The organism is Rathayibacter sp. VKM Ac-2759 (assembly GCF_009834225.1).
Classification (GTDB): Bacteria; Actinomycetota; Actinomycetes; order Actinomycetales; family Microbacteriaceae; genus Rathayibacter.
Map to the genome: position 1 here is coordinate 1,245,384 of NZ_CP047176.1, position 56,650 is coordinate 1,302,033.

Below are 56,650 nucleotides of genomic sequence, written 5' to 3' on the forward strand. Positions count from 1 at the left end.
GCCGGGATCGAGCCCGGACGCCGGCTCGTCGAGCACGAGCACCGACGGGTCGTGCACGAGAGCGCGGGCGAGGCTCAGCCGCTGCTTCTGCCCGCGCGACAGCACGCGGGTCGGGCGGTCGGCGAACTCGCCGAGATCGACGTCGGCGAGCAGCTGCAGCGCCCGCGCCTCCGCGTCGTCGCGCGAGAGCCCGTAGAGCAGCCCCGTCGTCCGCAGCGTCGCCCGCGCCGTGAGCGACGCCCACGAGCCCAGGACGTCCGGCATCCAGCCCAGGGTCGCCCGCACCGCAGCCGGATCCTCGACGGGATCGTGCCCCGCGACCCGCAGCACCCCGGCATCGGGGCGCAGCAGCGTCGCCAGCAGGAGCATCAGCGTCGTCTTGCCGGCCCCGTTCGGGCCGATCAGCGCGGTCACCTCGCCGGGTCGCGCCTCGAAGCTCGCGTCCCGCACCGCGTGGACGGAGCCGAACGCGCGCGAGACCCCCTCCGCCACGATCCCCTCGTGTGTCTGCCGAACAGCCATCGGACCCTCCCCGTCCGCCCCCGCGAACCCCTGACCGCGCGAGCGCCGCGAGCCTAGCCGACCCCTCCGACAGGGAGTCGGCGCGCAGCGGTCTGGAAGAATCGCAGGCATGGCCTCCCCGATCACCCCGCCCCGCGGCATGCGCGACTTCCTCCCCGCCGACAAGGCGAAGCGCGAGCACGCGCTCGGAGTCATCCGCCGCGTCTACTCCGCGCACGGCTTCGACGAGATCGAGACCCCGGTCGTCGAGGACTTCGAGCGCCTGCACTCCGGCCTCGGCGGCGACAACGAGAAGCTGGCGTTCAGCGTCCTGCGGCGCGGACTCTCGCACGACGACCTCGCGGCGGCCGCCGATGCCGACGACGCCTCCGCCCTCGCCGACCTCGGACTGCGCTTCGACCTCACGGTGCCGCTCGCCCGCTTCTACGCGACGCACCGCTCCGAGCTGCCGACGGTGTTCCGCTCGGTGCAGATCGCCCCGGTCTGGCGGGCCGAGCGCCCGCAGAAGGGCCGCTACCGCCAGTTCGTGCAGTGCGACATCGACATCATCGGCGAGCCCGGGCAGCTGGCCGAGGTCGAGCTGATCACCGCGACCGCCGCCGCGCTCGACACCCTGGGCCTGCGCGACTGCACGATCCGCATCAACGACCGGCGCATCCTCACCGGGATCCTCGAGTACTGCGGGTTCGCCCCCGAGCGCTTCGCTCCGGCCCTCATCTCGATCGACAAGCTCGACAAGATCGGCGCCTCCGGAGTCGTCGGCGAGCTCGAGGCCGACGGTGCGGACGCGGCCGCGGTCCTCGGCGGCTACCTCGCCCGCATCGAGGAGGCGGTGGCCGCCGGGGGAGTCCCGCTCGAGGAGTCGGCGATCCTCGGCGTCCTGCCCGAGGGCATCGACCAGGAGGCGGTGCTCGCGCTCGTGACGCTCGCCCGGTCGCTCCGCTCTCTGCCCGCCGGCATCTCCCTCCGCTTCGACCCCACCCTCGTGCGTGGCATGGGCTACTACACGGGCACGATCTTCGAGATCGCGCACCCCTCCAGCGGCTCCTCGGTCGGCGGAGGAGGCCGTTACGACGGCATGATCGGCCGTTTCCTCGGGCAGGACGTCCCCGCCTGCGGCTTCTCGATCGGCTTCGAGCGCATCGTCGAGCTGATCGACGTGCCCGCCGACGAGCGCCAGGACGCGGTGGTCCTCGTCCACGAGCGCGACGCGGCTCCCGAGACGCTGCTGGCCCTGAAGCAGGAGCTGATCGCCCAGGGCTCCCGCGTGCGGCTCGAGCGCCGGTCGAAGAACCTGACTCCGCTGCTCGACCGAGCCGCCGCCGCGGGCTTCACGAGGTTCGCCCTCGTGCCGCGCGACGCCGCCGCCCTCGACGCGCTGACGTTCAAGGCCCTGGGCTGAGCCCCGCCGCCGACTGAGAGGCGTCTCACCCGATCCGCCGGTCGCGAGCGGCGGATCGGCGTTCGGGTTGTCGGATCCGTGAGAGCCTTAATACCCGCGAAATCTGCGGACACACCTGAGAAATCTCCCGAGGATAGCGTCGAGGCACCCGATCGGCGCGACTTGGCGCGCCTGAACGGGCACCGCGATCCGCGACCCGCACTCCAGCACCCGCATCACAGCAGCATCACCGCAGCAGCGCTGACGCACCTACCCGAGGAGTCCCCTTGACCCTGTCGCCCTTCCGCACGCCGAACTTCGATCGCCGCAGCCTTCTCCGCATGGCCGGCGTGGCGGGTCTCGCCATCGGCGGCGCCTCCGTGCTCGCCTCCTGCTCCTCCGACGCCTCGGCCGGCGGCTCCGCCGACGGCGCCGACCTCGGCACCCTCAAGGTCCAGCTCTCCTGGATCAAGAACGAGGAGTTCTCGGGCGAGTTCTTCGCCGACTCGAAGGGCTACTACACCGACGCCGGCTTCTCGAGCGTCACGCTCACCGCAGGTCCCTCGACCGGCACCGCCGAGCTGCTCTCCGGTTCGGCCGATGTCGCGCTGAGCGACGCCGTCTCGGTCGGCACCGTGATCGCGCAGCAGGAGGCGCCGCTCAAGATCATCGGCGCGACCTACCAGAAGAACCCCTTCACGGTCCTCTCGATCGCGACCGCCGGCAACATCGCCACCCCCGCCGACCTCAAGGGCAAGAAGATCGGCGTCCAGGCGTCCAACACCTCGCTGTTCCAGGCGCTGCTCGCCGCGAACGACCTCTCCGAGTCCGACCTCACCGTCGTGCCGGTCGAGTACGACCCCTCCGTCCTCATCAACGGCACGGTCGACGGCTTCATCGCCTACCTGACCAACGAGGCGATCACCGTCGCGAACGAGGGCTACGAGGTCGTCAACCTGCCCTTCGCCGACAACGGCCTCCCCTTCGTGGCCGAGACCTTCACCGTCACCGACCAGTCGATCTCCGACAAGCGCGACGCCCTCAAGGCGTTCCTGCTCGCCGAGATCAAGGGCTGGACCGACGCGGTCAAGGACCCGGAGGCGGGCGCCATGCTCGCGATCGAGACCTACGGCAAGGACCTGGGCCTCGACGAGGCCGCCTCGAAGCAGGGCGCGACGATCCAGGCCGAGGAGCTCGTCGTCTCGGACGACACCGCCTCCAACGGGCTGTTCACCATCTCGGAGGACCTCCAGGCCGAGACGGTCGCCTCCCTCGCGGGAGCAGGCATCGACATCGAGGCCTCCGACCTGTTCGACATGTCCCTCCTCGCCGAGGTCTACGAGGAGAACCCCGACCTCGTCGACTACACCGCCTGATCCTCCCGCGGCTACCGCCCGGTTCCGCCGGGCACCTGATCCACCTCCACGAAGGGCACCACTCGTGACCGAGACGACCGACGCCGGCACCCTGAGCGATCAGGGTGCCGGCGGCACCGGCATCCAGATCCACGGCCTGTCGAAGACGTTCCGGATGGGCGCCCGCAGCGTGACCGCGCTGCAGGACACCGATCTGCACACCGATCAGGGCAGCTTCCTCGCGCTCCTCGGCCCTTCGGGCTGCGGCAAGTCGACGATCCTCCGCATCCTCGCGGGGCTGGAGGAGCCCACCTCGGGCTCCATCCGGGTCGACGGCCGCACCCCGAAGGAGCTGCGGCGCGACAACAAGCTCGGCATCGCGTTCCAGGACCACGCCCTGCTGCCCTGGCGCAGCGTGATGTCGAACATCCGCCTCCCGTTCGAGATCGCGGGCAAGCCGGTCGACCAGTCGTACATCGACGAGCTGATCGACCTGGTGGGCCTGCGGGGCTTCGAGAAGGCGAAGCCGGCGCAGCTGTCCGGAGGCATGCGCCAGCGCGTCTCGATCGCCCGCTGCCTCATCCTCAAGCCCGAGGTCCTGCTGCTCGACGAGCCGTTCGGCGCGCTCGACGACATGACCCGGCAGAAGCTCAACCTCGAGCTGCTGCGCATCTGGACGGAGAAGCCGGCCACCACGCTGCTCGTCACGCACGGCATCTCGGAGGCGATCTTCCTCTCCGACCGCGTCGCCGTGATGAGCCCGCGTCCCGGCCGGGTCAAGGAGATCATCGAGATCGACCTGCCCCGCCCGCGCACTCCCGAGATGCAGCGCACCCCCGAGTTCCACGCCTACGTCGACCAGGCCTCCGAGCTGCTCTTCGGCTCGGGCGGCGCGGCCGCGGACGACCACTGATGGCGGTCGCGACGAGCGCGACGCCGACCGCGCGGCGCTCCTTCTCCCTCCCGCCGTGGGCCTCCGGCCTCCTCGGCGTCGTCGGCATCGTCGTCGTCTGGTGGGTCATCGCCCTCGTGACGGCGCCGGCGGCCGGCACCACCTACGCGGCCGTCCCGACCCCTCCGCAGGTCGTGCAGGTCGCGATCGAGGACGGCTTCGGCTTCTACTGGCGCAACTTCTCGGTCACCATCGGCGAGGCGGCGGTCGGCTACTTCTGGGGCAACCTCATCGCCCTTGTGCTGTCGGCCCTCGTGCTCGTCGTGCCGTGGCTCGAGGGAGTCGTCTCGCAGCTCGCCGTCGTCACCTACTGCGTCCCGATCGTCGCGATCGGCACGCTCGTCCTGCTGATCCTCGGCGGTGCCGACGCGCCCGGTCAGCCGAGCGCCACCGCGATCTTCCTCGCCGGTCTGTCGGTGTTCTTCACCACCGTGGTCGGCAGCCTGCTCGGCCTCAAGGCCGCCGACAAGGCGTCGCTCGACGTCGTCACGGTCTACGGAGGCACCCGCCTCACGCAGCTGCGCAAGGTCCGCCTGATCGCGGCGCTGCCGAACATCCTCTCGGCCCTGCAGATCGCCGTCCCCGCGGCCTTCCTCGGCGCGATCCTGGGCGAGTACTTCGGCAAGATCGAGACCGGGGTCGGCCCGATCCTGGTCGCCGCCCAGGTCTCGCTCAACTCGCCCCGCGTGTGGGCGCTCTTCCTCCTCTGCGCGGGCGTCGCGCTGCTGGGCTATGCGATCGTCGGACTCATCGGACGCGTCGTCGCCCCCTGGTCCTCCGGCAAGGGAGCCTGATCATGACCACCACCGCCGGTGACCGCACCGCCCAGTCCACTGAGACGTCGATCCTCGCGGTCGACGAGCTGCGCCGTCAGCTGCGCAACGCGGCCCTCGGAGCCACGCTCAAGAGCCTGCGCAAGAGCGCGCTGATCGCACTGTCGACCGTCGTCATCGTCCTGGTGATCTGGATCGGCATCATCCTCTTCAGCGGCGTCTCGCCGTACGTCATCAAGGGCCCGTGGGACGTCTGGGAGCACCTCGTCACCGACGAGAGCGCCGCCGCGCACCGCGCCGAGCTGGGCGGGCTCTTCGCCGTGACGATGGGCGACTCCTTCATCGGCTTCGCCGCGGGCCTCGTGGCGGCCATCGTCGTCGCGATCCTCTTCCGCCTCTCCAAGGGCATCGAGCACGCGCTGATGCCGTTCGCGCTCCTGCTGCGCTCGGTCCCGCTGATCGCGATGGCGCCCCTGATCATCCTGGTCTTCGGCCAGGGCACGGTCGCGTCGGTGGCCGTGGTCGGCGGCATCGTCGTGCTGTTCCCCGCGCTGGTCACGATCGCCTTCGGCCTCAACAACGCGTCGCCGCAGATGCTCGACGTCGTGTCGGTCTACGGAGGCTCGACCTTCACCGCGATCCGCAAGGTCGCCATCCCCGGCGCCCTGCCGTCCCTCTTCGCCGCGATCCGCATCTCGGTCCCCGGCGCCATCACGGGCGCGCTGCTGGCCGAGTGGCTCTCGACCGGGAACGGGATCGGCGGCACCATCTCGGCCTGGTCCGCGCAGGCGAAGTTCGACGACGTCTGGTCGGCGGTCGTGCTCGTGACCGGCGTCTCGCTGATCCTCTACATGGTCGTCCAGGTCGTCGAGACCTTCGTCCTCTCGCGGATGTCCCTCTCGCTGTCCTGACGACCCCAGTCCCTCGGGCGGAGCGCATCATCCGACTCCTTGACTGTCGGGCGCTTGTACCTGGTGCAACCGCGCGCGCTGTTGCACACTGTGACCGAGATCATTCCGAGGGGGCGACCACCCATGGCCGAGATCGACGGATACGTCGGGGAAGCCCCGGACGGTCGCGCGCGGGTGTTCTTCGCTGCTGATCCGCATCTCTTCGCAGACATCCCTACCGACCGGATCATCTCGGCACGAGCTCACGGAGATGAGCGCGCCCGCCTGCTGCTGACGATCGACGACGCCGTCGACGTCTCGGAGGGTGTGCTCGACGACGAGGGCTTCACCGCGCTGTTCACCGGCGCGCACCAGCCGCAGGCTTATTCGTCCTTCTACCACGAGACGAAGTTCTGGCACTGCGCGTACAGCAAGACGACGTGCTGAGCCGAGGAGGCAGGGGCGATGAAGCTCTACATCGGACGACTCGAGAATCCCACGGAGGACAGATTCCGGCTGCTCATCGGGCGTGAGGGCGACTTCGTCGAATTCGGGCGTGACGACCGCATCGGATGGGATCGCATCGACGACGACGAGAATCCCGGCCGGTGGGTGTACGCGGTCCGCGACGACGCCGATGTCACCACGGGACGGATCCCACCGGAGGAGTGGGAGGCGCTGTTCGTGCACCAGGAGAGCGGGGCGCGGGCCGCCGTCAGCACTCAACGGTTCTCCACCTGCATGTGCGACACCCGCGGCATCTCGCACGGGGTGTGCTGCGACTAGTGCGGATCGAACAGGCCCGGGACGGGCCCGATCTGCTCCGTTGGCTCGTCGATCGCGGGCTCGTCGACCGTGTCGACTGCCTCGCCGCAGACTTCTCACTGGAGGAGCGCTCCGGGCGCAATCTCCTGGTGGTGGTTCGCACGCGGTCCGAGACTCTGACGATCAAGTTCTTCGATCGCCCGGCCGCGCGAATCCGCGAAGAGAACGCGCTCGATGAGCTGGCAGCGACGGGGCTCGCCTTCGGCGTGCCGACGGTCGTCGAGACTACCGAGACCTCTCTGATCTGCCGCACCGTCGGAGGGCTGCTGTCCGTGACGGAGCGCTGGCCTACCGCGCTGGGCCCTCGCTTCGCTTCTCGTCTCGGTGCCGCGCTCGCCTCCCTCCATGCGATCGACCCGGCCGCTCTCGCTCCTGCGCCGCAACTGCCGCTGGTCGGCCGTCCCGGAGTCGAGGCGATCGAGTTCGGAGCAGCTCTCCGCGAGGTGATCGGGCTTCTCCAGGCCGACGGGACCGCGGAGGTGATGGACGAGGTCGCGGCGGAGCTGGCGGAGGAGGACGAGGTGTTCTCGCACGGTGACATCCGTGGTCGCAACATCCTCGTGCTCCCTGGGCGAGGCGGCGGCGTGCATCTCATCGACTGGGAGACCTCCGGACGCTGCTCCCGATGGTTCGATCTCGGCGCTGGTCTCGCCTTGTTCATCGAGACGGCGCTCCTCGCCGGGCGAGGTGCTCCGTCGGGCGCCACCCTCCTGACCTATCTGGCCGCCTACTCTCGCTCGTCCGGTCACCAGATCGATGTCGCCCTGACGGTGCAGTGCGCCGGGGTCCGTCTGATCCAAAGCGCGATGGAGTCGACAAGAGAGGGGGCGGAGAGGTCCCTCGTCGCCGAGAGGCTTCTCACCGTCGGCGGTCTCGCGCTCCGGAGTCCCCTTCAGGTCGCTCGCCGTCTGGAGGTCCTCCGGTGAGCGACGCGCAGGCGATGCTGCGGCCGATCGGTCTCAGGAGGCGGGCGGTCCGCTCCGTCACCTGGTTCGGCGAGGCGATCGTCGATGTCGCCGACCCGGCGGCCGACGCCAGCCTCGCCGCGGTGCTCTACGAGCACGCCTACGCGCGCGGCATCCCGAGGCCGATCGAGCGGGTGGGGGCGGGATGGATCGATCCGGGGTGGCGCGGTGTCGTCGCCGACGCTCGTCTGTCAGCTGAGTGGAGCGGATGGCGACCCTCCGGCCCGGGCCTGGTGCAGGTGCCGGGAGAACCGCGGCTCCGCCTCGACGTGGATGAGGGGCGGAGCGATCCTCTCGTCCTCCCGCTCCGGCCGCTCTCCTTCGACGCCCTTCCCGGGTGGCTCCTCCTCCGGCACGGCGATGCTCGTCGAGCGCATGCATGCGTCCGTGTGTACGCCAATACCGAGGCCACTGCAGTCCGGGGCGCGATCCCCTCCTTGATCGCGATCCTCCGCGACTCGGGGATGGACTCGTTCTCCCTGAAGTTCCTCCTGTCCGGCGAGCACCTCGATCGCGCCGATTCGACGGTGATCTACCTCCCCGAGCGTCCCTCCCGAGCGCTGCTGAGCGACCTCGCCCTAGCGCTCGACACGGCGACCGCTGCGCGGTCGGTACCGATGTTCACGCTGCGTCTCGCTCCGGGCCTGGCGATCGCGGCGAGCCCCTCCGGCGGTCGGAGCTTCGGACTGCTGCGCTGCTCTCAGCTCGCGACCGCGGTCCTCCACCGTTTCCGCACTGGCTCGACCGCCCCGCCCGTCTTCGCGTTCGACGAGACCGCGCCCTGGGACGATCCCGATCGGCCGCGCCTCACGGCACCGCGTCTCGCGTCTCGACCGAGGACGACGCTCGACAGGACTCCCGTGGAGGGCCTGCACGACGTCGCGGCCGACCTGATGAGCGCGGCTCTTGTCGCCAACGGCGCTGCGGCGTGGTTGGTGAGAGATCGGATGACGGGTCGGTGGCGGTCGAGCGACGCGTCCGTGTACTCGGGCGCCATCGGCGCCCTGCTCGTCTTCGCCCAGGCGGACCGTCTTGATGGCGGCGACCGCTACCGCCGCATCCTCCGCGCGACCGCGCAGGGCATCCTCGGGAGGCTCGGTGACCTGTCGTCACAGGGCTTCCACAGCGGAATCGCCGGCACGGCCGCTGTTCTCGCGGAAGCGGCAGCGATATCGGGAGACGCGATGGTCGACGACAGCGCACGAACGGCGTTCTCGGCGGCGATCAGGCGGACCTGTGCCGTGCCCGCCCGCGCCCAGGCCTGGGACGTCATCTCCGGAGACGCAGGCACGCTCCTCGGCCTGATCGGGGCAGCGGGCGTGCTGGGCGAGCAGATACCGGAAGGAGTCCCGATGATCGCGGCAACTCTTGCAGCGCAGCACGAGGCCGATGTCCGATCGGGCGGGGTGCGGTGGCGTACCCGGATCGGTCGGAGGAGCGTCGCTCTGGCGGGCCTCGCTCACGGATCCTCCGGAGCCGCGCTGGCACTCGCCCGCGCCGGCACGGGAGATCCCCTCGTCCGCCGGGCTCTGATGTTCGAAGACGACTCCTGCAGCGCACCGATCGGGTGGGCCGACCGGCGGAACACCGTCGCCTCCCATGATGCCGCGGCGTGGTGCCACGGTTCCGGCGGCATCGGCGTCGCCACCGCCGCTCTCTCGACGCGCGTCCCCTCGCCGGCGATGGAGGATCGTCTCGCACGGGCGATCACCTCGCTGAGCGCCGACCTCGTCCTCGGTCCTCAGGACCGCGGGCTCTGCCACGGTGCTGCAGGCCGGGCCCTGGCCCTCGCGATCTGCGCGGCGATCGGCGGCGACGCCGCGCATCTCGAGGAGGCGCGGAGCAGCATCGAACAGATCCCCCTCGCGGCCGACCGGAGTGATGTGACCCTCATGAAGGGCGAGACCGGGGTCGCGCTCGCGCGCCTGGCGATCGCCGGCCTGAGTACGGCGCCGCTCGCCTTCACTCTCGATTCAGCGCTCGACGACTGCATCGTCGCCTGCTCGGCCAGCGCGTCAGGGACGACGTCTCTGCGGTGAGGAGCGCAGCGACTGCTGACAGAGGACGAGGGTCCCGCAGGCCGCTCCGGCGCCGCACCACACGGCAGCGCGCAGGAGGTGCTCCCCGGGCGATCGCTCCTCGGTCGTCGGTGCGACCTCGACCGTGGCGGCGCTCGCGTCAGACGGTGACGATCGCGTCGACGCGGCGGTCGGCCAGGAGGTCGCGGCCGCCGAGGCCGTCGAGCTCCATCACCACGGCGATGCCCTCGAGGCTCCAGCCGGCCCGCTCGATCAGGCGGCAGCTCGCATCGAGGGTGCCGCCGGTGGCGAGGATGTCGTCGACGAGGAGCAGCCGGGAGCCCGCGGGCACCGCGTCCTCGTGCACCTCGAGGGTCGTGGTCGCGTACTCGAGCGTCGCCTCCTCGCGCAGCACCGTGCGCGGCAGCTTGCCGGGCTTCCTGATCGTCACCACTCCGAGCCCCGCGGAGTAGGCGGCGGCCGCGGCGAGAAGGAAGCCCCGCGCCTCCACTCCGGCGATCGCGTCGATCCGCCCGAGGTAGGGCTCGATCAGCGCATCGGCCACCGCGCGCAGCGCCGGGCCGTCGCCGAAGACGGGGGTGAGGTCGCGGAAGAGGATGCCCGGCTTCGGGAAGTCGGGGACGACCTCGGTGAGGCTCTCGACGAGGGCGGCGGCGGTCGTGGTCACGGGATCCTCCGGTCGGCTGGCGCGGTACGGCCCTGGGAGTCTACGGGCGCTCCCGGTTCCACGTTCCGTGTTCCTCCGGTGGTCGGAGGCGGTCAGTAGACTCCTTCCCGACCGCTCCCGCCCTCCTGGGAGCCCACCCGTCAAGAGGAGATAGTTGTGGCCCTTATCGAGGCAGTCGTCGCCCGAGAAATTCTGGACTCCCGTGGCAACCCCACGGTCGAGGTCGAGGTCCTGCTCGAGGACGGCGCGTCCTCGCGAGCGGCCGTCCCCTCCGGCGCCTCGACCGGTGCCTTCGAGGCCTACGAGCTGCGCGACGGCGACGCCGGCCGCTACCTCGGCAAGGGCGTGCAGAAGGCCGTCGACGCGGTCATCGACGAGATCGGCCCCGCGATCGAGGGCTTCGACGCCACCGACCAGCGCCTCGTCGACGCCGAGCTCATCGAGCTCGACGGCACCGAGAACAAGTCGCGCCTGGGCGCGAACGCGATCCTCGGCGTGAGCCTCGCGGTCGCCAAGGCCGCCGCGCAGTCGGCCGACCTCGACCTCTTCCGCTACGTCGGCGGCCCCAACGCCCACACCCTGCCCGTCCCGCTGATGAACATCATCAACGGAGGTGCGCACGCCGACACCGGCGTCGACATCCAGGAGTTCATGGCCGTCCCGCTGGGCGCCGAGTCCTTCTCCGAGGGCCTGCGCTGGGGCGTCGAGATCTACCACGCGCTCAAGTCGCAGCTGAAGAAGGCCGGCTTCGCCACCGGTCTCGGCGACGAGGGCGGCTTCGCCCCCGACCTGCCCACCAACCGCGAGGCGCTCGACTTCATCCTCAAGGCCGTCGAGGCCGCCGGCTTCACGCCCGGCACCGACATCGGCCTCGCGCTCGACGTGGCCTCCTCGGAGTTCTACCAGGACGGCGCGTACACGTTCGAGGGCAAGAAGCTGACCGCGGAGGAGCTCTCGGCGTACTACGCCGACCTCGTCGCGAACTACCCGCTGGTCTCGATCGAGGACCCGCTGGACGAGGACGACTGGGCCGGCTGGACCCACCTCACCGCCGAGATCGGCGACAAGGTGCAGCTCGTCGGAGACGACCTCTACGTCACCAACCCGACCCGTCTCGCCCGGGGCATCGCCGAGAAGGCGGGCAACTCGATCCTCGTCAAGGTCAACCAGATCGGCACGCTCACCGAGACCCTCGACGCCGTGGCCCTCGCCCAGCGCAGCGGCATGACCGCGATCCTCTCGCACCGCTCCGGCGAGACCGAGGACACGACCATCGCCGACCTCGCGGTCGCGGTGGACGGCGGCCAGATCAAGACCGGTGCGCCCGCGCGCTCCGACCGCGTCGCGAAGTACAACCAGCTGCTGCGCATCGAGGAGATCCTGGGAGGCGCGGCCACGTACGCGGGTCGCTCCGCCTTCCCGCGCTTCACCGCGTAGTCTCTCCCCGCCGGAGCGGCCCCGGAGCCCCTGCACTCGCGTGCGGGCACCGGGGCCGCTCCCGTTCCCGCTCCGCCGCCGGTCCCCAGAGGAGGCATCCGCCATGGCCCGTCCGCCCCGCCGCCCCGCCGCACCGGGCAGCGCCCCGCGTCCGAGCACTCCTGAGGCGGAGCCGTCCACAGCGGCGTCCTCGAAGACGAAGGCCTCGAGCGCGAAGTCGTCGAAGCCGGCGACCTCGAAGCAGGGGACCTCGAAGCCGGCGTCCACCCGCCCGTCGAAGACCGGCGCCCGCCCCTCCTCCTCGCGCCCCGCCCCCGGAGGCTCTCGCCCGGCCCGCCCGAAGCAGCCGCCCGCCGCGCCCTCCTCGGCCTGGCTCGCCGGCGTCCGCGGCTCCGGCTTCACGCTGCTGGTGATGGGCATCATGATCCTGGCGGTCGTGGTCCTCGCCCCGAGCATCAAGAACTTCGTCGAGCAGCGCGCCGAGATCTCGGAGCTGCAGCGCTCCGTCGACGCGGCGAAGACCCAGTCGCAGAACCTCGACGAGGAGCGCACCCGCTGGTCCGATCCGGCCTACATCCGCGCCCAGGCCCGCGAGCGGCTCTACTTCGTGATGCCGGGCGAGGTCAGCTACCTGGTCCTCGACGACATCGCGGTCGCCCAGCAGTCGGAGCAGCCCGCGAGCGACTCGGTGCAGAAGACGGCCACCGACTGGGCCGGCTCCCTGCTCTCCTCGATCGCCGTCGCGGGTCTCGGCGACCCGACCACCGCGGAGCTCGCCCCGGCGCAGTGAGGGCCCCCGGCGTAAACTGGACCGTTCCTGCCGCACAGCCCCTGGAGTCCGCCGTGACCACGCCCCCCTTCGATCCGCCCACCGAGCGCGACATCGCCGTGGTGTCGGCCCAGCTCGGGCGCCCGGCCCGCGACGTCGTCGGCATCAGCGCCCGCTGCGTCTGCGGCAACCCCACCGTGGTCTCCACCCGACCGCGCCTGGGCGACGGCACGCCGTTCCCCACCTTCTACTACCTGACCCACCCCGCCGCGACGGCCGCGATCTCGCAGCTCGAGGCGACCCAGGTCATGGTCGAGTACAACGAGCTGCTCGCCGGCGACGAGGAGCTCCGCGAGGCGTACGCCGCCGCGCACCGCGCGTTCCTCGCCGACCGCGAGAGCGTCGGCTCCGTCCCCGAGATCGCCGGCATCTCCTCCGGCGGCATGCCCACCCGGGTCAAGTGCCTGCACGCCCTCGCCGGCCACGCGCTGGCCGCGGGGCCGGGAGTGAACCCGATCGGCGACCTCGCGCTCGCCCGCGCCGACTGGTCGCCCGAGACCTGCGAGTGCCGTCCGTTCGAGGGCTGAGCCGGGCGGCTCCTACCCGACCTGCCGATCGGCGCGCTCTTCGCTAAGCTGATTCCCAGTCGGGGTCAGTGCTGCCACCCGCGTCGAGAGCGGGCACTTCGCGTTGCGCAGGGTGATCCGCATGGTCCATTCCTCTGGAGAGTACTTTGCCCAAAATCCTGATCGTCGGAGGCGGCTACGCCGGTTTCTACACCGCGTGGAAGCTCGAGAAGTACCTGCGCCCCAACGAGGCCGAGGTCACGATCGTCGACCCGCTTCCCTACATGGCGTACCTGCCCTTCCTCCCCGAGGTCGCGGCCGGCTCGATCGAGCCGCGCCACGCGATCGTGTCGCTCCGCCGCCACCTGAAGAAGACCGCGATCCTCGCCGCCAAGGTCACCAAGATCGACCACGCGAGCAAGACCGCGACGATCACCCCGACGGTCGGCGAGCCCTACGACTTCGAGTACGACCAGATCGTCGTCACCGCCGGCTCCGTGTCGCGCACCTTCCCGATCCCGGGCGTCGCCGACAACGCGATCGGCCTCAAGACGATCGAGGAGGCGACCGCCATCCGCGACCGCATCCTCACCAACTTCGACAAGGCGGCCACGCTGCCCGCCGGCCCGGAGCGCTCGCGCCTGCTGACCGTCACGGTCGTCGGCGGCGGCTTCGCCGGCATCGAGGTCTTCGCCGAGCTGCGCTCGTTCGCGAGCGCGCTGCTCAAGCGCTACCCCGAGATCGACTTCGAGGAGACGCAGTTCCACCTCGTCGAGGCGATGGGGCGCATCATGCCCGAGGTCGCGCTCGAGACGAGCCACTGGGTGCTGAAGAACCTCGACCAGCGCGGCGCGACCGTCCACCTCGACACGCAGCTGAAGTCCGCCGAGGGCGGCGTCATCGAGCTGTCGACCGGTCAGACCTTCGAGTCCGACCTGATCATCTGGACCGCCGGCGTCATGGCGAACCCGTCGATCAAGAACTCCGACTTCCCGATCGAGGAGCGCGGCCGCCTGCGCGTGCGCGCCGACCTCCGCGTCGGCCACGACGACGTCCTCGTCGAGGGCGCCTGGGGCGCCGGCGACGCGACCGCGGTCCCCGACCTCACCGGCGGCGGAGTGGGCGGCTACTGCGTCCCCAACGCCCAGCACGCGGTCCGCCAGGGCAAGCTGATGGCGAAGAACATCGTCGCCGTGCTCCGTGGCGAGACCCCGAAGGACTACTTCCACAAGAACGCGGGAGCCGTCGCCGGTCTCGGCATCGGCGTGGGCGTCTTCCAGTCCGGCAAGATCGCGATCAAGGGCTTCCCGGCCTGGGTCATGCACCGCGGCTACCACGGCCTCGCGATGCCCTCGTGGGAGCGCAAGCTCCGCGTCGTGGGCGGCTGGGCGGCCAACCTGGTGCTCGACCGCGACATCGCCTCGATCGAGGCCCGCGAGAACCCGCGCGGCTCCTTCGAGACCTACGCGTCGCGCCCCCGCCCGGCGGCCCCCGCCGCGGCTCCGGCCGGAACCCCCGGCCCCGCCGGCGCTCCCGTCCCCGTGGGCGGCGAGCCGGCCAAGTCCTGACGTCCCCGGCGGGCGGCGCGAGCGATCGCGCCTCCCGCCGGCCGCCCCCATAGCCCAACGGCAGAGGCAGACGACTTAAAATCGTTTCAGTCTGGGTTCGAGTCCCAGTGGGGGCACTCCTCTTCACCGCGCGGAGCACGACCCGCCGGCGACGCTGCGTGCCGTGCGCTGCCGGTATCGCTCGCGACCGGCCTCGGCCGCGCTGAGGCGGCGCCGGTGACCAGCGAGAGCGGCCGGAGCCGGCCCGTCACAGGTGTTCGCGGGGGTCGGCGAGGACTCGCTCGGCCCGTCGACGAGAGCCGGCGCTGCTAGGCGGCCCGGGCGTGCGCGCTCTTCTCGAGCGGCACCGCCTCGACGAGGACCGCCCCGTCGAGCAGTGCCGCCTCGAGCACGCCGGTGAGCTCGCCCGGAGCGCATTCGGCGCACAGCACGACGAGGTCGTCGGCGTCACCCGCTCCGGAGCGGTCGAGGACGAGGGCATCGGTTCCGCAGCTTCCGCATTCGATCATGCGGGTACCGTACGTCCGACCTCCGACATCGGCGGGAGGGGGCTCGGCGGGTCGGTCGGCGGTTACCGTCCGGTCTCGGACCCGTCAATCCCCACTCCCGCCCGCCCGCCTCCCTTAGAGTCGTGACCAGGCGGTTCTCGCGCCCGTTCGGAGCGCCTGCGCTGCCGCTGCGGGGGCTCGAGCCGCCCGGATCACCGAGGGACGCGCTCGTCGAGCACGACCCTCCTCTCGTGCCCGCGGGCACCGTCACGCACCGCCCGGCGACGGGCGGCAGGAGGCCTCCATGGGGAAGCTGCTCTACGGCGCCTCGGGCGTCGAGATCGAGTTCGACGACCGAACGCTCACGCACGTGCAGATCGTGATCGCCAACAAGCTCCGGCGGCGCGAGAGCTTCTTCTTCTCGTGGCGCGACGACCCGGCAGTGGGCGACGGCCGCTCCAGCATCTGGCTGGACCCGACGGTCCCGCTCTACTTCAAGTACTTCGGCGGGCGGGTGCCCTCGATCAACCGCACCTGGATCGACCTGCTCACGGTCTCGGCGAACTCCTCGGGCGGGCTCCAGCTCGTCCAGGAGCCCGACGCCGCCCCGACTCCGCCGCCGAAGGGCGAGCAGGGCGCCTGACGCGCCCGGGCCCGCCCGTCCTGCACCGCCCGTCCCCTCACCCCCGGAAGAGCGATCATGAAGCGCGAAGTCTCGGCCCACCTCACCCTCGACGTCGCGCGGCCCGCGATGCTCGTCTTCTCCATCGCCGTCGCGTCGGCGTACGGCGCCCGGGAGACGCTGACGACGACCCTCGACGGGCGCCCCGTCGCGCCGCGCGAAGTCCTCGATCAGCACGGCACACGGCTGCACGTCCTCGAGGCGGAGCGCGGGAGTCTCGTCGTCGACTACAGCGCGAGCATCGATGGGCGGCTCGGCCCGCTCGGCGGCGAGGAGGTCGACCGGCTGCGCTACCTCCGGCCGAGCCGCTATGCCGAGTCGGACATCCTCTCGGCCACGGCCCGAGCCGAGTTCTCCGGCCTCTCGGGCCAGGACCTGCTGGGCGCCGTCAGCTCGTGGGTCGGCACCCGGCTCGCCTACGTGCCCGGCTCGAGCCTGCCGACCGACGGAGCGGAGCGCACCCTCCTCGCCCGCCGCGGGGTCTGCCGCGACTTCGCGCACCTCGTCGTCGCGCTCCTGCGCGCCCTCGACGTCCCCGCGCGGCTCGTCGCCGTCTACGCCCCCGGGCTCTCGCCGATGGACTTCCACGCCGTCGCCGAGGCGTGGGTCGACGGCGAGTGGCACGTGGTCGACGCGACCACCCTCGCCCCGCGGCCGAGCCTCGTGCGGATCGCGACAGGGCGGGACGCGGCCGACACCGCCTTCCTCAGCGTCTACGACGGCATCGCGACGCTGGGGGAGTTCGTGGTCAGCGCCGTCGCCGACGTCCTGCCCGACGACGACGTGCGCGAACTCGTCACGATCGGCTGAGCCGGCCCGCTACTCCGGATCGACGAAGCGGCGCCACGCCCAGATCGACGTGCACACGGCGCCGAACGCGACGACCACGAGCACCGCGGGTCCCGCGCCTCCGTCGGTCGACCACGCCGTGATGGTCGGGGTGAGCAGGAGGAAGAGGACGGTCGTCGACAGCAGCGTCAGCCCGAGCCAGAGCGCGGGCGACCAGCGCAGGATGCTCTGACCGGCCGGTCGGCCGACGGGGAAGAGCAGGACGACGCTCGAGCCCACGGCGAGCAGCGTGGTCGCGCTGAGCACCTCCGCGGCGAGCACGGCGGCGAAGGTCCCGTCGGGCGGTACGAGGGCGGAGACGCCCCACGCGAGCCCGCCGAGGCCGAGCAGCGCCACGACACGAGCGGTCGCGAGCTTCGCCCGGTCGACGGCCGTCGCGCCCTCGGGGAGGAGCAGCCCGACCACGACGCCGAAGAGGAACGCGGGGTCGAGTCCGGCGAAGCGCGACAGCAGCGCGGCGCCCGCGACGAGGAGGAGTGCCCGCGGTGCCACGACGATCCGCACGTCGGGGAGGCCGAGGCGGCGGCCGAGGAGCGCCGGCACTCCGGCCGCCACGGCGTTCACGAGCGCGACGGCGACGATCACCGCGATCAGGAGCCGCAGGTACGCGGGCTGCCCGTCGACGCGTCCCGAGAGCAGCACGAGGCCGGCGGCGCAGCCGATCATCCCGACCACCATCGCCCGCGGCGACGGAGCGGGGCCCTCCGGTCGGTCGTCGAACTCGACCCGGGCGCGGTTGCGACCCGTGAGCTGCCAGGTGCGCGGGGCCCGCGGTGCGCGACCCGCGACGGCCAGGCGGGCCGGAACGATCACGAGCGCCAGGGAGACCAGGGCCAGGACGAGCGAGCGCACCCAGTCGGCCATCGTCCCGATCGGAGTGCCGGAGGAGAGCGCGGTGGTCATGCCGGTCGCGGCGCTCCAGCCGCCGGGTGCCGAACCGCCGTCCGCGGGCCCGGGCGCCGCGGGGGGCGCGTCGGTCGGCGCGGCTCCGGGCGCCGGGGCGGCGGTCGCCCCGGGAGTCGACGTGCTCTGCGGCGCCGGTGAGGTCTGGCCGGGTCGAGCCGGAGTCGACGTCGCCGAGGGGCGCGGAGAGGTCGCGCCGGGAGTCGGGGACGCGGAGCCGGGGGTGCCGGACGGAGTCGCTCCCGGGCCGGCCGCGGTCGCGCTGGGCGTCGGCGCCGTGGCGGAGGGGGTGGGGCTGGTCGCGGCGGTGAAGGTGACGTCGATCCAGGGGCTCGGCGAGCTGTAGTTGCCGGCGGCGTCGCCGGCGATCGCCGAGACGCGGTGCGCGCCCGCCGTGATCGTGCCGCCCGTGCAGGTCCAGACGCCGCCGGTGACCGCGGCGTCGCAGGTGTTGACGCGGTCGACGTAGACGTAGGCGCGCGTGCCGTCGACCCCGGTGCCGGCGTACACCGCGCCGGTGAGGGGGAGGGCGGCACCCGCTCCCGGGGAGGTGACGTCCGGGGCGTCGGGCTCGACGGTGTCGACCACGAGCGTCACCGCCGCGCTCGGGGGTGACACGGCGCTTCCCGCGAAGGAGGCGGTCTGCGTCGCGGTGACGCGGTGGCTCCCGGCCGCGGGGGTCGGTGCGAGCTGGCAGAACCAGCGACCGGCCGAGTCGGCGGTGGCCAGGCAGGAGGCGCCGCCGTCGGAGGTCGCGGCGACGCTCGCGCCCGGGTAGGCGGTCCCGCTGACCGATCCCGCGGACGTGGCCGACCCGTCGACCGACTCGATCACGGGCGGGCCGAGGACGGCGATCCCGATGCTCGTCGAGGTGGTGCCGCCCGCGGCGAGCAGCTCGACGGCCGTCAGGGCGAAGCGGCCGTCCGCGAGCGTGAGCGCGCACGACCAGGTGTCGTCCGCCGCCACGGTCGTGATGCAGACCGGGTCGCCGCCGCCCTGAGTGCTGATCTGGATCTGATCGCCGGCCGTCCCGGTGCCGGTCATGGTCACCGAGCCGCTCGAGAGCACGGTGTTCGAGGCGGGCGCGGTGATCGTCAGCGGGGCCGCCGCCTGGGCGGCCGGGGCGAGCAGGCCGGCCGCGGCTCCGAGCGTCGCGAGGACGAGGGCGAGGAGGGCCCCGCGCCTCCGCGGCCCGCGGGATCGGCGGAGCGGAGCCATCGGGACGCCCGATGAACCCCCCGGCCCTGCCACGTCGACGCTCGCTATCACGTTGCGTCCATTGCACGGGGGCACGCGGGCAGTGTCAAGCGCGCCGCACCGTCGTTGCACGATGTACACCGACGGAGGGACGGGGCTCCTCCGCGGGGAGGAGCGGTGGTCGGCGCGGGAGAGCGCTTCCGCGACAATATACCCATCCCATCGAGGCTCGGAGGAAGAGATGCGCGAGGACGAGGCACGCGGGCGCGATCGGCGGCAGCTGCGCGCCGAGGCCGTGCGCTTCGAGGATCCGCGCGAGCTCGCACGCCTGCTGCCGGCGGGCCTGCGCATCGGACTCGCGCAGAGCGCCTTCCAGACCGAGGGCTCGCTCGAGGCCGGCGGCCGCGGTCGCTCGGTGTGGGACGACTTCGCCCTGCGCCGCGGGACGATCGCCGAGGAGGCGACGCCCGAGATCGCGACCGACTTCCTCCTCCGCTGGCGCGAGGACCTGGCCCTGCTGGTCGACCTCGGGATCGACGAGCTGCGGCTCTCCATCGCGTGGACGCGCCTCCAGCCCGAGGGCCGCGGCCCGATCGACCGCGCCGGCCTCGGCTTCTACGACCGGGTGCTCGACGCGCTCGCGGAGGCGGGGATCCGGGTCGCCCTGACCCTGCACCACCGCGACACGCCCTCGGCGCTCAGCGGCGGCTGGATGAACCGCGACACGGCGTTCCGCTTCGGCGACGTGGCCTTCGAGATCGGCTCCCGCCTCGGCGACCGGGTGGCCGACTGGATCACGCTCGACCAGCCGTCGACCGTGATGCTCGAGGGCTACGCCCTCACGCGGCAGGCCCCGGCCGCCGGGCGGCTGTTCAACGCCCTTCCCGCACTGCACCACCAGCTCCTCGGCCACGGGGTCGCCGTCGAGGCGCTCCGGGCCGCCGAGGTCCCGGGGCGCATCGGCCTCGTCGACGCTCTGGCCCCCGTCGAGCCGGCGACGGAGTCCGAGCAGGACGGCGCCTGGGCGGCGCTGGCCGACGTCCTCCGCAACCGGCTCGTGGCGGACGCCGTGCTCACGGGCGCGTACCCGGAGGGGCCGGGGGAGCTGCCCGCGTTCCTCGAGGCGCTGCAGCGCGTCGATCCTCGCGACCTGGAGCGGATCAGCGCGCCGCTCGACTTCTACGCCGTGGCGCCGCTCGCCCCGCTGCGCATCGCCGCCGGACGCGACCCCTCCGCTCCCGTCGGGGTGGGCGCGCCGCCGACCCTGCCCTTCCACGAGCGGCCGTGGCCGGAGCTCGACCGGACGGGCGACGGCACGCCCGTCGCACCGTGGGGGCCGGTGACCGTGCTGCGCGCGCTGGTCGAGCGCTACGGCGACACCCTTCCTCCACTGGTCGTCACCGCGCTCGGAGCGAGCTGGCCCGACAGCGTCGACCGCCAGGGCGCCATCGCCGACACCGAGCGCATCCGCTGGCTCGGCGCGCACTTGGCGGCGCTCGCCGAGGCCGTGCACGAGGGGCTGCCGCTCGAGGCGGTGCAGCTGTGGACCCTGGTCGACGCCTTCGAGTGGCAGCACGGGTACACCCGCCCGCACGGGCTCGTCGCGCTCGACCGCCACGGCGCCGATCGCGTCCCGAAGGCGTCCTTCGACTGGCTGCGACGGGTGCTCGACGCCCGCTCCTGAGAGCGCGGCGTGCGAGACTGCCGCGATGCAGAGCCTCCTCGCCCTCGCCTCGATCCTCCACGCCGAGCCGGTCGCCGTCCTCGCGGCGCTCGCCGAGGTCGTCGGCAGAGACGGAGGCGGTGCCTGGGCGAGCGCCGACGACGGGCTCGAGCGCCGGCTGCCGATCGCGGGCCTCGAGCAGTGGCGCGTGCTCCCCGACGAGGAGGGGACGCGGGTCGAGTTCGAGGTCGTCGCGTCGACCGCGTCGTCCGCCCTCGCCGGGGTCCTGGCGCGGAGGCGCCTCCGCGAGGCCCCCGAGCGGTTCCGCTCGGTCGTGACCGCCGTGGCCGACCGCGTCGAGGAGCGCTGACCGGCCCCCGTCCGGGGAATGCCTGAGCAGTTCTCGCTGTTGTCTACCGATGACGGGTCGGGGCTTCGGAGCTCCGTCCACAGGACCGCTCGGAGGAGCACGAGGCATATGGCAGGAACAGGAATCGGCAAGGCACGGGGAGCACGCGGCGGCGACGAGGAGATCGTCTACCGTCGTCACGCGAACGGACGCGGCATGGTCGCGCCCGGCTCGCGAGTGGCGGCGACGGCGTACGTCGAGACGGGCGCCTACGTGGAGCCCGGCGCGAACGTCGGCGAGCGCGCGTGGATCGGCGCCGGCAGCTGGATCGACCGCGACGCGATGATCGGGCACAGCGCCTTCATCGGCGCGAACGTCCACGTCGGGCCCGAGGCGATCGTGGGCCCCGGTGCGCGGATCGGCAGCTACTCGAGGATCGGCGGCTCCGCGGTCGTCGCGACCGGAGCGCGGGTCGACCGCGACACGTTCGTGGCGCCCGGCAGCCGTTTCGGCCTCGACGAGAGCGCGCGAGAGGCCGGCAGCCGCGCGGCGTGACCCCCTCGACGACCCTGTTCCGCAGGCTGCCAGCAGCCGCGGAATAGGGTCGTCCCATGTTCGAACTCCACCACCTCAGCGCCCAGGAGCAGTGGGACTGGCTGCAGCGCGGCGAGATCACGCCGCTCGAGCTCACCGAGCACTACCTCGCCCGCATCGAGCGGTCGAACGGAGAGCTCGGAGCCTTCACGACAGTGACCGCGGAGGCGGCGCGCGAGCGGGCGGCGTCCCTCGCCTCCGGCTCGCTGCCGCGGACCGCTGCGCTCTGGGGACTGCCGAGCGGCGACAAGGACCTGTGGCGGCGCCGTGGTGTGCGCACCACCTTCGGATCGCGGCTGCGCGCGGACTTCGTGCCCGACGCCTCCGACGAGATCGTCGACGTGCTCGACGCCGCCGGCGCCGTCAGCCTCGGCAAGACGGCCGCGCCCGAGTTCGGGATGCCCTCGTACACCGAGAGCCTGGTCGGGCCCCCGGCGGTCACGCCCTACGACACCCGGCTCGGCGCCGGCGGGTCGAGCGGAGGCGCGGCGGTCGCGGTGGCCGCGGGCCTGCTGCCGTTCGCCCCGGCGTCCGACGGCGGCGGGTCGATCCGCATCCCCGCCGCGGCCTGCGGGCTCGTCGGACTGAAGCCGTCGCGCGGCCGCGTCCCCGCTCTCTCCGGAGTCGGCGGGGTCGGCGGACTCACCGTGGCCGGCCCCATCACCCGCTCGGTCGCGGATGCGGGGCTGCTGCTCGAGGGGATGCTCGAGCGCCGGAACGGCGCGATCCCCGCCCGCTACGCGCTGACCGCTCCGGGCGACGGTGACGGCTCCTTCCTCGGTGCCGCCGTGCGCGGCGAGGGCCGGTTCCAGATCGGCGTGCTGACGCAGTCGCCCTGGGACGAGGCCTACGAGATCGGTCTGGCTCCGGAGGCGCGCGCGGCGCTCGACGAGGGCGTCGCGGCGCTCGACGCGCTCGGCCACGGACTCGAGGAGGCGTCGCTTCCGCCGAGTGCGGCGTACCCCGCCGCCTTCCGCACCCTCTGGCAGAGCGGCGCCGCCACCCTGCCGGTCGAGGGCGGGGATCTCGACCTGCTCGAGCCGCTGACCCGCTGGCTCGTGACGGAGGGCCGCCGTCGCTCCGCGCGCGAAGTGATGGAGGCCGCGGCCGTGCTCTCGGCCTACGAGCGTGCCGTGATCGCCGCCTTCTCGGGTTTCGACGCGGTGCTCACGCCGTCGATGACGATGACCCCGCGCCCGGTCGGCTGGTACTCCGCCGAGGACCCGGAGCTGAACTTCGCGCAGCAGGTGCAGTACACGCCCTACACGTCCTTCGCGAACGTCAGCGGGCTGCCGGCGATCGCCCTTCCGCTCAGCACGACCGCCGACGGGCTGCCGATGGGGATCCAGCTGATCGGGCGGCCGGGCGGTGAGGTGGTGCTGCTGTCGATCGGCGCGCAGCTCGAGCGGCGGGCGCGCTGGCAGCGCCGCCACCCGCCGCAGTGGTGACGCCCGGGAGATCGTCAGCATCCGGCCGTTGTCGCTGAGGTTAGGCATGCCTATACTTACCTCGATGTGCATGTTCGAGGGACGCGGGACGCCGGCCGGTGAGGCCGCGTCCACCGACGCCAAGCAGTTCCTGATCGCCGGTGACGAGACCGTCGTCCCGTGGATCCAGAGCATCCTCGACGACCTCCCGGCGAACGCCAGGGGCCAGGTCTTCATCGAGGTCGACGACGCCCGCGGGCTGCCGCCGCTCTCCGCTCCTGGCCGCGTCTGCGTGACCTGGCTCGGCCGGTCGACGCGCTCCGGCGCTCCCGGCACCGGCGCCCTCTGCGGCCGCGGCGAGGCGCTCGACCGCGCGGTGCGCGCCTGGGTCGGCGAGATGTCCGTGGTCGACCGCGACTACCCGTGGGCCGACGACCGCCACGACTTCTGCGCGTGGATCGGCGGGGCCGGAGTGCTCGTCGCCGAGCTGGCCGCCGACGTCGAGGCGCGACTGCGCACCTCGGCCGAGCACGCCGCGCGCTCGATCTGACTCCGTCGGGTTAGGTAAGGCTAACCTTCCGTGCGATACTGAGGCGATGCCTCCGATGACCGACGCCCCCGCCCGCCCGGCCTACCGGCCGTTCCTCGCGACCGTCGCCCGCGCGACCAGGATCGCCCCGCACTTCATCCGCGTGACGCTGACCGGCGACGAGCTCGGCGCCGTCGGCTGCACCGGACCGGACCAGCGGATCAAGCTCGTCGTCCCCACCGCGACCTCCAGCGCCGAGGACTTCATGGGGTCCGTCGCCGACGAGGGCGGGCCCGACGGGCTCGCGCCCGACTGGTACGGGCGATGGCGCGGGCTCCCCGACGAGCAGCGCAACCCGCTCCGCACATACACGATCCGGGCGACCCGGCCGGAGATGGCCGAGGTCGACGTCGACTTCGTGGCCCACGGCGACACCGGCCCGGCCTCCGCGTGGGTCGAATCGGCGGCGCCCGGCGCGCGGGTCGTCATCATCGCGCCCGACTCGCGCTCCGAAGTCCCCGGCGGAGGCGTCGAATGGCACCCCGGAGCGGCGACCACGCTGCTCCTGGCGGGCGACGAGACGGCGGTGCCGGCGATCAGCGCGATCCTCGAGAGCCTCGCTGACGACGCCACGGGAGCCGCGTTCCTCGAGGTGCCGAGCGCCGAGGACCGGCTGGCGCTGCGCCACCCGGCCGGGGTCAGCGTCACCTGGATCGACCGGTCGGCGGGAGCAGCCCCCGGCGCCGCCCTCGGCACGTCCGTGCGCGCCTGGGCCACCCGCTTCCTCACGGCGCACCACCGCGGCGTCGAGGTGTCCGACGTCGACGTCGACAGCCAGATGCTCTGGGAGGTGCCGGAGGAGAGCACCGACCCCGGCCTCTACGCCTGGATCGCGGGCGAGGCGGGCGCGATCAAGCTGATCCGCCGCTGCCTCGTCACCGAGCTCGGACTCGACCGCAAGCGCGTCGCGTTCATGGGCTACTGGCGCACCGGCCGCTCCGAATCCAACTAGGGTCGCGGGCCTCCGCACGGCCGTCTGCGGCGTTGTCGTCGGTCGCGATACCGCCGGTATCGCTCCCTCCTCCGCCTTGCAGCCGGCCGCGCGGAGACCCGCGACGGCCCGGGGCCAGGGCGGGAGTCCAGCGGACTCCGCCCCCCATGCTGATCGAGTAGCCCGCGGAGCGGGCGTATCGAGATCCATCGGCGTCAGGACTCGAGGCGTGCGGGCGGATGCTCGCTCGCGAGGTCGGGGTGAACGGGCTGGTGAGGGAACCCCGGAGCGTCGAGACCGCCCGGCAGGGCGAGCTCCCTCGACGGTCCCGGGTTCCCTCGGTCCGGGCCCCCGAGGGTCGCGTCAGAGGGCGGCCGTGACGCCCACCAGGCGGCTCGAGAGGGCCCACAGGTCGCGGCCGAGCTGACGGTCGCGGGCCTGGGCGGCGAGGGCGCCGCCCGGCTTCAGGCCGTCGAAGTAGGTGCCGCTCGCGGCGCCGACATCGGGCTCGGAGATCAGGGTGATCAGCGGCACGGCGCCCGCCTCGGCCGAGATCCCGAACGAGCCCGACGACAGGCTCGTCCCGAGCTTCATCAGGCGCGAATCGCTCCCGAAACCCGTCGCCACCACGCCGGGGTGGAACGAGTACGCGTCGACCGCCGTCGGCAGCAGGCGCTCCGCGAGCTCGCGGATGAACAGGATCGTCGCGAGCTTCGAGGTGCCGTAGGCGCGCCAGCCCCCGAGCCACGGTCCCTTCCGTCGGTCGAGATCGCCGATCCGGAGGTGCCCGAAGCGGTTCGCGAGGCTCGCCGTCGACACGACGCGCGCACCGGGGCGCTCGCGACCGGTCTCGATCAGACGCGGGAGCAGGAGCCGGGTCAGCAGGAACGGCGCGAGATGGTTGCTCTGGATCGTGCGCTCGTGACCGTCGGCCGTCTCGCCGCGCTTCGAGACGAGACCGCCCGCGTTGTTGGCGAGCACGTCGATCCCGTCGTAGCGGGCGAGCAGTGCGTCGGCGAGCGAGCGCACGTCGTCGAGCCGGTCGAAGTCGGCGAGGAACGGCTCGCCTCCGACCTCTCGGGCGACCGCGCGCGTCCGCTCGGCGTTCCGGCCGACGACGGCGACGTCGGCTCCCGCCGAGGACAGCTCGGCGGCCGCGACCCTCCCGATGCCGGAGCTCGCTCCGGTGAGCACGACGACGCGCCCCTTCATGTCAGCGACCACGGAGGTATCCGCCCTTCTCGAGACCGGCTTCGATCTCGAATCGATTGCGTAGCGGATCGCGACCCGCCACGAAGTAGGCGAACGGGAACCACATCCCGAATCGCTTCCACTGCTGCTTGTGAACGGCCTCGTGCTCGAGGACGCGGTCCGACGCGTTGTCGTCGGTGTAGTAGCTCGTGCCCACGCAGGAGCCGCCGCGCCCGAACGACCACGAGGGCATTCCGGTGAAGACGACGAGTCCGTTGCGGCGCTCGACGCGCCCGGTGCTCCAGAGCGCGCCCCAGGCCAGCCCGACCGCGCACGCGAAGAGGTAGCCGGGGCGGGTGATGGCCGGGTCGAGGGCGATCCTCGCGACGGCGCGGCGCAGCGGGACGGACGAGAGCAGGCTCACGCGCTGTCGCGCCCGTACGTCTCGAGCAGCCGGAGCCAGACCTCGCTGATCGTCGGGTACGACGGAACCGCGTGCCAGAGGCGCGAGAGCGGGACCTCGCCGACGACCGCGATCGTGGCCGAGTGCACGAGCTCGCCGACCTCCTTGCCGACGAAGGTGACCCCGAGCACGACCGACCGGTCCTCGTCGACGACCATCCGCGCGGTGCCCGTGTAGCCGACGGCGGCGAGGGAGGCGCCTGCGACCGAGCCGATCTCGTAGTCGACGACGCGGGTGCGGTAGCCCGCCTTCTCGGCGGCGGCCGCCGTGAGGCCGACGGAGGCGACCTCGGGGTCGGTGAAGACGACCTGCGGCACCGCCTCGTGGTCGGCGGTCGCGACGTGCGCGCCCCACGGGGCGTCGTGGACGGTCGCTCCGGTGCTGCGCGCGACGATCACGTCGCCGGCCGCGCGGGCCTGGTACTTGCCCTGGTGGGTGAGGAGCGCGCGGTGGTTGACGTCGCCGACTCCGTAGAGCCAGGGCGAGCCCTGGCCGACCGGAGCGCCGTCGGCGCCGAGCACGAGCATCGTGTCGTCGACGTCGAGAGAGGAGCCGGGCTCGAGGCCCACCGTCTCGAGCCCGATGTCGCGGGTGTGCGGGGCGCGACCGGTCGCGGCGAGGATCTCGTCGGCCTCGATGACGTCGCCGCCCTCGAGGGTCACCGCGACGGTACCGTCGGCGCGGCGCTCGACGGAGGCGGGGGAGCCGCCGATCCGGAGGTCGACGCCGAGGGCCCGGAGCGAGTCGCCGACGAGCTCTCCGGCGAACGGCTCGAACGGGGCGAGGAGCCCGCTGCGGGCCAGCAGCGTCACGGAGGAGCCGAGGCCCGCGTAGGCCGTGGCCATCTCGCAGGCGACGACTCCGCCGCCCACGACGACGAGGCGTGCGGGCACCGACTCGGCGCTGGTGGCCTCGCGGCTCGTCCACGGAGCCGCGTCGCGCAGGCCCGGGACGTCGGGGACGACCGCGGTGGTGCCCGTCGCGACGGCGACGGCCGACCGGGCGCGCAGGACGCGCACCGACCCGTCGGGCGCGGTCACGCTGACCTCGCGCTCGCCGCTCAGCCGGCCGTGCCCGCGGACGAGCGCGATGCCCGCGCCGTCGAGCCACTGGACCTGGCCGTGGTCGTCCCAGCCGCTCGTGACGGAGTCGCGGTGCGCCAGCACGGCCGCCACGTCGATGTCCCCGCTCACGGCCTGGGCCGCCCCGGGGAGGTCGCGGGCGGCGCGGATCGCCATCGGAGCGCGCAGGAGCGCCTTCGAGGGCATGCACGCCCAGTACGAGCACTCGCCGCCGACGAGCTCGCTCTCGACGATCGCGGCCGTCAGGCCGCCCTGCACGGCGCGGTCGGCGATGTTCTCGCCGACGGGGCCGGCTCCGATGACGATCAGGTCGAACTCGTCGACGGAGGTGGTGCTGCTGTCTGTGCTCATGGTCTCTCCTGCTTCGTCGCGGGTGCACAGGGTGCCCCGCCGGATGTGTGGCGTGCGCGCATCAGTGCGCGGGGACGATCTCGGCCCGCCAGCCGTCGTAGCGCCCGCCCTCGCTCTCGACCGCGTCGACGACCTGGCGCAGGAAGGCGGTGGTCGCCTCCTCGTCGACGGCCGCGTGATGGCTGGCCACCAGCACGTGGTGGAGCCGGAGCCGCGAGATCGCGATCTCGTAGCCGGAGGCGACGAGCGTGCGCGCGGCCCGCCGGGCCCGGCTGCGGCGGAGGAAGACGGCGAAGTGGTCGACCTCGCGCAGCTCCCAGACCTGGTCGCCGTAGCGCAGGCGGATCTCGAGCTGCTGCGCGGCGCGCTCGCGCTGAGCGTCGTACACGGAGTCGTCGGCGGGGGCGCGGGTGGTGGTCTCGTCGCTCATCGGCCGGTGAACTCCGCGCTCGTGCGGGCGAGGAACGCCTCCATGCCGATCCGCGCGTCCTCGGAGTCCGCGAGGCGCGCGAGCTCGGCCGGCAGAGCGGCCGCCGCCTCGGCGTCGCCGGACGAGACGGCGAGGCGGGCGTTCGCGAGGGCCGCCTGGACAGCGAGGGGCGCCTGGGCGGCGATGCGGGCGGCGAGAGCGTGCGCCGCCTCCGCTACCGTGCCGTCCGGGACCACCTGCTGCACGAGCCCGATGCGGTGCGCCTCCGCGGCGTCGAAGGTGTCTCCCGTGAGGATCCAGCGGAGCGCGTCACCCCAGCCCGCGGTGCGCGGGAAGCGCAGGGTGGCGCCTCCGAACGGCAGGATGCCGCGGGACACCTCGATCTGGCCGAAGCGGGTCGACTCCTCGGCGACGACGACGTCGCTCGCGAGCGCCAGCTCGATGCCGAGGGTGAGGCACGTGCCCTGGACGCCGATCACCACCGGCTTCGACACCGCGCGCGTGCGCAGCCCCCACGGATCGAGGCCGCCCTCGGGCACGAAGTCGAGCCCGCCGGAGCCGATGCGCGGGCCGATGTCGGCGAGGTCGAGGCCCGCGGTGAAGTGCTCGCCCGCGGCGAGGACGACCCCGGCCCGGAGCCCGGGATCGCGGTCGAGCTCGCCGTAGGCGGCGGCGAGCGCGCTCAGCATCGCGAGGTCGGCGGCGTTGCGCTTCTCGGGGCGGTCGAGCACGATCGCGAGGACGTGGCCGTGGCGCTCGGTGCGCACGCGCGGGGTGCCCGCACGGTCGGTGCGCACGTCGTCCGCGCTCACGCGCTCGGTGCTCGCGGTCATCGGTCCTCCGGTCGTTTCACGTCCGACCATCCTGCCGTGTGCCACCGACACGCGCTCGGCCGCGGCCGGGGATTGACGGGCGTCGCTCAGGCCCCGCGGGTCAGGGCGCCGACGATCCGGAGGATCGTGGACAGATCGTCGACCGCGGCAGCGGGGGAGGCGGGAGCGAACGACGTGACGGCGGCGCCCGCGAGCGGGAAGCGGGCCCGCAGCGCCTCGAGGCAGGCGACCAGTCGCGCCGCGGGGACGCCGAACGGCACCGGGTCGAACAGGCCGGCGAGATCGGCCGGATCGAGCACGTCGAGGTCGATGTGCACGTATACGGCACCCGCGCCGGTGGCCTCGACGGCCGCGACGAGCGACTCCGGATCGAGCGCGTCGACCGGCAGGTGCCGGGCGCCGCTGCCGAGGAGCCCCTCGAGCTCTCCCGGGTCGCTCGAGCGGACGCCGGCGAGCACGACGCGCTCGGCGGGGACGCGCTCGTCGGCCGCGGCGCTGAGCAGCCCCACGCCGTGACCGAGGGCGGCCGAGAGCACCATGCCCGAGAAGGCACCGCTGGGCGAGGTCGCGGGGGTGTTCGCATCCGGGTGCGCATCGAACCAGACGAGGGCGACGGGCTCGGCGGAGGTGCGGACCGCGTGCCCGACGGCCGCGAACGAGACGCCGCAGTCGCCTCCGATCGTGACGACGGGGCCGGTGCGGCCGAGGAGGGCCTCGCGGACCCTCTCGGCGGTCGTGGCGACCGAGGCGTAGCGGCGGACGCCCGTGTCCTGGGCGTCGCCGGCCTCGGCCGGGACGTCGACGACGATCGTGGCGGAGGAGGGCAGGTCGCCGCGGATGGCCTCGGCCCCGTCGACGAGGCGCATCGCCCGCGTCGACGCGGAGCCCTGCCACTGCGGGACAACGAGGAAGGACGCCATGGGATTCACTATGGCACGCACGATCCCGGCGTCGGCGCGTCCGAGGGCCCCCGTCCGGTCGACTCGGCTCAGCCGCGCGGGCCCAGGTCGACGAGGGCCTCGTCGAGGGCGGAGCGACCGCGGTCGACCGCGCCGCGCGCCTGCTCGAGAGCCGCGGCGGGGTCGGTGGCGGCGAGTCGCGCCGCCCCGGCGAGCCGGTCGGCGGTCTCCTCGGCGAGGATGCGCGGCGCGGCGGTGACCCGGTCGCCGTGGACGAGGCCGAGGAGCGAGGCGGAGCCGGCACCGAGCCGGGCGGCCGTCCGGGCGGCCTCGAAGAGCAGGAGCTGCCGCTCGGCCTGCGCCCTCGGCTCGCGGTAGCCGGCGACGACCGCGTCCAGCACGGCGTCGGCCTCGAGGAGGAGAGCGAGGACGGCGGCGGGATCGTGCAGCGCTCCCGCCGCCCGGGCCTCGTCGGCGTCGAGCAGCAGCGCGCTGGCCGCCGCGCAGGCCGTCGCGACATCGGCCGCCGACGCGAGCTGGGCCGTCGTCCGGACGCCGGAGAGCGTGGCCGCGCGGTCGAGGTCGTCCCTGACCGAGCGCTCAAGTCCGCTGAGCTGCGCCTCGGCCCGGGCGAGCAGGCCGGTCAGCTCGTCGACGGCGTCGAGCAGACCGGCGGACCGGCCCTCGGCGACCGCGTCGAGCGCCTCGCGCAGGGGGCGCACCAGCCGCTCGGAGGAGGTGCCCGCGAGGACGGAGACGTCGGCCCGGAGGCGCTGCAGCCGCTCCGGCGGGGACGGGGGCGGCGAGGTCACCCCGCGATCGTACGGGCCCCGTGTTACAGACCGTGTCGCCTCCGCTCGACCGTGCCGAGCGGGCACCGCAGGATGGACGCATGCCCAGGACACTCGCCATCGTGGAGGTCGCCCGTGCGCGACCCGGTCGCGAGGAGTACCACGCCTACGTGCAGATCCTGAACGGGCGCCTGCTCGCCGCCGCCCGCGAGCTCGGCTGGGAGGCGCAGCGCTTCGCGGCCGAGGACCTCGGCACGGCGGCGCTCCTCGCCGGGACGTCCGGGGCCGACGCGATCGTCCTCGCCGGCGGTGAGGACATCGCACCCGAGCGCTACGGAGTCGAGCGCGGCTACCCGGGCGAGGGTCCGCACGCCGAGCGGGCCGACGCGGCGCAGATCGCGCTCGTCCACCGGGCGATCGCCCGCCGCACGCCCCTGCTCGGGATCTGCCGCGGACTCCAGCTCGTCAACGTCGCGCTCGGGGGCACCCTCGTCCCCGATCTCGGACCGGAGGCGTCGCACGTGAACGCCGCAGCCCCCGCCCACGAGCGGATGCACCGCCACGACGTCGCCCTCGCGCCGGACACGGCCCTGGGCGGCCTGTTCGGCGCCGAGGTGATCGCCGTGCAGAGCGCGCACCACCAGGCCGTCGACGTGCTCGCCCCCGGCCTGCATGTGGCCGCCGTGGCCGAGGACGGTGTCGTCGAGGCGATCGAGCACCGCTCGGCGCCGGTGCTCGCGGTGCAGTGGCACCCGGAGGATCCCGCCGCGCCCGGCGATCAGCTCGGCACGCTGCTGCAGGGGCTCGCGGAGGCGACGGCGCGCGGATCCTTCGCTCCCGTCGCCCTCGCGGCCTGAGCCGGCGGAGCAGCCGGGGTCAGCCGGCCAGTCGCGCCATCCACTCCTCGATCGCGTCGGCGGAGCGGGGGATGCCGACCGAGAGGTTCTCGGCGCCCTCGGCGGTCACGAGCACGTCGTCCTCGATGCGGACGCCGATGCCGCGCAGCTCCTCCGGCACGGTGAGGTCGTCGGGCTGGAAGTAGAGGCCGGGCTCGATCGTGAAGACCATGCCCTCCTCGACGACGCCGTCGATGTACATCTCGCGGCGGGCCTTCGCGCAGTCGTGCACGTCGAGCCCGAGGTGGTGGCTGGTGCCGTGCACCATGTAGCGGCGGTGCTGCTGGTTGTCGGCCTCGAGCGCCTCCTCGGCGCTGACGGGCAGCAGCCCCCACTCGGCGGTGCGACGGGCGATGACGGCCATGGCCGCCGCGTGCACGTCGCGGAAGCGGATGCCGGGCCGGACGATCGCGAACGCGGCGTCGGCCGCCTCCCGCACCGTCTCGTGGACCCGGCGCTGCGCGTCCGTGTAGCGTCCGTCGACCGGGAACGTGCGGGTGATGTCGGCCGTGTAGTAGCTCTCCTGCTCGACGCCCGCGTCCAGCAGCACCAGGTCGCCCGGGCGCACGGCGCCGTCGTTGCGGGTCCAGTGCAGGATGCACGCGTGCGCTCCGGCGGCGGCGATGGTGTCGTAGCCGACCGCGTTGCCGTCGGCGCGGGCCCGGCCGTTGAAGACGCCCTCGATCAGGCGCTCGCCGCGCTCGTGCGCGACGATGCGGGGGAGGTCCGAGAGGACGTCCTCGAAGCCGCGCGCGGTCGCCGCCACCGCCGCGCGGAGCTCGGCGATCTCGTAGGCGTCCTTGACCAGGCGCAGCTCCGAGAGGTCGCGCTCGAGGGCGCCGTCGCGGTCGGAGGCGTCGGGCGCGACGCGGGCGGTGACCAGCGGGTCGGCCTCGCGCAGGAGCGCCACCGGGACGTCGTCCTCGGCGTCGAGCACGGCGTCCAGCTCGTCGATGCCCCGGGTCTCGAGCCCGAGGTCGCTCGCGACCTGCGCCAGCGAGGGCCGCGGGCCGATCCAGAACTCGCCGATCTCGGGGTTCGCGTAGAACTCGTCGGAATCGCGGCCGGCGCGCTCGCGGAAGTACAGGGTCGCGGTGTGGCCGGCGTCGCCCGGCTCGAGGACGAGCACGGCTCCCGGCTCGGAATCGGCGCCCCAGCCGGTGAGCCAGGTGAAGGCGGAGTGCGCGCGGAACGGATAGTCGGTGTCGTTCGCGCGCTGCTTCAGGCGGCCCGCCGGGACGACGACGCGGACGCCGGTGTGCAGCGCCGAGAGGCGGTCGCGGCGCCCGGCGGCGAACGCGGCCTGCTCGCGCGGCTCCGGAAGCGTCTCGGGGCGGTCGGCCCAGCCGGAGGCGATGAAGTCGCGGAAGCGGTCGGACGCCGGCGTCGTCGACCGGTTCGCCGTCGCGCGCGGCGTCGGTGCGGCGGCGGGGTCGGGCGTCGGGGTGGCGGTCTGCTGGTCCGTGTCGGTCATGACGACCATTGTCCTCCTCCTCGATCGGACCGCGGAGAGGTCCTCGACGAGCGTCAGGACGCGTCCTTGACCATCCCGCGCACCGAGAGCTGAGCGAGGACGGGACGGTGGTCGCTCCCGGCGTCGTCGTGGTCCTCGAGGACCGTGTAGCCCGACACGTCCCAGCGGCCCGAGAAGAGCACGTGGTCGATCGGGGCGCCGAGCACGGCGGGCAGCGACGTGGGCCACGTCCCCACCGCCGCGGCGTTCGCGAGGGTGCCGGAGTCGGAGCAGGCGCCGAGCGCGGCGGTGCCGGGGATCCCGCTCCAGTGGTCGACGGTGGAGTTCAGGTCGCCGAGGACCACGACGTCGTCCTCGGTGCTGCAGAGCGCGGCGAGCCGGCTGAGGTCGCTGCTCCAGTCGTCCATCACCCCGGGGATCGGCGGGACCGCGTGCACGGCCGCGATGACGGGCCGGTCGGGCGTGTCCGGCCGGGCGACGAGGGAGGCGTAGGTGCCCGTGGGGACGGTCTCGGCGTCGACCGCGTAGGTGCCGAGGGAGGCGGCGAGCAGGAGAGCGGTCCCCGCGATCCCCTCGTCGCCGGCGGCGTAGTGCACGGTCATCGGCAGCCCGGCGGCGCCGAGCGCGTCGGCGACCCCCTGCGCCGACTCCGGTGACACCTCGACGAGGGCGAGCGCGTCGACGGCGTTCTCGGCGGCGACCGCGGCGATGGTCTCGACGGGCACCGTGTCGAGCACGTTCCAGCTCAGCACCCGCAGGTCGGCGAGGCGGTGGGCCCGCGGGGGAGTGGAGTCGTACCCGCGGAACACCTGGAGCCCCGCGAGGACCAGGGCGAAGGCGAGGCCGAGCGCGCCGACGGCGAGGGCGAGACGCCGGATCGGGCGCACGAGCACGGCGATCACGACGAGGACGACCGCGACGCCGACCGCGGCGAGGGCGGTGGCCAGCCGGAACGACACGAGCTGGGCGAACGGCGTCTCGCGGACGATCCCGAAGAAACCGGGGGCCGCCGCCACGATCAGCACGATCGCCACTGCGGCTGCCACCGCGAACTTCACCAGTCTCGTCCCCATCCCGGCTCAGGTTAGGCCATCCACGCCCCGGGGGCCTGTCGGCGCGCGTCTACGATGGAGCGCATGCATGTCGCGGGAGGCCGGTTCGACCTCCACACCCACTCCCTCGTCTCGGACGGCACGGAGCCCCCCGAGGTCCTGGTGCGAGCGGCGGCCGCGGCGGGGCTCGCCGGAGTCGCCCTGACCGATCACGACTCGACGGCGGGCTGGCCGGCCGCGATCGCGGCGGCGGAGGACGCCGGCATCGAGCTGGTGCCGGGCATGGAGCTGTCCTCGCGGGCCGGCTGGGCGAGCGTGCACGTCCTCGCGTACCTCGTCGATCCGGAGGATCCGGGGCTCCTCGCCGAGACCACGCGCATCCGCTCGGAGCGGGTCCACCGCGCCGAGGCGATCGTGACCGCGATCGGCGCCGACTACGACCTGACCTGGGACGACGTGCTCGCGCAGACGAGCCCCGGCGCCACGATCGGGCGCCCGCACATCGCCGACGCCCTGGTCGCGCGCGGGCTCGCCGCCGACCGCTCCGCCGCGTTCGCGGGGATCCTCGACTGGCGCGGCGGCTACTTCCAGCCGCACTACGCCCCCGACCCGGTGGACGCCGTGCGCCTCGTCCGCGCCGCGGGCGGAGTCCCGGTGATCGCGCACCCGGCGGCCAGCTCGCGGGGGATCGCCGTCGAGCGGATGCTCCCCGAGCTCGTCGAGGCGGGGCTCTTCGGTCTCGAGGTCGAGCACCGCGAGAACACCCGCGACGGCAGGCGGAGGCTCCTCGAGCTCGCCGAGCGCTACTCGCTGGTCACCACGGGCTCGAGCGACTACCACGGCACGGGCAAGCCGAACCGGCTGGGTGAGAACACGACCGGCCGGGCGACGGTCGACGCGATCCGCGACGCCGCCGGCCGCTGACGGCGCACCGCCCCGGGGGATCCCTCGGGGCGGTGCGGTGGGTCAGACCTGGGTGTCGGGGCGCGGCGCGCGGTTGCGCGAGCGGGTGCGACGGCGCGGGGCGCTGTTGCCGTCGTGGTGCTCCTTGCTCTCGCTCGACGGGGCCGGGCCGGCCTGCGGGGCGGAGACCTCGGCGCTGCGGCGACGGGGCTCGCGCGGCTCGCGCTGACGGGTCGAGCGCTCGGGGCGCGCGTCGGCCTTCGCCTCGGCGGGGATCGGGGTCGGCTTGAGCCGGCCCTTCGTCCCGGCGGGGATGTCGAGGTCGGTGTAGAGGTGCGGCGACGACGAGTAGGTCTCGACCGGGTCCGGCTGGCCGAACTCGAGGGCGCGGTTGATGAGGGCCCACTTGTGCAGGTCCTCCCAGTCGACGAAGGTCACGGCGATGCCGGTCTTGCCGGCGCGGCCGGTGCGGCCGACGCGGTGCAGGTAGGTCTGGTCGTCGTCGGGGATCGTGTGGTTGATCACGTGGGTGACGTCGTTGACGTCGATGCCGCGCGCCGCCACATCGGTCGCGATGAGGATGTCCTTCTTGCCGGCCTTGAACGCCGCCATCGCCCGCTCGCGCTGCTCCTGGTTGAGGTCGCCGTGCACGGCCGCGGCGTTGAAGCCCCGGTCGTTCAGCTCCTCGACGATCCGGGCGGCCGCTCGCTTGGTGCGCGTGAAGATGACCGTCTTGCCGCGCCCCTCCGACTGGAGGATGCGGGCGATCACCTCGTCCTTGTCGAGCGAGTGCGCCCGGTAGACGATGTGCTTGATGTTGGCCTGCGTGATGCCCTCGTCGGGGTCGGTCGCGCGGATGTGGATGGGCCGGTTCATGAAGCGGCGCGCGAGCGCGACGATCGCGCCGGGCATCGTCGCCGAGAAGAGCATGGTGTGCCGGTTCGCCGGGGTCTGGGCGAAGAGCTTCTCGATGTCCGAGAGGAAGCCGAGGTCGAGCATCTTGTCGGCCTCGTCGAGCACCATCACCTGCACGTTCGCGAGCGACAGCAGGCGCTGACCGGCGAGGTCGAGGAGGCGGCCCGGGGTGCCGACGACGATCTGCGCGCCGGCCTTGAGCTGCTCGATCTGGCCCTCGTACGCCTTGCCGCCGTAGATCGAGACGATCTTGGTCGGCCGGTTCGAGGCGGCCAGCTCGATGTCCTCGGTGACCTGCACGGCGAGCTCGCGCGTCGGGACGACGATGAGCGCCTTGACGCCGGGCTCGGGGTCGGTGCCGAGCGCCTGGATGAGCGGGAGGCCGAACCCGAAGGTCTTGCCGGTGCCGGTCTTGGCCTGGCCGATGATGTCCTGCTTCTGCAGGGCCAGGGGGATCGTCTGCTCCTGGATGGGGAACGGCTCGAGGATGCCCTTCGAGGCGAGGGCGGCGACGATGTCGTCGTCGATGTTCAGGTCGGAGAATGTCACGGAGGTGAGCGCCTTACGTCTTGTACGGTCCACGCCCTGTACGACTCCGGGCGCTTAGGTCACCGATCCAGCGCCGGTGACGTCCCGGCGAGTCTATCCGCCCCCGCCTCCCGGGACCCGGAGGGCGCCCCCGACGCGCTCTACACTGATCGGATGGCAGCCTGGTTCCGACGTCGACGTCCCGCGGGCGACGCGCCGCGCCTCACGCCCCGCGGCGAGTCCTCGGCCAAGCGCGACCGCGTCGATCTCGCCGATCTGACCCCGGAGCTGCTGCCCTACCTCGGCCAGGTGGCCTACCTCCAGCTCGCGATCTTCGAGGCGCTCGCCCGCGCCGTCGCGTCGACGGAGGACCTCGCCGACAAGGAGGCGATCTCGGCCGCCGCCGGCACCGCGCTCGCGAAGCACCACGCCGTGGTCGCCGAGCTGCGCCGCCGCGAGGTGGAGCCGGGGGAGGCGATGGCCCCCTTCCGTCCGGCGATCGACACCTTCGAGCACCTGACGCGCGGCGCCGACCTGCACGAGACGCTGCTCTCGGCGTACATCACCGCGGGCCTGCTCGACGACTTCTTCATCCGGCTGACCGGCGGGCTGCCGAACGACGTCGGCCCGCGGATCGCGCAGACCCTCGGAGCCGACACCGGCGTCGACGGCCTGATCGCGATCCTCCGCCGCGAGATCGCCGCCGACGACCGGCTCGGCTCGCGACTGGCCGTCTGGGGCCGCCGTCTCGTCGGCGACACCCTGCTGGTCGCGCGCTCCGCGCTGATGGGCTCGGGCAACCACGATTCCGACGAGTCGCGGATCGAGCCGGTGTTCACCGAGCTGATCGCCTCGCACACCCGTCGGATGGACGCGCTCGGCCTGACCGCCTGACGCGGCCGCGCCGCACCGTCGGACGGCGGACCGGACCGGCTAGGGCGCGACCCGGCCCGCGAGCATCGCCTCGAGCGAGGCGTCGTCGCGCCGGGCGCGAGCGCGGCCGAGGCGCACGTCGACCAGGAGCACGACGACCGCGGCGACCACCAGGGTGATCGCCCAGATCAGCCCGCCGTCCCACGCGAGGCCCGCCCAGGTCAGCCCGACCCACACGGCCGCCGCGACGATCCCGCCGATCGCGGGGACCAGGACGGAGCCGTGCAGGTGGCGGTGCGGGAGCGAGTACCGCGCGGCGAGGCCGAGGAGCACACCGCCGAGGGTGATGAAGAGGAGTTCCATGGCTCGCCCCGGTGCGAGGGTCTAGGCGACGAAGCCGACGCGGCGCGACTCCTCGGAGCCGACCTCGACGAAGGCGATGGTCTCGGTCGGGATGATGTAGATCTTCCCCTTCTCGTCGCGCAGGCGGAGGACCTTGGTGCCGGCCTCGAGAGCGGTGGTCACCGTCTTCTCGACCTCGCTGACGGACATCGAGGACTCGAAGTTGAGCTCGCGCGGGGTGTTGACGATTCCGATACGGATTTCCACCAGCAGTGCCTTTCGGGAGGGGATGTGCTGTCACGATACGGCACCGTGCGACGGCGCCGAGGCGGGTTTCGCGCTGAGCGGACCCCGGCGTCGGGACGGGATCCGCGCGGAGCCGACCGCCCGTCGCGCAGAGCGCGAGGAGTGTCGGAGGTCTTCGTTAGCGTGGTCGCGTGACTGCTCCCGGAACTCCGATCGCCCCCACCGCGAAGGCCCCCGCGGGCCCGGCGCAGGGGCTGCTCGACGCGTCGCAGCGCGCGGTGCTCGAGCTGCCGGAGGGGCGCAGCGCCGCGGTCCTCGGGGCGCCGGGGTCGGGCAAGACCACCACGATCGTCGAGCTGGTGGCCGAGCGGGTGCTCGAGCGCGGCTACGCTCCGGAGTCGATCGTCGTGCTCGCGGCCAGCCGCACCGCCGCGACGGCCCTGCGCGACGTGCTGGCGCTGCGCCTCGACGTGCCGACCAGGGGCCCGCTGGCGCGGACCGCGACGTCCCTGGCGTTCGAGGCGGTGACCGCCTCCGCGAAGGAGCGCGGGGTCGAGCGGCCGACGCTGCTCACCGGCGGCGAGCAGGACGCGCTGCTCTCCGAGCTGATCGAGGGGCACCTGGTCGAGGGCACGGGCCCCCGCTGGCCCGACGAGTTCAGCCCGGAGGTCCTCCGGCTGCGCACCTTCCGCACCGAGCTCCGCGAGTTCGGGATGCGGGCGACCGAGCACGGCCTCGACTCCACCGCCGTCCGCAGGCTCGCCGTCGACGCCGACCGCGGCGAGTGGGCGGCCGCGGCGAGCGTGCTCGACGAGCTCCGCGACGTCGTCGACTGGATGGCGCCCGAGGCGGGCACCCGCCTCGATGCGGCCGAGTTCGCGGCGTTCGCGGCCGAGGCGATCCGCTCCGGCGGCGGGGGCGAGCGCATCACGGCGCTGCGCCTCGTCGTCGTCGACGATCTGCAGGAGGCGAGCGAGTCGACCGTCGTGCTGCTGCGCGCCCTCGCCGAGCGCGGAGTGGCGGTGATCGCGTTCGGCGATCCCGACGTGGCGACGAGCGCGTACCGCGGCGCCGCCTCCGACACCCTCGGCCGGTTCGCGAGCAGCATCGGCGTGCGCGACGCCGAGACGCTGGTGCTCGGCCGCGTGCACCGGCACACGGCGGCGCTGCGCTCGCTCGTGACCGGAGCGACCCAGCGGATCGGCACCGCGGCGGCAGGGCGGCAGCGCGCGGCGGTGGCCGAGCCGGACGCCGAGGGGGCGCCGGCGCCGGTCCTCGTGCTGCACGCGCCGACGCCGGCGCGCGAGGCGGCGACGATCGCGAGGCTCCTGCGCGAGCGGCGGCTGCGCGACGCGGTGCCGTGGCGGCGGATGGCGGTGGTCGTCCGCTCCGGCGCCGCGGTGCAGCCGCTCGTCAAGGCGCTCGCCGTCGCCGAGGTCCCCACCCGCTCGGTGCTGGCCGGTCGCGCGCTCCGAGACGACCACGCCGCTCGCTCGCTCCTGGTGCTGGTGGGCGTCGCGATCGGCGAGCGCCCGCTCGACGCCGAGCTGGCGGCCGAGCTGCTGCTCGGGCCCTTCGGCGGCGTCGACCGGCTCGGGCTCCGCCGGCTCCGGCTCGCGCTCCGCGCCGAGGAGCTCGCGGGCGACGGGATCCGCGCGAGCGACCCGCTCCTGGTCGAGGCGCTGTCGGCGCCCGGTCGCTTCGCCACCATCGACTCCGCGCCGGCCCGGCAGGCCGAGCGCCTGGCCGTCTCGATCGACCGGGTGCGCCGCCTCCACGACGAGGGGGGATCGATCGAGGAGCTGCTGTGGTCGGCCTGGGAGTCCAGCAGGGTCGCGTCGTCGTGGCGCGAACTCTCGCTCGGCACGGGGCTGACCGCCGCCGAGGCGAACCGCAACCTCGACGGAGTCGTGGCACTCTTCAGCGCCGCACGGCGCTTCGTCGAGCGCGCCGCCGGCGACTCGGCCGCCGGATTCGTCACCGAGATCCTCGAGGCCGAGGTCCCCGAGGACTCCCTGGCGCCCCGCTCGCTCGAGGACGCGGTGCTGATCGGCACGCCCTCCTCCGTCGTCGGGCTCGAGTTCGACGTGGTCGTGATCGCGCGGCTCCAGGACGGCGTCTGGCCGAACCTCCGCCAGCGCGGCTCGCTCCTCGACCCCGACGGCCTGATCCTGGCCTCCCGCGGCGAGGGCGGTCTGCCACTCGACGCCCGCAAGGCCACGCTCGACGACGAGCTGCGGATGTTCGCCCTCGCCGCCTCCCGCGCGAGGCGCCAGCTGGTGCTCAGCGCCGTCGCCGGCGAGGACGAGACGCCGTCCCTCTTCTTCCGGCTCACGCCACCCGACGCGCCGCGACTGGACGCGGCCTCCGCCGTGCCGCTGACCCTCCGCGGCGCCGTCGCGGGCCTCCGCCGAACGTCGACGACGCCGAACGCGTCCGACGCCCCCGCGGCGATCCGCGGGCTCCGCGCCCTCGCGCTCGCCGAGGTCGCCGGGGCCGACCCGTCCTCCTGGTACGGCGTGCTCGAGCCGTCGACGAGCGAGCCGCTGTTCGACCTCGGCGACCCCGAGCGGCCCGTCTCGGTCTCGCCGAGCCGCCTCGAGGCCTTCGAGAAGTCACCGCTCGACTGGTTCGTCGACGCCGTCTCGGGATCGACGACGAGCACCGCGATGGGCGTCGGCACCCTCGTGCACTGGGTGCTCGAGAACGCCGACGAGCCCGACACCGAGGCGCTCTGGTCGGCGCTGGAGGCGCGCTGGCCCGAGCTGGTGTTCGAGTCGCCGTGGCTGGGGGAGCGGCAGAAGCGCCTCACCCGCCGCCTCGTGGAGGGGCTCGCCGACTACCTCCGCGACTTCGAGCGCGCCGGCGGCCAGGTGCTCGGCCGCGAGCAGCAGTTCGAGATCGATCTGCCGCCCGCGCGGGTGCGCGGCTCGATCGACCGGGTCGAGCGCGACCGCGACGGAGCGGTGACGATCGTCGACCTCAAGACCGGTCGCAGCATCCCTCGACAGGCCGACATCGCCGAGCACGCGCAGCTCGGCAGCTACCAGCTGGCGGTCGCGAGCGGCGCGATCGAGGCGGCCGGATCGGCGGCCGAGGGCGGGGCCAAGCTGCTCTTCGTCGCCAAGGGGGTGCGCGGGAGGAGCTACCGCGAGGTCGAGCAGCCGCGCTTCGGCGAGGAGGAGCTCGCCCGGCTGCGCGAGCGGGTCGTTGAGGCCGCGACCGGGATGGCGGCGGCCGAGTTCTCGGGGCTGCTCGACGCCGTGCCCTTCTCTCCCGGCGACGCCCTGCGCTACCGGATCCACGCCGTGCCGGAGGTGTCGGGGGACGGCCTGCTGCGCGTCGACGAGCCAGAGGACGATGCGACAGCAGAAGAGGACGAGGAGGAGAAGCCGTGATCGACGCCCTCACCATCGCCGAGCGCCTCGACCTGCGCCCGCCCACCGCCGAGCAGCGGGCCGTCATCGAGGCTCCGCTCGAGCCGGCCCTCGTGGTCGCGGGAGCGGGCAGCGGCAAGACCGAGACGATGGCGAACCGGGTGCTGTGGCTCCTGGCCAACGGGCTCGCGGCTCCGTCCGACGTCCTCGGGCTGACCTTCACCAGGAAGGCCGCCGCCGAGCTCGGCGAGCGCATCGGCCGCCGCATCGATCAGCTCGGAGCGGCGGGACTGCTGCCGCTCGCGCCCGGGCAGTCCGAGCCCGATCCGTTCGAGGCGGCGACCGTCTCGACCTACAACGCCTTCGCCAACACGATCTTCCGCGACAACGCGGCGCTCATCGGGCGCGAGGGCGATGCGACCGTCCTGTCCGAGGCGTCGGCCTGGCACCTGGCCCGCGGCGTCGTCGCCGACACGGTCGACCCGCGGATCCTCGAGGTCGAGGCGAGCCTCGACCGGCTCACCGACCTGGTCGTGTCCCTCGCGCACGACCTCGCCGACAACCTCGCCGACCCGGTCGCCGTCGCCGCCTTCGCCGAGGACTTCCTCCGGCTCGGCGAGCTGCCCCGCGGCTCGAGCGGCAGCGGGATGTACCGCGAGCTCGAGCGGGCGCTCCAGGCGGTCGGGGCGCTGCCGATCCTGACGTCGCTCGCCGAGCGGTTCCAGGAGGCGAAGGCCGATCGCGGCTTCGTCGAGTTCTCGGACCAGGTCGCGCTCGCGCTGCGCATCACCGAGCGCGTGCCGCGGATCGTCGACGAGCACCGAGCCCGCTACCGCGTCGTGCTCCTCGACGAGTACCAGGACACCTCCGTCCTCCAGACGCGGCTGCTCGCCCGGCTCTTCGCCGAGCAGGGCGTGATGGCCGTGGGCGACCCGCACCAGTCGATCTACGGCTGGCGGGGCGCGAGCGCCGAGGGACTCGGGCGCTTCGCGGTCGACTTCGGCTCGGCGCACCGCTTCTCCCTCTCGACGAGCTGGCGCAACGGCCACGGGGTCCTCGCCGCGGCGAACGCGATCGTCGCGCCCCTCGCGGTCGGCAGCGCCGTCCCCGTCGACCGGCTCGCCGCCGGCCCCGGAGCGAGCGGGCACCCCGTCGAGCTGACCTTCCCCGAGACGATCGACGAGGAGGCCGACGACGTCGCCCGCTGGTTCGCCGGGCGGCTGGCCGAGACCCCGGAGCCGCCCTCGGCGGCGGCGCTGTTCCGCGTCCGCGCCCACATGGACCGCTTCGCCGCGGCTCTGTCGCGGCACGGCGTCCGGTATCACATCCTCGGGATCGGCGGCCTGCTGCGGCAGCCCGAGATCGCCGACCTGGTCGCCGCGCTGACGGTCGTCGAGGATCCGGCAGCCGGCAGCGAGCTCGTGCGCCTGCTCGCCGGCGCGCGCTGGCGGCTCGGCGTGCGCGACCTCAAGGCGCTGCGCGACCTCGCCTCCTGGCTCGCCTCGCGCGATCACGCGCACCGCCTGCTGCCGGAGGAGGTCCGCGAGCGGATGCGCGCCTCCGTCACCGAGGGCGAGGGCGGCTCGATCGTCGAGGCTCTCGACTTCATCGCCTCGCGCCGCCCGGGGGAGGACGGCCTGCTCGACCACTCCGCCCTCGGCGCGTTCAGCGAGGAGGGGCTGCGGCGCCTGCACGACGCGGGCACGCTGTTCGCCCGCCTCCGAAGCCGCGCCGGGCTCGACCTGCTCGACTTCGTGACCCTCGTCGAGCAGGAGCTAGGCCTCGACATCGAGGTGGAGGCCAACGAGACCCGTGGCGACGGCCGCGCCAACCTCGAGGCGTTCCGCGAGGCGGCGGCGGGATACCTGCAGACCGACGACCGCGGGGCGGGCACCGGATCCTCGCTCCGCGGCTTCCTCCGCTGGCTCGTCCTCGCCGACAAGCGCGACGGCCTCGCCCCGCGTCCGGAGGACCCGGAGCCGGGCACCGTGCAGCTGCTCACGATCCACGGCTCGAAGGGCCTCGAGTGGGATCTCGTCGCGGTGCCCCGGCTCGTCGACGGCGAGCTCCCGGGCACGCCGATCGAGGGCTTCCGCGGCTGGGTGCGACTCGGGGCGATGCCCTACGCCTTCCGCGGCGACGCGGCCGAGCTGCCCGACCTCGCCTGGCAGGGCTGCACGACGCAGAAGGAGGTCGTCGACGCGATGACCGCGTTCGGCGACACCCTGCGCGAGCGCAACGAGTCGGAGGAGCGCCGCCTCGCGTACGTCGCCGTCACCCGCGCCCGGCACCACCTGCTCCTCAGCGGCTCGTGGTGGGCCGGTCAGTCCAAGCCCCGGGGGCCGGGGGTGTTCCTCCGCGATCTGGAGGCCGCCGACACCATCCCGGAGCTGCCGGCCGAGCCTCAGAACCTCGAGAACCCGCTCGAGCAGGCGCCGCGCACCTTCCGCTGGCCGCACGACCCCCTGGGCGCCCGCGGCGACCGGGTCCGCGCCGCCGCCGAGCGGGTCCGGGTCGCCGAGCCCGCGCTCCTCGGCGCGCGCGGCGACGACATCCGGCTCCTGCTCGCCGAGCGGGCGGTGCGCCTGGGCGGAGGAGAGCGCGTCGCCCTCCCCACCCGCATCCCCGCCTCGCGCTTCAAGGACATCGTGAGCAGCCCCGCCGAGGTCACCGCCCAGCTGCGCCGGCCGATGCCCGAGCGGCCCTACCGGCAGACCCGGCTCGGCACGACCTTCCACTCCTGGGTCGAGAACCGCTTCGGCATCCAGGGCGGAGCCGAGGCCGTCGACACCTTCCCCGACGAGATCGACGACGCGGGCGAGACGAGTGTCGAGCAGGAGCGGTTGTCCGCGCTGATCGCGACCTTCGAGCGCTCGGAGTGGGCCGACCGCCGGCCGGAGGCCGTCGAGATCGAGATCCACCTGCAGCTCGCCGGGCACGTCGTCGTCTGCAAGCTCGACGCCGTCTACCCGACCGCGGAGGGGTACCAGATCGTCGACTGGAAGACCGGCCGCGCACCTCGGGACGCGGCCGATCTCGAGCTCAAGCAGTTCCAGCTCGCGCTCTACCGCCTGGCCTTCTCCCGCTGGCGCGGGGTCCCGCTCGAGAGCGTCGACGCCGTGTTCTACTTCGTCGCCGACGACCTCGTGCTGCGTCCCGAGCGCTTCTACTCGGAGCGGGAGCTCGCGGAGTCGCTGTCCTCGGCCACGGGGGCGAGCCCGCGCCCGTGAGCGGAGGAGCCGGTGCGGGCGCCGGGGGTGCGGTTCAGCAGCTCCTCGACCTCCGACACCTCGAGCACCGGGCCCGTGTCGGTCGAGAGCGGGGCCGACAGATCGCCGAGCACGCTGTCGACGAGGGTGTCGAGCATGCCGACCGCGTCGTCGACGATCGTCGCGTCGCCGGTCTCGGTGCCGTGCAGCAGCCAGCGCGCGAGCTCGAGCTCGGCGTAGAGCTGGGCGCGCTGGCGCACCGCGCGGTCGACGGCGCCCGCGCGCATCCGCGAGTACGCCGACAGCGCCGTGCCCGAGCCCGGAGCGCTCAGGAGCCAGTGCAGGTCGCGGGCCGGGTCGCCGACCCGGAGGGCGGCCCAGCCGAGCACCGCGGTGACGACCTCGCCCGAGCGCAGGAACGAGTCCGAGGTCATCGAGCCGTTGACGACCGTCGGGTCGAACTGCCAGAGCGACTCGTCCGACGACGCCGACTCCCACCGGGCGACCAGCGCCGCGGGCACGTGACCCGTGTCGGCGGCGCGCTCGATCACGGCGACCGTCTCGTTGACGCTGTCGCGGGTGGACGAGACCGGCAGCCCCGCCTCCTGGACGAACGAGGCCGGCAGCGAGTGGATCGCCCCGATCGCGCGGCCCACCGAGTCGGCGAGCCCGCTCGAGGCGGCGACGTCGTCGATCAGGACGCGGTCGCCCTCGAGGTACTCGTAGACGACGGCGCGCGTGCCGTCGAACGTGGTCTGGCCGACGCTCGCCTGCAGGTCGAACGGCAGCCGGCTGCGGATGCCGGCGGTGAGCGCGCGGAGGGCGACGAGGTCGCCGAGCTGCTCCTGCTCGGCCAGTGCGGAGGTGGGGACCCGCACGATCAGCCGGGCGCCGTCGCGCGTGGTCAGCAGGGCGGAGTCGAAGTCGCCGTGCGTCGAGTGGGTGAACGGGCGCGCGGAGCGGACGTCGAGGCCCTCGACGGCCGAAGTGGCCAGCGCGGCTAGAGTGAGATGGGTTCTGGCCATGGGTTCTAGGTTAGGTCGCCGGGCGCCCGACCGGCCCGACCGCCACGCGCTGTCCCGCCGATGCGGGCGTCGGCCGAGCCTCCTCCGCACACCTTCAGAGAGAGCCACGCATGCCAGTGCCCTTCGCCGACCGCCTCCCTCTCTCTCGCCAGGCCGCCGACCGCGACTACCTCGCGCGCGCGCGACCGGCGCTCTACGACGAGCTGCTCGGCGACGAGGCGACGCGGGTGCTGCCGCTCTGGAAGGACAGGGCGCTCGTCGACGGCGACAGGCTCGTGCTCCGCAGCGCTCAGGAGGTGACCGCGGGCACCCTCCGCGTCTACCTCGGCCGCACGACCGTCGACGCCGACGGCGAGCCGGCGGGCACCCCCGTCATCGCGACCGTGCTGACCGACGCGGCCGCCGCCGAGCTCGAGCCCGACGAGGAGCGCTGGAGCGGCCTCCGCCCCGTCGCCGAGAAGCTCAGCGACCGCGACGCGGGCCTCTTCACCGAGGCGCTCGCGATCGTCAACTGGCACGCCTCCCACGGCTACTCGCCCCGTAACGGCGACCCGACGGTCGTCGAGCAGGGCGGATGGGTGCGCCGCTCGCCGTCCGACGGCAGCCAGGTCTTCCCGCGGACCGACCCCGCGATCATCGTCTGCGTCCTCGACGCCGACGACCGCCTCCTCCTCGGCTCGAACGCGATGTGGGGCAACGACCGCTTCTCGCTCCTGGCCGGCTTCGTCGAGCCGGGGGAGTCGCTCGAGGCCGCCGTCGTCCGCGAGATCTTCGAGGAGTCCGGGATGCGCGTCGTCGACCCGCAGTACCTCGGCTCGCAGCCCTGGCCGTTCCCCGCCTCGCTGATGGTCGGCTTCACCGCGCGCCTCGCGGCCGATCAGGCGCCCTCCGCTCTCAAGCCCGACGGCGAGGAGATCGTGGAGCTGCGCTGGTTCACCCGGCAGCAGCTGCACGACTCGCTCGAGTCCGTGCTCCTGCCCGGCCGCTCCTCCATCGCCCGCGCGATGATCGAGGACTGGTACGGAGGCGAGCTGGAGAACGGTCCGATCCTCGCGTGAGCCTGCTCGACGGTCTCGACGAGGGGCAGCGCGAGGCGGCGGAGGCGCTGCTCGGCCCGGTCTGCGTGCTCGCGGGCGCCGGCACCGGCAAGACCCGCACCATCACGCACCGGATCGCGCACGGCGTCGCGACCGGCGTCTACACGCCCAGCCGGGTGATGGCGCTGACCTTCACCAGCCGCTCGGCGGCCGAGCTGCGCACCCGCCTCCGGGTCCTCGGCGCCGGGGGCGTCCAGGCCCGCACCTTCCACGCGGCCGCTCTCTCGCAGCTGAGCTACTTCTGGCCGCAGCTGGTCGGCGGCACGATGCCCCAGCTGCTCGACAACAAGGCCCGGCTGCTCGGGCACGCGGCGGAGCGACTCCGCCTGAAGCTCGACACCGCGACACTGCGCGATCTCTCGGCCGAGATCGAGTGGCGGAAGGTCTCGGCGCTCTCGCTCGAGCAGTACGCCGTCGCGGCGCGCACCCGCGCGCAGCCCGGCCGCCTGACGCTCGAGCAGACCGTCGCGCTCGTCGACGAGTACGAGGGCCTCAAGGACCAGCGCCGGCAGATCGACTTCGAGGACGTCCTGCTCGTCACGGCGGGCATGCTCGAGTCGGAGCCGGCGATGGCGATGCAGGTGCGCGAGCAGTACCGCTTCTTCGTCGTCGACGAGTACCAGGACGTCTCGCCGCTCCAGCAGCGGCTGCTCGAGCTGTGGCTCGGCGACCGCAGCGATCTCTGCGTCGTCGGCGACGCCAGCCAGACCATCTACTCGTTCGCCGGCGCGAAGGCCGACTACCTCCTGGACTTCGCCGCCCGCTGGCCCGCGGCGACGGTGGTGCGGCTCGAGGAGAACTACCGCTCGGCCCCTCCGATCGTGCACACCGCGAACCGCCTGATGCGCGGGCGGCCCGGCGCGCTCGTCCTGCACTCCGTGAAGCCGGTCGAGGCTCCCGAGCCCGCCGTCGACGCGTACCCCGACGACATCGCGGAGGCGCGGGGGATCGCCGCGCGCGTCGCCGCCGACATCGAGGCGGGCGTGCGCCCCTCCGACATCGCCGTCCTCTTCCGCACCAACTCGCAGTCGGCCGTGATCGAGCACGCCCTCGGCGAGCGAGGCGTCAGCGCGCACATGCGCGGCGGCAAGCGCTTCTTCGACCTCCCCGAGGTGAAGCAGGCCGTCATGCAGCTGCGCGCCGCCTCGGTGTCGATCGCGAACGAGCCGCTGTTCAAGTCGGTGAGCGACGTGCTGCGCTCGCTCGGCTGGAGCGCGGAGCCGCCGAGCGCTCCCGGCGCCGTCCGCGATCGCTGGGAGTCGCTGGACACGCTCGCCCGGCTCGTCGACGAGGCCCCGGCCGACTGGACCTTCAAGCAGTTCACCGACGACCTGCTCGCCCGGCAGCAGGGGCACCACGAGCCCGATCGCGCGGCGGTGACCCTCGCGACCTTCCACTCGGCGAAGGGCCTGGAGTGGGAGTCGGTGCACCTGATGGGCCTCGCGGAGGGCCTGGTCCCGATCTCGTACGCGAGCGGCCTCGAGGCGATCGACGAGGAGCGCCGCCTCCTCTACGTCGGCATCACCCGTGCCCGGCGCCGGCTGAGGCTCTCGTGGTCGGGCTCGACGGTCGGGCGGGTCACGCGGAGGGAGCCGTCGCGGTTCCTCGCCGAGATCGGCCCGCGGCCGTCGGGAGCACCGGCGCAGGGAGGGCCCGGCACGCGCAGTCGCGGTGCGGCTCCAGCGGGCGCTCGCTGAACGCTCCGGACGCGTCGGAGTAGGTCCGCACGCAGCTGCTCAGCCCGGTCCACCCCGCGAGCAGCCGGCGCAGCACGGCATCGGCCGCTGCGACGGCCATCGCGGCGCTGGCCAGCGGCGTCCGGGTCGGAGCGGTCCGCCCGAGCACCTGGATGATCAGCCGCGGCCAGTCGGGGTCGAGGTCGATCCGGTCGCGGTCGGCGCAGTGCAGGCACGGGCCCCGGCCGGGCTCGACCAGCGGACCCAGCCGGACCGCCTCGTCGCCGAAGACCATCGGGAGGTGCGGCACGTCGGCCGCGAGCCAGTGCGCCGCGCGGGCCGGGGCGACCGCGAAGTCGGCGACGAGCACGGCCAGGTCGGGCACGGCGTCCTCGGTCACCAGCTCGCAGCCCTCTCCGCGGAGCAGCGTGCGGAGCGCGTCGGCGGCGGCGCCGACCCCCTCGATCGCGATCCGCGGCGGCACGGGCGGCGACGGATCGACGGAGCGCAGCAGCACCGGCCGCAGAGCGGCGAGCACGTGCTCGACCCGCGCCTCCGAGGCCCCGGCCCGCGTCGCGATCAGTCGCGCGGTCCCCGCGCTGGTCCCGAGGCGGAGGGCGTGCAGCAGCAGCTCCTCCGGGTAGCCGATCCCCTCGACGACCACCCGCGGGTGGTCGAGCCCGACCTGCATCGCCGTCGCCGAGCGCCAGAGGAGGGGGAAGCGGGGATCGAGCCGGAGGACCATCGGGTGATCATGGCCGACCGGCGCGATCCGGCGCTCGAGTTCTCCACAGGCCGGGCGGGCTCATACCGGGCGGGCTCGGACCGGGCGGCTCAGACCGGGCGGTCGCCCGTCGGTCCGGGGTCACCGGCGTCGCCGTCGGCCGGGGGAGTCGTGCCGTTCAGCAGCTCCTCCAGCGCGAGGTCCATCTCGTCGGGCTCCGGAGTCTCGCCCCGGGCCTCGGCGGTCAGCCGCGCGACCAGCGCCGCCGGGTCGTCGAGGTCGTCGGACCCCGGGAGCAGGTCGGGGTGCGACCACAGCGCGTCGCGCGCCTCCGGGCCGACCGCGTCGGTCACCGCCTGCCACATGGCGGCGGCCTCGCGGAGGCGGCGGGGGCGCAGCTCGAGGCCGACGAGCGTCGCGAAGGCCGACTCGGCGGGGCCGCCGGCGGCGCGGCGGCGGCGGACGGTCTCGGCGATCGCCCCGGCGCTCGGCAGCCGCGTGGTCGCCGCGGCGGTCACGACGTCGACCCAGCCCTCGATGAGGGCGAGCACGGTCTCGAGGCGGCCGTGCGCCGCGAGCTGCTCCTCGGTCTTGGGTGGGATGAGCGCGCCGCTGGTCATCGCGTCGCGCAGCTCCTCGGGGTTCGAGGGGTCGAAGTTCTCGGCGAGCTCCTCGAGGCGGGTCGTGTCGATGGTGATCCCGCGGGCGAAGTCGGTGATCTGGGAGATGAGGGCGAGGCGGAGCCACTTGCCGTGCCGGAAGAGGCGGGCGTGTGCGAGCTCGCGGACCGCGAGGTAGATCTGCACCTGGTCGACGGGGATGTCGAGGCCCTCGCCGAAGGCTGCGACGTTCTGCGGGAGGATCGCCGCGTCGTTCTCCTCGAGCAGCGGGATGCCGATGTCGCCGCCCGAGACGACCTCGGCGGCGAGCTGGCCGACGACCTGGCCGAGCTGGAGGGCGAACAGCGTCCCGCCGATGCCGCGCATCATGTTCTCGGCGCCGGCGATCATCGCCTGCATCTCCTCCGGGGCCTGATCGCGCATCACGCCGGTGAGCGCGTCCGAGATGCTCAGGGCGACCGGCTCCGCCAGCTGCGTCCAGACCGGCATCGTCAGCGCGATCCACTCCAGGCGGCTGAGCGAGCGCGGCGGGCGGGTCAGCTCCGACACGTACGCGACCTCATCGAGCCACAGGGCCGCGACGCCGAAGGCGCCGTCGAGCGGGGCGCGGACGCTGTCGGTCACCGGCGTCGAGTCGGCGCGGGCGATCTGCTTGGCCTGCTCGAGGGCGAGCGACCAGTTGATGCCGCCGTCCCCGCTCTGCTGCATCGCGCTCTGCAGCTGCGAGAGCAGGTTCTGCAGTGCGACCGGATCGTTCGGCAGTCCTGCCGCTCCGGCCAGCTGTGCAGGATCGATGGGTCCGTTCCCCGAGAGGAACTGCCGCAGCATCTCGCGGAACTCGTCCTCCGAGCCTCCGCCCGTTCGGTCCGCGCTGTCGCCTTCGGCCATGGGGATCAGCCCTTCCGTCGTTCGGGTCGAGCGGCCCGTGACGGGCCTGGACGGTGGGTCGGGCCTCGGTGGTGACACGACTCCCAGTCGTGCAGGCTACGTTAGCCCGAGCGTCCCGGGCGACGGCGTGAAGACGACCGTCCCCGCCCGAACCGCTTCCGCCCGCCGCGAACATCCCGGCGGAGCCGCTTCGCCATCGCCGTCAGGAAGGCCACCGTGTCGCTCTTCTCCGACGACCCGCGCTCCTCCGCTCCCCGCGGTCGACGCGCCTGGGTCGGACCGGTCGTCCTCTTCTCCGGGGTCGCGCTGGTCGTCGCCCTGGGCATCGCTCCCGCTCCCTACGTGATCGAGCAGCCGGGCCCGGTGTTCGACACGCTCGGCACCAGCGGCGAGGACGTGCCGCTCATCTCGATCCCCGACGAGACCACCTACCCCACGACGGGTGCGCTCGACATGCTCACCGTCTCCGTCGTCGGCAACCCCCAGAGCCTCCCGAACTGGGTCGAGGTCGCGAGCGCGTGGTTCGACCGCACCAAGGCCGTCGTCCCGGTCGAGCAGATCTTCCCCGCGACCACCACCGTCGAGGAGCGCGACGAGGCCAACCAGGCCGAGATGACCGACTCCCAACAGGAGGCGATCGCCGCCGCCCTCACGGATCTCGGCTACCCGGTGACCCAGCGGGTCTCGGTCGCTCAGATCCCCGACGGCTCGCCCTCCACGGGCGTCCTCGAGGCGGGGGACGAGGTGATCGCCGTCGAGGGAGCGCCCGTCGCCGATGTCGTCGCGCTGCGCGAGGCGGTGCAGGCGGCCGGCACCGCCGCCCCCGTCACCCTCACGATCGAGCGCGACGGAGCGCAGCAGGACGTCCAGGTCACCCCCGTCGACAACGAGGGGAGCGCGGTCATCGGCATCGTCGCCGGCGCGGTCTTCGACTTCCCGTTCGAGGTGGACATCCAGCTCGACGACGTCGGCGGGCCGAGCGCCGGCATGATGTTCGCGCTCGGGATCATCGACAAGCTCACCGAGGGGTCCCTCAACGGAGGCGAGCAGGTCGCCGGGACCGGCACGATCGACGCCGCGGGCGAGGTCGGCCCGATCGGCGGCATCCGCCAGAAGATGTTCGGGGCCGTCGGCGCCGGCGCCACCCACTTCCTCGCGCCGAGCCGGAACTGCGGCGAGGTCGTCGGCCACGTGCCCGACGGCCTCGAGGTGCTGAGCGTGTCGACGCTCGACGAGGCGCTCTCGGCACTCGAGGGGATCGCCGCGGGCGACACCTCCGGGCTGCCGACCTGCGACGGGGCGACTCCGATCGGCTGAGCCCGGCGGGGGCGACGCTCAGGTGGGCGGGAGAGCCGTCGCCTACCATAGGGACCCTCCCCTCACATCTCGACAGCAAGAGGCCTATCAGTGAGTTCCACAGCAACCGAAACGCCGCCGCGGAAGAGACGGAGCGTTCTCGCCGTCACGGTCGTGGTGGTCGCCGTTCTGGTGGTGGCGTTCTTCGTCTTCGCCGGTCTCTACACCGACATCCTCTGGTACGACCAGCTCGGGTTCCTGTCGGTGCTGACCACGCAGTGGGCGGCGGCGGGCGGTCTGTTCGCCATCGGCTTCGTCGCGATGGCGGTGCCGGTCTTCATCAGCCTGATGCTGGCGTACCGCCTCCGGCCCGTCTACGCGAAGCTCAACTCGCAGATCGACCGCTACCAGCAGGTCGTCGAGCCGCTGCGGCGCCTGGCCACCTTCGGGATCCCCGCGGTGCTCGGCCTCTTCGCCGGCGTCTCCTCGGCCACCCGCTGGCAGACGAGCCTGACCTACTGGAACCGCACGCCCTCCGGCGTCTCCGACCCCCAGTTCGGACTCGACACCTCGTTCTACCTGTTCGAGCTGCCCTTCTACCAGAGCATCGTCGGCTTCGCCTCGGCCGTCCTGCTCATCTCGGGTCTGGCCGCCCTGGCCACCGGCTACCTCTACGGAGCGATCCGCGTGAACGGCCGCGAGGTGCGGATCTCGAAGTCCTCGCGCATCCAGCTCGCGATCATCGCCGCGCTCTACCTGCTCGTGCAGGCCGTGAGCCTCTGGCTCGACCAGTACGCGACGCTCACCGACCAGGGCGCGCGCATCACCGGTGCGACGTACTCGACCGTCAACGCGGTCATCCCCGGCCTGCAGATCCTCGCGGGAGTCGCGGCCCTCGTCGCCGTGCTCTTCGTCGTCACCGCCTTCATCGGCCGCTGGCGCCTGCCCGTCATCGGCACCGCGCTCCTCATCGTGTCGAGCCTGCTGGTCGGCTCCCTCTACCCCTGGGTCGTGCAGACGTTCCAGGTCGTGCCGAACGAGCGCACGCTCGAAGAGGACTACATCCAGCGCAACATCGACATGACCCGTCAGGCCTACGGAGTCGACGACGTCCAGGTCATCCCGTACGACGCGACGACCGACGCCGAGCCGGGCGCCCTGCGCTCCGACGCCGAGACCACGGCCAACATCCGCATCCTCGACCCCGCCGTCGTCACCGACGCGTTCTCGCAGCTGCAGCAGTTCCGCCAGTACTACTCGTTCGGCGATCAGCAGAACGCGCTCGACGTCGACCGCTACTCGATCGACGGCTCGACGCAGGACGCCGTGGTCGGCGTCCGCGAGCTGAACCTCGCGGGCCTCGGCACCAACCAGACCTGGTACAACCAGACGCTCGTCTACACCCACGGCTACGGCCTCGTCGCCGCCTACGGCAACCAGCGCTCGGCCGACGGCGAGCCCGTCTTCATCGAGTCGCAGGTCCCGACGGTCGGCCAGCTCGGCGACTACGAGCCGCGGATCTACTTCGGCGAGAACTCGCCCGCCTACTCGATCGTGGGCGGCAACGACGACCGCAACATCGAGCTCGACTACCCCTCGGGGACCGAGGGCGAGCAGCAGACCTACACGACCTTCGACGGCGACGGCGGGCCCTCGCTCGACAACGTCTTCAAGAAGCTCGTCTACGCGATCAAGTTCCAGTCCGAGCAGATCTTCCTGTCGGACGGCGTCAACGACCAGTCGCAGATCCTCTACGACCGCAACCCGGTCGACCGCGTGCAGAAGGTGGCCCCCTACCTGACGCTCGACTCCGACGCCTACCCGAGCGTGGTCGACGGCCGCGTGGTCTGGATCGTCGACGGCTACACGACCTCGTCCGAGTACCCCTACTCGGAGGTGCAGAGCCTGTCGCAGGCGATCGCCGACACGAGCACGCAGCAGCAGTTCCCGACCGACGACGTCAACTACATCCGCAACAGCGTCAAGGCCACGGTCGACGCCTACGACGGCAAGGTGACGCTCTACGCCTGGGACACCGAGGACCCGGTGCTGCAGACGTGGCAGAAGATCTTCCCGAGCACCGTCGAGCCGATCAGCGAGATGTCGGCCGATCTGCTCAGCCACGTCCGCTACCCCGAGGACCTCTTCAAGGTGCAGCGCGCCGTGCTCGGCACGTACCACGTGACCGACGCCGGATCGTTCTACTCGCGTGAGGCCGCCTGGTCGACTCCGGACGACCCGACGAGCGGCAACTCGACGACGACCGCGGCCGGTGTGGGCGGCGACGCCCTGCAGCCGCCGTACTACCTGACGCTGCAGACGCCCGACGTCGAGACTCCGTCGTACTCGCTCTACTCGACCTACATCCCGGCGAGCGTCCCCGGCAGCGCGGCGAGCCGCAACGTCCTGACGGGCTACCTCGTCGCGGACTCCGATGCGGGCTCCGACGCCGGGGCGATCGCCGACGGCTACGGCACGCTCCGCCTGCTCGAGCTGCCGAGCGACGACACGGTGCCCGGTCCGGGACAGGTGCAGAACGCGTTCAACACCGACCCGACGGTCGCCAACCAGCTGGCACTGCTCCAGCGCGGCGACACGACGGTCACGCGCGGCAACCTGCTCACCCTCCCGGTGGGCGGAGGCCTGCTCTACGTGCAGCCGATCTACGTCAGCTCCAACGGCAACACGAGCTTCCCGCTCCTGCAGAAGGTGCTGGTCGCGTTCGGCGACGACATCGCGTTCGAGGACACCCTCGACGCCGCTCTGGACAGCCTCTTCGGCGGCGACTCCGGTGCCGACGCGGGAGACACCGGCACGCCGGTCGACCCGAGCACCGATCCCGCCGTCGATCCGGGCACCGACACCGGGACGGACACCGGCACCGGCGACACGGGCGGAACCGGCACGACCGATCAGACGGCGCTGCAGCAGGCGCTGAGCGACGCGAGCGACGCTCTCGCCGAGCGCCAGGCGGCCCTCACCGCGGGCGACCTGACGGCGTTCGCCGCGGCCGACGAGAAGCTGACGGAGGCGCTGCAGCGCGCTCTCGCGGCAGAGGGCGCGCAGTAGCACTGTGGTTCAGGTCGACCGCGGCGAGCACCTGCGCTCGGGGGAGTGGCTCGACCTGAACCGCGCCCACTGGGAGTCGCGGGAGCCCGTCGGGGCCGACCCGCGGCTCGCGGAGACGCCCGCCTCCGACGAGGAGGCGGGCGTGCGCGTCCTCCATCTGCAGAGCGGCGACGGCTCGCTGAGCCTCGTCCGCTCGAAGCGGGGAGCAGAGGTCATCGGCGTCGACTTCTCGATGCCGGCCGTCCGCCGCGCGCGGGCGCTGGCGGCCGAGCTCGGTCTCGCCGACCGCTCGCGCTTCCTCTGCGCGAACGTCTACGAGCTGCGGCACATGCTGCCGGAGCCCGACTCCTTCGATCTCGTCACGACCAGCCGGAGTGCGCTCTCGTGGCTGCCCGATCTCGACGAGTGGGCCCGCATCGTCGAGTGGTTCGTCGCGCCGGGCGGCTCGCTCGTGCTCGCGCCGACGGAGGGGGAGCCGGTCGTCGATGCCGGCGTCCGCCGGGTCGAGCACTCCGTGGAGCGCATCGTCGAGGCGCTCGAGCGCGCCGGCCTCGATGTCGCCGGGTCCGATCAGGGCTCGGAGATCGTCGCCGCGAAGCGCCGCTGAGCACCCCCGACCCGCTGCTCCGGCCTCGATTTGCACTCCGCGGAATGCGCATGTAGTGTTTCTTCTTGTGCCGCGGGGTGGAGCAGTTCGGTAGCTCGCTGGGCTCATAACCCAGAGGTCGTAGGTTCAAATCCTGCCCCCGCAACAAGAAGACGGAAGCCGGTCCTGAGAAGGGCCGGCTTCCGTCGTTAACGCGTGCGCTCAGCTAGCGGCGATCACGCTGAGCACGTTGCCCGCCGGGTCGCGGAACCACGCGATCGTCGGCCCGTGGCCGCGCATCACGCCGGTCGCATCGGTCGGGAGCTCGCTGTCGTCGTAGATCTTCGTGACGACGCCGGCGCGGTTCAGCTCCGCCACCGCGGCGTCGACGTCGGCCACCTCGAGATTCAGGATCGTGAACTCCGCCGGCACATGCGTCGGCTTCGGGTACGCGATCGCCCGGCCTCCGCCCGGCAGGGCGATGTCGAGGATCCCCATCCCGTTGACCGAGACGTCGAAGCCGAGCGTTCCGCCGTAGAAGCGCTCCGCCTCCTCGACGCTGTCGACGCTGAAGCCGCTGAAGACCCGCTCGCTCATGACCATGACCGCACCTCTCCCTGCGCGGCGCCCTCGCCTGCGCGTTGCCCCGGACGCTACTCCGCTCGGCGGCCCGCGTCACGGGCGCCGGAACGGGCGTCACGACACGCCTCGCGCTGGTGTGTCGCTGCGGGCTGCACGGTATCCTCGTCGGGATGCGAAGGGTTCAGGCGTGACGGACGAACAGGTGGACGACAGCTCGGTACCGACCCCCGGAGGGTCGAACGGGTCGACCGTCCACCCCACCCGGCGCAGCCGCCGGGACGCCGAGTCCGCCACCCGCCCCGTGCTCGTCGTGCGGCCCGCCCCGGCACCCGTGACGGCACCCGTCCTCGCGGCCGTGGCTCCCGTCCGGCGACGCTCGCGTCGTGCGCTCCGCACGGCGCTCAGCACCGTCGCCGTCGCCGCGATCGCCGGGATGGTCGCCGTGATGGCGCTCCCGGCCTACTCGTTCGACCCCGCCCCCGACTCGCAGGCCGCCATCGAGGCGGCCGCCCGCGTGCAGGCGCTCGGCAACCAGAAGCTCACGGTCTCGGGCGCCGCCGTGCAGGAGCAGGTCATCCGCGACTCCTTCACCGCCCCCACCCAGGCCCAGCTCGACGAGGCCGCCGCGCAGGCCCGTGCGCTCGCCGCCGCGGCCGAGAAGGCCGCACGCGAGGCGCAGGAGGCGCAGGACGCCGAGGAGGCGCAGAGCGCCGCCGCCGCGTCGGGGTCCACCGGCTCGAGCACCTCCGTCACCCCGCGCGAGGAGGGCGACGACTACCCCTGGCGCGATGCGCTGACCGACGACCAGGGCGGCGGCCTCTCGCCGCTGCGCTACTACTACCGCGAGTGCG

General features: G+C 73.3%; 52 protein-coding genes and 2 tRNA genes (2 of these 54 only partly in view). 34 read left to right on the top strand and 20 right to left on the bottom strand.

The features are described 5' to 3' along the window. Positions 1-522, bottom strand: partial view of an ABC transporter ATP-binding protein gene (locus GSU68_RS05625; RefSeq protein WP_159906252.1) — the 5' portion only. It extends 429 nt beyond the left edge of the window; 522 of the gene's 951 nt are visible here — the first part of the coding sequence; its start codon is at positions 520-522; the stop codon falls past the left edge of the window. Between the two features lie 109 nt (positions 523-631). Here GSU68_RS05625 and hisS point away from each other — a divergent pair, with 109 nt between their 5' ends. The 9 genes from hisS to GSU68_RS05670 all read left to right on the top strand — a co-directional run bounded on the left by hisS (position 632) and on the right by GSU68_RS05670 (position 9,702). Next, complete coding sequence (gene hisS, locus GSU68_RS05630; protein ID WP_159906254.1) at positions 632-1,924, top strand: histidine--tRNA ligase; 1,293 nt, start codon at positions 632-634, stop codon at positions 1,922-1,924. A gap of 266 nt (positions 1,925-2,190) precedes the next feature. Beyond that, positions 2,191-3,279 (top strand): ABC transporter substrate-binding protein, encoded by a 1,089-nt coding sequence (locus GSU68_RS05635; RefSeq protein ID WP_244259402.1) that lies wholly within the window; start codon positions 2,191-2,193, stop codon positions 3,277-3,279. Positions 3,280-3,433: 154 nt separating this feature from the next. Beyond that, positions 3,434-4,171 carry an ABC transporter ATP-binding protein gene (locus GSU68_RS05640; protein WP_159910145.1) on the top strand — a complete coding sequence of 246 codons (738 nt, stop codon included), beginning with the start codon at positions 3,434-3,436 and terminating at the stop codon, positions 4,169-4,171. Further along, positions 4,171-5,004 carry an ABC transporter permease subunit gene (locus tag GSU68_RS05645; protein WP_159906256.1) on the top strand — a complete coding sequence of 278 codons (834 nt, stop codon included), beginning with the start codon at positions 4,171-4,173 and terminating at the stop codon, positions 5,002-5,004. Before GSU68_RS05640 ends, GSU68_RS05645 begins: the two co-directional genes overlap by 1 nt. A 2-nt stretch (positions 5,005-5,006) precedes the next feature. Next, entirely contained in the window at positions 5,007-5,894 is an 888-nt protein-coding gene (locus GSU68_RS05650; protein WP_208544653.1) for an ABC transporter permease subunit, read from the top strand. 123 nt (positions 5,895-6,017) lie between these two features. Beyond that, positions 6,018-6,320 carry a hypothetical protein gene (locus GSU68_RS05655; protein ID WP_159906258.1) on the top strand — a complete coding sequence of 101 codons (303 nt, stop codon included), beginning with the start codon at positions 6,018-6,020 and terminating at the stop codon, positions 6,318-6,320. An 18-nt stretch (positions 6,321-6,338) separates the two neighbouring features. Then, complete coding sequence (locus tag GSU68_RS05660; RefSeq protein WP_159906260.1) at positions 6,339-6,659, top strand: hypothetical protein; 321 nt, start codon at positions 6,339-6,341, stop codon at positions 6,657-6,659. Further along, a complete protein-coding gene (locus GSU68_RS05665) occupies positions 6,659-7,624 on the top strand; it encodes a phosphotransferase (RefSeq protein WP_159906262.1) in 966 nt (321 codons plus the stop codon). Before GSU68_RS05660 ends, GSU68_RS05665 begins: the two co-directional genes overlap by 1 nt. Continuing rightward, entirely contained in the window at positions 7,621-9,702 is a 2,082-nt protein-coding gene (locus GSU68_RS05670; protein WP_159906264.1) for a lanthionine synthetase LanC family protein, read from the top strand. Before GSU68_RS05665 ends, GSU68_RS05670 begins: the two co-directional genes overlap by 4 nt. Before the next feature lie 139 nt (positions 9,703-9,841). Here the strand turns inward: GSU68_RS05670 and GSU68_RS05675 are convergent, their stop codons facing one another. Further along, the gene (locus GSU68_RS05675; protein WP_159906266.1) at positions 9,842-10,369 is read right to left on the bottom strand and encodes an adenine phosphoribosyltransferase; all 528 of its coding nucleotides are present in this window, start codon (positions 10,367-10,369) and stop codon (positions 9,842-9,844) included. A 156-nt stretch (positions 10,370-10,525) separates the two neighbouring features. On the opposite strand from GSU68_RS05675, the gene eno reads away from it, so the two are divergent. The 5 genes from eno (at position 10,526) to GSU68_RS05700 (ending at position 14,825) form a co-directional block, all read left to right on the top strand. Continuing rightward, a complete protein-coding gene (eno, locus tag GSU68_RS05680) occupies positions 10,526-11,806 on the top strand; it encodes a phosphopyruvate hydratase (protein WP_159906268.1) in 1,281 nt (426 codons plus the stop codon). Between the two features lie 103 nt (positions 11,807-11,909). Then, the gene (locus tag GSU68_RS05685; RefSeq protein ID WP_159906270.1) at positions 11,910-12,596 is read left to right on the top strand and encodes a septum formation initiator family protein; all 687 of its coding nucleotides are present in this window, start codon (positions 11,910-11,912) and stop codon (positions 12,594-12,596) included. Between the two features lie 53 nt (positions 12,597-12,649). Then, positions 12,650-13,162: a DUF501 domain-containing protein gene (locus GSU68_RS05690; protein WP_159906272.1), complete on the top strand. Its 513-nt coding sequence runs from the start codon at positions 12,650-12,652 to the stop codon at positions 13,160-13,162. Positions 13,163-13,308: 146 nt separating this feature from the next. Then, positions 13,309-14,709 carry an NAD(P)/FAD-dependent oxidoreductase gene (locus tag GSU68_RS05695; RefSeq protein WP_159906274.1) on the top strand — a complete coding sequence of 467 codons (1,401 nt, stop codon included), beginning with the start codon at positions 13,309-13,311 and terminating at the stop codon, positions 14,707-14,709. Positions 14,710-14,752: 43 nt separating this feature from the next. Continuing rightward, positions 14,753-14,825 (top strand) — tRNA-Leu (locus GSU68_RS05700). A 192-nt stretch (positions 14,826-15,017) separates the two neighbouring features. Here the strand turns inward: GSU68_RS05700 and GSU68_RS05705 are convergent. Then, entirely contained in the window at positions 15,018-15,218 is a 201-nt protein-coding gene (locus GSU68_RS05705) for a hypothetical protein (RefSeq protein WP_159906276.1), read from the bottom strand. A gap of 283 nt (positions 15,219-15,501) precedes the next feature. Between GSU68_RS05705 and GSU68_RS05710 the strand changes: the two genes are divergently transcribed. Next, positions 15,502-15,840, top strand: a complete 339-nt coding sequence (locus GSU68_RS05710) for a hypothetical protein (protein WP_056042036.1) — start codon at positions 15,502-15,504, stop codon at positions 15,838-15,840. A gap of 57 nt (positions 15,841-15,897) precedes the next feature. Then, positions 15,898-16,689 (top strand): transglutaminase family protein, encoded by a 792-nt coding sequence (locus GSU68_RS05715; protein ID WP_159906278.1) that lies wholly within the window; start codon positions 15,898-15,900, stop codon positions 16,687-16,689. A gap of 9 nt (positions 16,690-16,698) precedes the next feature. On the opposite strand, the gene GSU68_RS05720 is transcribed toward GSU68_RS05715, so the two are convergent. Continuing rightward, positions 16,699-18,849 (bottom strand): hypothetical protein, encoded by a 2,151-nt coding sequence (locus GSU68_RS05720; protein ID WP_159906280.1) that lies wholly within the window; start codon positions 18,847-18,849, stop codon positions 16,699-16,701. A gap of 220 nt (positions 18,850-19,069) precedes the next feature. Here GSU68_RS05720 and GSU68_RS05725 point away from each other — a divergent pair, with 220 nt between their 5' ends. The 6 genes from GSU68_RS05725 (at position 19,070) to GSU68_RS05750 (ending at position 24,402) form a co-directional block, all read left to right on the top strand. Beyond that, on the top strand, positions 19,070-20,512 hold the full coding sequence (locus GSU68_RS05725; RefSeq protein WP_159906282.1) for a family 1 glycosylhydrolase: 1,443 nt from the start codon (positions 19,070-19,072) through the stop codon (positions 20,510-20,512). Between the two features lie 25 nt (positions 20,513-20,537). Continuing rightward, positions 20,538-20,861, top strand: coding sequence for a hypothetical protein (locus GSU68_RS05730; RefSeq protein ID WP_159906284.1), 324 nt, complete (start codon positions 20,538-20,540; stop codon positions 20,859-20,861). A 108-nt stretch (positions 20,862-20,969) separates the two neighbouring features. Then, positions 20,970-21,395 carry a hypothetical protein gene (locus GSU68_RS05735; RefSeq protein WP_159906286.1) on the top strand — a complete coding sequence of 142 codons (426 nt, stop codon included), beginning with the start codon at positions 20,970-20,972 and terminating at the stop codon, positions 21,393-21,395. Positions 21,396-21,451: 56 nt separating this feature from the next. Further along, positions 21,452-22,882: an amidase gene (locus GSU68_RS05740; RefSeq protein WP_159906288.1), complete on the top strand. Its 1,431-nt coding sequence runs from the start codon at positions 21,452-21,454 to the stop codon at positions 22,880-22,882. 64 nt (positions 22,883-22,946) lie between these two features. Next, on the top strand, positions 22,947-23,411 hold the full coding sequence (locus GSU68_RS05745; RefSeq protein WP_159906290.1) for an SIP domain-containing protein: 465 nt from the start codon (positions 22,947-22,949) through the stop codon (positions 23,409-23,411). Between the two features lie 46 nt (positions 23,412-23,457). Then, the gene (locus GSU68_RS05750) at positions 23,458-24,402 is read left to right on the top strand and encodes a siderophore-interacting protein (RefSeq protein WP_244259403.1); all 945 of its coding nucleotides are present in this window, start codon (positions 23,458-23,460) and stop codon (positions 24,400-24,402) included. A 342-nt stretch (positions 24,403-24,744) separates the two neighbouring features. Here the strand turns inward: GSU68_RS05750 and GSU68_RS05755 are convergent, their stop codons facing one another. The 7 genes from GSU68_RS05755 to GSU68_RS05785 all read right to left on the bottom strand — a co-directional run bounded on the left by GSU68_RS05755 (position 24,745) and on the right by GSU68_RS05785 (position 30,442). After that, positions 24,745-25,605: an SDR family NAD(P)-dependent oxidoreductase gene (locus GSU68_RS05755; protein ID WP_244259404.1), complete on the bottom strand. Its 861-nt coding sequence runs from the start codon at positions 25,603-25,605 to the stop codon at positions 24,745-24,747. Beyond that, positions 25,595-25,990: a Fe-S oxidoreductase gene (locus GSU68_RS05760; RefSeq protein WP_244259461.1), complete on the bottom strand. Its 396-nt coding sequence runs from the start codon at positions 25,988-25,990 to the stop codon at positions 25,595-25,597. Before GSU68_RS05760 ends, GSU68_RS05755 begins: the two co-directional genes overlap by 11 nt. A 2-nt stretch (positions 25,991-25,992) precedes the next feature. Then, positions 25,993-27,468, bottom strand: a complete 1,476-nt coding sequence (locus GSU68_RS05765) for an NAD(P)/FAD-dependent oxidoreductase (RefSeq protein ID WP_159906292.1) — start codon at positions 27,466-27,468, stop codon at positions 25,993-25,995. 61 nt (positions 27,469-27,529) lie between these two features. Further along, on the bottom strand, positions 27,530-27,898 hold the full coding sequence (locus GSU68_RS05770; protein ID WP_159906294.1) for a ribonuclease E inhibitor RraB: 369 nt from the start codon (positions 27,896-27,898) through the stop codon (positions 27,530-27,532). After that, on the bottom strand, positions 27,895-28,731 hold the full coding sequence (locus tag GSU68_RS05775) for a crotonase/enoyl-CoA hydratase family protein (RefSeq protein ID WP_159906296.1): 837 nt from the start codon (positions 28,729-28,731) through the stop codon (positions 27,895-27,897). Before GSU68_RS05775 ends, GSU68_RS05770 begins: the two co-directional genes overlap by 4 nt. An 86-nt stretch (positions 28,732-28,817) precedes the next feature. Beyond that, complete coding sequence (locus GSU68_RS05780; RefSeq protein ID WP_159906298.1) at positions 28,818-29,651, bottom strand: arginase family protein; 834 nt, start codon at positions 29,649-29,651, stop codon at positions 28,818-28,820. A gap of 68 nt (positions 29,652-29,719) precedes the next feature. Continuing rightward, the gene (locus GSU68_RS05785) at positions 29,720-30,442 is read right to left on the bottom strand and encodes a hypothetical protein (protein WP_159906300.1); all 723 of its coding nucleotides are present in this window, start codon (positions 30,440-30,442) and stop codon (positions 29,720-29,722) included. Positions 30,443-30,522: 80 nt separating this feature from the next. On the opposite strand from GSU68_RS05785, the gene GSU68_RS05790 reads away from it, so the two are divergent. Beyond that, positions 30,523-31,278 carry a gamma-glutamyl-gamma-aminobutyrate hydrolase family protein gene (locus GSU68_RS05790; RefSeq protein WP_159906302.1) on the top strand — a complete coding sequence of 252 codons (756 nt, stop codon included), beginning with the start codon at positions 30,523-30,525 and terminating at the stop codon, positions 31,276-31,278. Positions 31,279-31,297: 19 nt separating this feature from the next. On the opposite strand, the gene GSU68_RS05795 is transcribed toward GSU68_RS05790, so the two are convergent. Both GSU68_RS05795 and GSU68_RS05800 read right to left on the bottom strand, forming a co-directional pair. Then, on the bottom strand, positions 31,298-32,800 hold the full coding sequence (locus GSU68_RS05795; RefSeq protein WP_159906304.1) for an aminopeptidase P family protein: 1,503 nt from the start codon (positions 32,798-32,800) through the stop codon (positions 31,298-31,300). Positions 32,801-32,844: 44 nt separating this feature from the next. After that, entirely contained in the window at positions 32,845-33,864 is a 1,020-nt protein-coding gene (locus GSU68_RS05800; RefSeq protein WP_159906306.1) for an endonuclease/exonuclease/phosphatase family protein, read from the bottom strand. 63 nt (positions 33,865-33,927) lie between these two features. On the opposite strand from GSU68_RS05800, the gene GSU68_RS05805 reads away from it, so the two are divergent. Further along, positions 33,928-34,767, top strand: a complete 840-nt coding sequence (locus GSU68_RS05805; RefSeq protein WP_159906308.1) for a PHP domain-containing protein — start codon at positions 33,928-33,930, stop codon at positions 34,765-34,767. Positions 34,768-34,809: 42 nt separating this feature from the next. Here the strand turns inward: GSU68_RS05805 and GSU68_RS05810 are convergent, their stop codons facing one another. Then, the gene (locus GSU68_RS05810; protein WP_159906310.1) at positions 34,810-36,210 is read right to left on the bottom strand and encodes a DEAD/DEAH box helicase; all 1,401 of its coding nucleotides are present in this window, start codon (positions 36,208-36,210) and stop codon (positions 34,810-34,812) included. Between the two features lie 153 nt (positions 36,211-36,363). On the opposite strand from GSU68_RS05810, the gene GSU68_RS05815 reads away from it, so the two are divergent. Further along, positions 36,364-37,083 carry a ferritin-like fold-containing protein gene (locus tag GSU68_RS05815; RefSeq protein WP_159906312.1) on the top strand — a complete coding sequence of 240 codons (720 nt, stop codon included), beginning with the start codon at positions 36,364-36,366 and terminating at the stop codon, positions 37,081-37,083. Positions 37,084-37,122: 39 nt separating this feature from the next. Here GSU68_RS05815 and GSU68_RS05820 read toward each other — a convergent pair whose 3' ends face one another. Then, positions 37,123-37,425 (bottom strand): hypothetical protein, encoded by a 303-nt coding sequence (locus GSU68_RS05820; protein ID WP_159906314.1) that lies wholly within the window; start codon positions 37,423-37,425, stop codon positions 37,123-37,125. Between the two features lie 21 nt (positions 37,426-37,446). Further along, positions 37,447-37,671, bottom strand: a complete 225-nt coding sequence (locus tag GSU68_RS05825) for a DUF3107 domain-containing protein (protein WP_159906316.1) — start codon at positions 37,669-37,671, stop codon at positions 37,447-37,449. 170 nt (positions 37,672-37,841) lie between these two features. Here GSU68_RS05825 and GSU68_RS05830 point away from each other — a divergent pair, with 170 nt between their 5' ends. Then, positions 37,842-41,048, top strand: a complete 3,207-nt coding sequence (locus GSU68_RS05830) for an ATP-dependent DNA helicase (protein ID WP_159906318.1) — start codon at positions 37,842-37,844, stop codon at positions 41,046-41,048. Next, positions 41,045-44,257, top strand: coding sequence for an ATP-dependent DNA helicase (locus tag GSU68_RS05835; RefSeq protein WP_159906320.1), 3,213 nt, complete (start codon positions 41,045-41,047; stop codon positions 44,255-44,257). Before GSU68_RS05830 ends, GSU68_RS05835 begins: the two co-directional genes overlap by 4 nt. On the opposite strand, the gene GSU68_RS05840 is transcribed toward GSU68_RS05835, so the two are convergent. Then, positions 44,194-45,261: a phosphotransferase gene (locus GSU68_RS05840; RefSeq protein ID WP_159906322.1), complete on the bottom strand. Its 1,068-nt coding sequence runs from the start codon at positions 45,259-45,261 to the stop codon at positions 44,194-44,196. The genes GSU68_RS05835 and GSU68_RS05840 overlap by 64 nt on opposite strands. 110 nt (positions 45,262-45,371) lie before the next feature. Between GSU68_RS05840 and nudC the strand changes: the two genes are divergently transcribed. Next, positions 45,372-46,319, top strand: a complete 948-nt coding sequence (gene nudC, locus GSU68_RS05845; RefSeq protein WP_159906324.1) for an NAD(+) diphosphatase — start codon at positions 45,372-45,374, stop codon at positions 46,317-46,319. Next, on the top strand, positions 46,316-48,055 hold the full coding sequence (locus tag GSU68_RS05850; RefSeq protein WP_159906326.1) for an ATP-dependent helicase: 1,740 nt from the start codon (positions 46,316-46,318) through the stop codon (positions 48,053-48,055). Before nudC ends, GSU68_RS05850 begins: the two co-directional genes overlap by 4 nt. Here GSU68_RS05850 and GSU68_RS05855 read toward each other — a convergent pair. Both GSU68_RS05855 and GSU68_RS05860 read right to left on the bottom strand, forming a co-directional pair. After that, a complete protein-coding gene (locus GSU68_RS05855) occupies positions 47,937-48,779 on the bottom strand; it encodes a hypothetical protein (protein ID WP_159906328.1) in 843 nt (280 codons plus the stop codon). The two genes, GSU68_RS05850 and GSU68_RS05855, sit on opposite strands and share 119 nt — an antisense overlap. Positions 48,780-48,868: 89 nt before the next feature. Further along, entirely contained in the window at positions 48,869-50,266 is a 1,398-nt protein-coding gene (locus GSU68_RS05860; protein ID WP_159906330.1) for a zinc-dependent metalloprotease, read from the bottom strand. Positions 50,267-50,482: 216 nt separating this feature from the next. Between GSU68_RS05860 and GSU68_RS05865 the strand changes: the two genes are divergently transcribed. The 4 genes from GSU68_RS05865 to GSU68_RS05880 all read left to right on the top strand — a co-directional run bounded on the left by GSU68_RS05865 (position 50,483) and on the right by GSU68_RS05880 (position 55,383). Continuing rightward, positions 50,483-51,583 (top strand): S16 family serine protease, encoded by a 1,101-nt coding sequence (locus GSU68_RS05865; RefSeq protein ID WP_159906332.1) that lies wholly within the window; start codon positions 50,483-50,485, stop codon positions 51,581-51,583. A gap of 90 nt (positions 51,584-51,673) precedes the next feature. After that, the gene (locus tag GSU68_RS05870; protein WP_208544654.1) at positions 51,674-54,631 is read left to right on the top strand and encodes a UPF0182 family protein; all 2,958 of its coding nucleotides are present in this window, start codon (positions 51,674-51,676) and stop codon (positions 54,629-54,631) included. A 4-nt stretch (positions 54,632-54,635) separates the two neighbouring features. Continuing rightward, positions 54,636-55,238, top strand: a complete 603-nt coding sequence (locus tag GSU68_RS05875; RefSeq protein ID WP_159906334.1) for a methyltransferase domain-containing protein — start codon at positions 54,636-54,638, stop codon at positions 55,236-55,238. Between the two features lie 71 nt (positions 55,239-55,309). Further along, positions 55,310-55,383, top strand: a tRNA-Met gene (locus GSU68_RS05880). 56 nt (positions 55,384-55,439) lie between these two features. Here GSU68_RS05880 and GSU68_RS05885 read toward each other — a convergent pair. After that, positions 55,440-55,820: a VOC family protein gene (locus tag GSU68_RS05885; RefSeq protein ID WP_159906336.1), complete on the bottom strand. Its 381-nt coding sequence runs from the start codon at positions 55,818-55,820 to the stop codon at positions 55,440-55,442. A gap of 166 nt (positions 55,821-55,986) precedes the next feature. Between GSU68_RS05885 and GSU68_RS05890 the strand changes: the two genes are divergently transcribed. Further along, positions 55,987-56,650: the 5' portion of a CHAP domain-containing protein gene (locus GSU68_RS05890; RefSeq protein WP_159906347.1), read on the top strand. 323 nt of this gene lie beyond the right edge of the window; only the first 664 of its 987 coding nucleotides appear in the window; the start codon lies at positions 55,987-55,989; its stop codon lies beyond the right edge, outside the window.

Bases quoted from the DNA above. Each gene is read 5' to 3' on its own strand.
- hisS (WP_159906254.1), top strand. From the start codon at position 632: ATGGCCTCCCCGATCACCCCGCCCCGCGGCATGCGCGACTTCCTCCCC.
- GSU68_RS05640 (WP_159910145.1), top strand. From the start codon at position 3,434: ATGGGCGCCCGCAGCGTGACCGCGCTGCAGGACACCGATCTGCACACC.
- GSU68_RS05645 (WP_159906256.1), top strand. From the start codon at position 4,171: ATGGCGGTCGCGACGAGCGCGACGCCGACCGCGCGGCGCTCCTTCTCC.
- GSU68_RS05650 (WP_208544653.1), top strand. From the start codon at position 5,007: ATGACCACCACCGCCGGTGACCGCACCGCCCAGTCCACTGAGACGTCG.
- GSU68_RS05655 (WP_159906258.1), top strand. From the start codon at position 6,018: ATGGCCGAGATCGACGGATACGTCGGGGAAGCCCCGGACGGTCGCGCG.
- GSU68_RS05660 (WP_159906260.1), top strand. From the start codon at position 6,339: ATGAAGCTCTACATCGGACGACTCGAGAATCCCACGGAGGACAGATTC.
- GSU68_RS05685 (WP_159906270.1), top strand. From the start codon at position 11,910: ATGGCCCGTCCGCCCCGCCGCCCCGCCGCACCGGGCAGCGCCCCGCGT.
- GSU68_RS05705 (WP_159906276.1), bottom strand. From the start codon at position 15,218: ATGATCGAATGCGGAAGCTGCGGAACCGATGCCCTCGTCCTCGACCGC.
- GSU68_RS05710 (WP_056042036.1), top strand. From the start codon at position 15,502: ATGGGGAAGCTGCTCTACGGCGCCTCGGGCGTCGAGATCGAGTTCGAC.
- GSU68_RS05715 (WP_159906278.1), top strand. From the start codon at position 15,898: ATGAAGCGCGAAGTCTCGGCCCACCTCACCCTCGACGTCGCGCGGCCC.
- GSU68_RS05720 (WP_159906280.1), bottom strand. From the start codon at position 18,849: ATGGCTCCGCTCCGCCGATCCCGCGGGCCGCGGAGGCGCGGGGCCCTC.
- GSU68_RS05725 (WP_159906282.1), top strand. From the start codon at position 19,070: ATGCGCGAGGACGAGGCACGCGGGCGCGATCGGCGGCAGCTGCGCGCC.
- GSU68_RS05730 (WP_159906284.1), top strand. From the start codon at position 20,538: ATGCAGAGCCTCCTCGCCCTCGCCTCGATCCTCCACGCCGAGCCGGTC.
- GSU68_RS05735 (WP_159906286.1), top strand. From the start codon at position 20,970: ATGGCAGGAACAGGAATCGGCAAGGCACGGGGAGCACGCGGCGGCGAC.
- GSU68_RS05740 (WP_159906288.1), top strand. From the start codon at position 21,452: ATGTTCGAACTCCACCACCTCAGCGCCCAGGAGCAGTGGGACTGGCTG.
- GSU68_RS05745 (WP_159906290.1), top strand. From the start codon at position 22,947: ATGTGCATGTTCGAGGGACGCGGGACGCCGGCCGGTGAGGCCGCGTCC.
- GSU68_RS05750 (WP_244259403.1), top strand. From the start codon at position 23,458: ATGCCTCCGATGACCGACGCCCCCGCCCGCCCGGCCTACCGGCCGTTC.
- GSU68_RS05765 (WP_159906292.1), bottom strand. From the start codon at position 27,468: ATGAGCACAGACAGCAGCACCACCTCCGTCGACGAGTTCGACCTGATC.
- GSU68_RS05770 (WP_159906294.1), bottom strand. From the start codon at position 27,898: ATGAGCGACGAGACCACCACCCGCGCCCCCGCCGACGACTCCGTGTAC.
- GSU68_RS05775 (WP_159906296.1), bottom strand. From the start codon at position 28,731: ATGACCGCGAGCACCGAGCGCGTGAGCGCGGACGACGTGCGCACCGAC.
- GSU68_RS05780 (WP_159906298.1), bottom strand. From the start codon at position 29,651: ATGGCGTCCTTCCTCGTTGTCCCGCAGTGGCAGGGCTCCGCGTCGACG.
- GSU68_RS05790 (WP_159906302.1), top strand. From the start codon at position 30,523: ATGCCCAGGACACTCGCCATCGTGGAGGTCGCCCGTGCGCGACCCGGT.
- GSU68_RS05795 (WP_159906304.1), bottom strand. From the start codon at position 32,800: ATGGTCGTCATGACCGACACGGACCAGCAGACCGCCACCCCGACGCCC.
- GSU68_RS05800 (WP_159906306.1), bottom strand. From the start codon at position 33,864: ATGGGGACGAGACTGGTGAAGTTCGCGGTGGCAGCCGCAGTGGCGATC.
- GSU68_RS05805 (WP_159906308.1), top strand. From the start codon at position 33,928: ATGCATGTCGCGGGAGGCCGGTTCGACCTCCACACCCACTCCCTCGTC.
- GSU68_RS05815 (WP_159906312.1), top strand. From the start codon at position 36,364: ATGGCAGCCTGGTTCCGACGTCGACGTCCCGCGGGCGACGCGCCGCGC.
- GSU68_RS05820 (WP_159906314.1), bottom strand. From the start codon at position 37,425: ATGGAACTCCTCTTCATCACCCTCGGCGGTGTGCTCCTCGGCCTCGCC.
- GSU68_RS05840 (WP_159906322.1), bottom strand. From the start codon at position 45,261: ATGGCCAGAACCCATCTCACTCTAGCCGCGCTGGCCACTTCGGCCGTC.
- nudC (WP_159906324.1), top strand. From the start codon at position 45,372: ATGCCAGTGCCCTTCGCCGACCGCCTCCCTCTCTCTCGCCAGGCCGCC.
- GSU68_RS05855 (WP_159906328.1), bottom strand. From the start codon at position 48,779: ATGGTCCTCCGGCTCGATCCCCGCTTCCCCCTCCTCTGGCGCTCGGCG.
- GSU68_RS05860 (WP_159906330.1), bottom strand. From the start codon at position 50,266: ATGGCCGAAGGCGACAGCGCGGACCGAACGGGCGGAGGCTCGGAGGAC.
- GSU68_RS05885 (WP_159906336.1), bottom strand. From the start codon at position 55,820: ATGGTCATGAGCGAGCGGGTCTTCAGCGGCTTCAGCGTCGACAGCGTC.